The sequence below is a fragment of the Streptomyces sp. NPDC059906 genome, assembly GCF_042730645.1.
GTDB lineage: Bacteria > Actinomycetota > Actinomycetes > Streptomycetales > Streptomycetaceae > Streptomyces > Streptomyces rubrogriseus.
The window spans coordinates 121,179-172,031 of record NZ_JBHWKU010000017.1 but is presented as its reverse complement, the minus strand read 5'-3'; the positions used below and the strand labels follow the sequence as shown (position 1 = coordinate 172,031).

Genomic DNA, 50,853 nt, shown 5'->3' with positions numbered 1-50,853 from the left:
CGAGCGGGACCGGGCCGTCGCCCTGGAGCACACGGGTGGCGCGGGTCCTGGCCGCGCTCCTTCGACCGGGCGACGGCGCAGGCGCCCCGGACCGTTCACTCTTCTCACCGCTCACCATGGAGTGCATTTTATAGCGACCACTAGAAAAAATCGCCGGCCCGTTGTACGGTCATTTCTGTAGCGACCACTAGCGAAATGAGGGGGGCGCCGGGATGGGCGTGCTTACGGGCAGGACGGCACTCGTCACGGGGGCGAGCAGGGGCATCGGACGGGGCATCGCGGAGCGGCTGGGCCGCGACGGCGCTCGGGTCGCGGTGCACTACGGGAGGAACGAGGCGGCGGCGAAGGAGACGGTCGCCGCGATCGAGGCCGGGGGCGGCTCGGCGTTCGCGATCAGGGCCGACCTGGGCGCTCCGGGTGCCGCCGAGGCCCTGTGGGAGCAGTTCGACAGACACGCCGACGGGCTGGACGTGCTGGTGAACAACGCGGGGATCGGCAGCACCCACCCCATCGGGGAGATAGGGGAGGCGGAGTACGACGCGGTCTTCACGGTCAATGTGAAGGCACCGTTCTTCATCCTCAAGCACGGCATGGGGCGGCTGCGCGACGGCGGCCGGGTCATCAACATCTCGTCGGGCCTGGCCCGCACGGCGGTGATGCCGGACAACATGGCGTACGCGATGACGAAGGGCGCGCTGGACGTGTTCTCCCGCGACCTCTCCAAGGTGCTCGGCACCCGGGGCATCACGGTGAACTCGGTGGCGCCCGGCATCATCGACACGGACAACACGGCCGGGATGCTGCACGGGAGCGAGGGCGGCTGGGAGCGGGCGGCGGCACTCTCCGCGCTGGGCGGGGTGGGCGCGCCGGCCGAGGTGGCCGACGTGGTCGCGTTCCTCGCCTCGCACGGGGGCCGGTGGGTCACGGGAAGCTGGGTGGACGCCACGGGAGGTTCGCTGACCTGACACCACGGCCCGAACACCGCCACCCGCCTGACCGTTTCAGCGCGACCGCGGGGTCCCGCTCTGTTAGATTGGTCTAAACCACATAGCCAGTCCCGGGCCCCGGGTGAGTCCTCTCTTCGAAACGGCAGGCCAGCGTGGAAGTTGTCATCGTTCCCGATGCCAAGGCGGGCGGCGAACTCATAGCCGAAGCCATGGCGCAGCTGCTCCGGCGCAAGCCCGACGCCCTGCTCGGGGTGGCCACCGGCTCGACGCCGCTGCCCGTGTACGAGGCGCTGGCGGCCAAGGTGCGCTCGGGTGCCGTGGACACCGCGCGGGCGCGGATCGCCCAGCTCGACGAGTACGTGGGGCTGCCCGCGGAGCACCCGGAGTCCTACCGCTCGGTGCTCCGGCGCGAGGTGCTCGAACCGCTGGGCATCGGTATGGACGCGTTCATGGGCCCCGACGGCACGGCCGCGGACGTGCAGGCGGCGTGTGAGGCCTACGACGCGGCGCTGGGCGGGACCGGCGGGGTCGACCTCCAGCTGCTGGGCATCGGCACGGACGGGCACATCGGCTTCAACGAGCCGTGTTCCTCGCTCGCCTCGCGGACGCGGATCAAGACCCTGACCGAGCAGACCCGGGTCGACAACGCGCGCTTCTTCGACGGCGACATCGAGCAGGTGCCGCACCACGTGATCACCCAGGGCATCGGCACCATCCTGGAGGCGCGGCACGTGGTGCTGCTCGCCACCGGTGAGGGCAAGGCCGACGCGGTCGCCGCGAGCGTCGAGGGTCCGGTCGCGGCCGTGTGCCCGGCCTCCGCCCTGCAGTTGCACCCGCACGCCACGGTCGTCGTCGACGAGGCCGCCGCGTCCAAGCTCAAGCTCGCCGACTACTTCCGGCACACCTACGCCCACAAGCCGGACTGGCAGGGCATCTGACCCGTCGTCCCGTCCCCGGTCCGCGGGGCGGACGCACACGCGCGCGGAAGGCGCCGGATCCCGTCAGGGCCCCGGCGCCTTCGTCGTACCCGCACCACCACCGGCACGGCGCCCACGTCCCAGCCGCACCGCCACCCGGGGGGGGCGGCAGCAGCCCCCGTGCCCGTACTCCCGTCGGCACCGCCGCTCGCCCCGCACCCGCCTGGCGACGGCCCGCCCCACCCTGCGTCCGGGGCCCGCGTGCCCGTCCTTCGCCGGAGCCCCGCGCGGCCACCCACGCCGAAGGCGCCGGCCCCGTCGAGGGACCGGCGCCTTCAGTGGGGCGACGAGTGGTCGTCAGACGCCCGCGACGGCCTCCGCCGCCGCTCGGCCGCAGACGCGGGCCGCGCCGTGGGTGGCCAGGTGGAGGGCGCCGCGGGGTTCCGCCCGCGGGACGCCCATCTCGACGACGACCGTGTCGGGGCGGGCCGCCAGCAGGACGTCGAGGGCCGCCGCCATCCAAGGGTGGCGGTGCTCGTCGCGGACGACGGCGACGATGCGCCGGGAGCCCGCCGCGGCCAGCGCCTCGCGGCCCGCGTCGGCCCCGTTGAAGCTGCCGGTCTCCGTGCCCGGGAGCAGCCGGCCCAGCTCGGCCGCCACCCCCCACGGGGTCTCGTCGCCGACCGCGATGTTCGCCACCGGCGTGAGCGCGGCGACGTACGGCGGCTCGGTGAGCGGCGCGGACTCCCCCGCGACGGTGACGCGCAGCGCACGGCGCGCCGCACGCAGGCCGACGTCGCCGTCGGCGGTGTCCGAGGCCCCGTCGGCAGGACGGTTCGCCGCGGCCCAGCGGGACAGGGACCGGACGCGTTCGGCCGCGTCGGCCAGGCGCTCCTCGGGCAGTTCGCCCGCGCGGACCGCCTCGACCAGCGCGTCGCTCAGCCGCCGTACGGTGCCCTCGTCGTGCAGGCCGCCGCCCACGCAGATCGCGTCGGCACCGGCGGCGATGGCCATGACGGTGCCGCGTTCGATGCCGTAGGTGCCGGCGATCGCCTTCATCTCGATGCCGTCGGTGACGATGAGCCCGTCGTAGCCCAGCTCGCCGCGGAGCAGGTCGGTCAGGATGCGCCGGGACAACGTTGCCGGAAGCTCCGGGTCCAGGGCCGGGACCAGGATGTGGGCGCTCATCACCGCGCGGCTGCCGGCGGCGATGGCGGCGCGGAAGGGGACCAGGTCGCGTGCGGCCAGCACGTCGGCGCCCACGTCGATGCGCGGCATGGCGTGGTGGGAGTCGATGCCCGTGTCGCCGTGGCCCGGGAAGTGCTTGGCGGAGGTGGCCACGCCCGCGGACTGCATCCCGGTGATGTAGGCGGCGGTGTGCCGGGCGACCAGGTCGGTGTCGGAGCCGAAGGCGCGCACCCCGATCACCGGGTTGTCCGGGTTGGAGTTCACGTCGGCGGACGGCGCCCAGTTGAAGTTGACGCCCGCGGCGGCGAGCCGGCGGCCCAGTTCCGCGGCCACCGCCCGGGTGAGCCCGACGTCGTCCACGGCGCCGAGGGCGTGGTTGCCGGGGAAGGAGGAGCCGGTGCGCACCTCGAGACGGGTGACGTCGCCGCCCTCCTCGTCGATCGCGACCAGCAGGTCCTCGCGCTCGGCGCGCAGCTGTGCGGTCAGGGCGGCCACCTGCTCGGGCGAGGTGACGTTGCGCCCGAACAGGGCGACGGACGCCAGCCCTTCGCCGATGCGGCGCAGCAGCCAGTCGGGGGCGGTGGTGGTGCCGGCGAAGCCGGGCTGGAGGACGGCGAGCGCGTCGCGCGTGAGGGTGTCGGTGGCCCTGGCGAGGGTGGTCATCGAGGCGTTATCCCTTCACGGCGCCGTCGGTGAGCCCGCTGACGGCCTTGCGCTGGAGGTAGACGAAGAGGATCAGGATCGGGATGGCGAAGAGGGAGGAGGCGGCCATGGTCGCGCCCCAGTCGTCGCCGAACTGGGTCTGGAAGCTGGACAGCCACAGCGGCAGCGTCTGGGCCTCGGCGTCCTTGTTGAGCACCAGGACCAGGGCGAACTCGTTCCACGCGGTGATGAAGCCGAACAGCGACGTGGACATCAGACCCGGCGCGAGCAGCGGCAGGATGACCAGACGGAACGCCTGGGGGCGGGTGCAGCCGTCGACCATCGCCGACTCCTCCAGCTCCTTCGGCACGGCGGCGACGAAGCCGCGCAGCGTCAGGATGGTGAAGGGCAGGATCATCATCATGTAGAAGAGCGTCAGCGGCACCAGGCTGTTCAGCATCGACGTGTCGCGCACGATCATGTAGACCGCGATGACCATGACTTCCCAGGGCGCCATCTGGGCGAGCATGAAGCCGACGATGAAGCCGCGCCGCCCCTTGAACCGCATCCGCGCCAGGGCGAAGGAGCCGGCCAGCGCGATGACCAGCGAGAAGACGACGGCGAGGACGGTGACCGTCAACGAGTTGGTGACGTACGACCAGAAGTGGTCGACGTCGATCGCGGTCTTGAAGTTCTCGAAGGTGATGTCGGTCGGGAACCAGACCGGGTTCTCCGAGAGGATGTCGTTCCTCGGCTTGAGGGCCGTGGAGAACATCCAGTACACGGGGAACACGAGGCCGATGAACAGGACGACGGCCGTGACGTTGGGCCACAGGCGGCCGAAGAGCGAGCGCTTCACAGCTCGTCCTCCTCTTGCTTGAGCACGATCCTGAGGTAGTACGCGGTCAGGCCGAGCAGGATCAGGATGGTCAGGGCGGCGATCGCCGCGCCCATGCCGTAGTGCTGGTTCCCGACGCCCTCGACGTAGGCGTAGACGGGCAGGATCTCGGTCAGCCGGTCCGGGCCGCCCGCGTTGATGAGGTAGACCTGCACGAACGCCTTGAAGACCCAGATGACTTCCAGGAACGTCGTGGCGTAGAGGAACGGCCGCAGGAACGGCATGGTGACCGTGGTGAAGCTGCGCCAGGCGCCCGCACCGTCGAGGGACGCGGCCTCGTACAGCTCCTTCGAGATGGTGGTGGTCGCCGCGTAGAGGTTGATCGCGACGAACGGGATGGACATCCACACGATCAGCAGCGTGACGACGAAGAACGTCGACATCTGGCTGCTGGTCCAGCTGTAGTCGGCCATGGAGTGCCAGCCGAGCTTGTCCAGGACCCAGTTGACGACGCCGAAGCGCTCGGCGAACAGCCACTTGTAGACGGTGGTCGCGGCCACGATCGGCATGGCCCAGGCCAGGATCAGACCCAGCATGAGGACGAAGCGCATCTTCTTGCCGAGGCGAGCCAGCAGCAGGCCGATCAGCGTGCCCAGAACCATGATCAGGACGACGTTGACCGCCGTGAACAGGATCGAGCGGAGAGTGACCCGCCAGAAGTCCTCGCTGGTGAGGGTCTCCTTGTAGTTGTCGACCCCGTTCCACTCGGTCACATGCTGGATCAGCTGCGACATGTTGAGGTTCTGGAAGGACAGCAGGAGGTCCTTCACCAGCGGCCAGCCGAGCAGCAGCACGGTGGCCGCGACGGCGGGCAGCAACAGCAGATACGGGCCCAGGGCGCCGACACGCGACGCGGCTCTTTCTCTGCGCCCGCCGGTTCCCCCACCGTCCGCCTTGCGGACGTCCGACGGGCCTGAGGGCGGCCGTTCGGTCTGCACGGTCATGCTCGCGGTCTCTCTCTTCTCGACCTGTTCACCTCGACGCCGGGGCGGGGGCCGTCGTGTGGCGGCCCCCGCCCCGGCTCACCCGGCTGCTTCTGCTACTGCTGCTGCGCCAGGCGCTTGTTGAACTCGCCCTCGACCTGCTTGGCGGCCTCGGCCGGGGACTTCCCCTTCATGACGGCCGTCAGGTACGTCTTGATCGGGTTCGGGTCGTTCTCGACGGCGGCCCACTCCGGGATCAGCGGCGTGGTGTCACCGAACTTGGCGGCCGGCGCGGCGGCCTCGGCGGCGGCGTTGCCCTTCAGGTTGCTCTGCAGCGCCTCCTTGTTCGGGATGACGCCGTTGGCCTTGGCCAGCGCACCCTCGTACTTGTCGGAGAGCGCGAGCTTCAGGAACTCCTTGGCCAGGTCCTGCTTCTTGCTGCCCGCGGCGACGGCCAGGTTGGAGCCGCCGAGGAAGACGCCCTCGGGCTTGTCGGCCGTGGGGCCGGGGATGGTGAAGTAGCCGAGGTCCTTCTCGATCGCCGGGTTGGTGGCGATCGCGGTGGCGCCCTCCCAGCCCATGCCGATGAACGAGCCGGTCTTGCCCTTGGCGAAGATCTCACCCTGCTGCGGGGTGGCCTCGTCCTTGTCCTTGGGGGCCTTGGACAGGGCCTGGAACTTCTTGTAGGTCTCGGTGGCGGCGGCGACCTTCGGGTCGGCCAGGTTGGAGACGTACTTGTCGCCGTCCTTCTTGACCAGTTCGCCGCCCTCGCCGATGACCAGGCCCACGAAGTGGTACCAGTTCTGGCCGGGCAGGTAGATCGGCTCGGCGTCGGTCTTCTCGCCGATCGTCTTGAGGTCGTTGTAGAACTCGTCGCGGGTCTTGGGCAGTTCCTTGATGCCCGCGTCCGCCCAGATCTTCTTGTTGTAGACGACGACGCGGTTGACCACGAACCACGGGGCCGCGTACTGCTTGCCGTCGAACACGGCGGACTTGTTGAGGGACTCGGACCAGTCGGTGCCGATCTCGCTCTTGAGGTCGCTCAGGTCCGCGAGGCCGCCGGTCTTGGCGTAGGCCGGGGTCTGGGTGTTGCCGATCTCGAAGACGTCGGGCGGGTTCTCCTCGGAGAGGGCGGTGGTCAGCTTCTGCTGAATGCCGTTCCACTTCTGGATCTCGAACTTGACCTTGGCCTTGGTCTTCGCCTCGAACTCCTTGGCGAGGTCGGCCTGCCAGTCGTCCGGGGAGGAGCCGTCCATCACCCAGACGGTGAGCGTCTCGCCGGCGTAGCCGTCGGCGCCGGCCTTCTTGCCGTCGTCGTCACTGTCGCCCCCGCACGCGGCGATCGAGACCATCATGCCCGCGATACCGATCGCGGCTATAAGCTTGCGCTTCACGCCAACCCTCCTCAGGGATGCCACACAACCCCCCTGCCTCCCCGCGGTTGCTCGTCGACGCGGACCGCCCTTGGGGCCGGGACCTGGACCAATGGTGTAGACCAGTACGGGGAGCTTGGCCCAGACCAATAGGACTGTCAAGGGTGTTCAAACCCAGTCGTCGCCTCCGTGATGGGACCGAGATATGCAGGGACCTTTCATTGCGCAAGCGACAGATCGGGCGGACCGGGACCGGGTGTACCACCCCCCACCGAATGACGTGCCGCGACGGCTCCGAACGCGCGTACCAGCGACGCCCGACCGCTCTGTGGACTAGACCAAGGGTGTTCCCCCGGGTATACAGAAGGGATCACGGAGCGTGCGGGGGCCATCCCGGCACGAAGCCGTGCCACGATGTGAGCCGTGGCCGACAGGGATAGCGGTCGCTTCGGCACCCGGAGCCGGGAAGGCAGAGCATGAGCACCGACGTCAGCAGTGCGGAGAACGAGGGTGGGGCGACCGTCCGTACCGCGCGCGTGCCCAAGTACTACCGTCTGAAGAAGCATCTGCTCGACATGACCCGGACCCAGACGCCGGGCACACCGGTCCCGCCGGAGCGCACCCTGGCCGCCGAGTTCGACACCTCGCGCACGACGGTGCGCCAGGCCCTGCAGGAGCTGGTCGTCGAGGGCCGCCTGGAGCGCATCCAGGGCAAGGGCACCTTCGTCGCCAAGCCCAAGGTGTCACAGGCGCTGCAACTCACCTCGTACACCGAGGACATGCGGGCCCAGGGCCTCGAACCGACCTCTCAGCTGCTGGACATCGGCTACATCACCGCCGACGACCGGCTCGCCGGGCTGCTGGACATCACGGCCGGCGGCCGGGTGCTGCGCATCGAGCGGCTGCGCATGGCCAACGGCGAGCCGATGGCGATCGAGACCACCCACCTCAGCGCGAAGCGCTTCCCCGCCCTGCGCCGCTCCCTGGTGAAGTACACGTCCCTCTACACCGCGCTCGCCGAGGTGTACGACGTCCATCTCGCCGAGGCCGAGGAGACCATCGAGACCTCCCTGGCCACCCCGCGCGAGGCCGGCCTGCTCGGCACCGACGTGGGCCTGCCCATGCTGATGCTCTCCCGGCACTCCCAGGACCGCACCGGCCAGCCGGTGGAGTGGGTCCGGTCGGTGTACCGGGGCGACCGCTACAAGTTCGTGGCCCGCCTCAAGCGGCCCCAGGACTAGGATCCGCACCGGCACATATCCGGCATACCCCCGCGCGCGCGGGCGCGAAGTTGCGGTTGAGGACCGATATACGGACGAGGTCTTCCGCTGTCTTGACACCGTCACCTACATTTCGTGCGCACTGCACGAGGTGATCAGCGAGGGGACGGAGCCGCGCATGTCAGAAGACCCAGAAGTGAGCAGAGAGCCGGTGGTGACGCCGGTGCGCGTCGTCATCGGGCTATGTCTCGTGGCACCGTTCGTCGCCATGCTGTGGGTCGGTTCGTACACCAAGACGGACCCGGCCTTCATCGGCATCCCGTTCTTCTACTGGTACCAGATGGCGTGGGTGCTGATCTCGACCGTGCTGACGGTGACCGCGTACAAGCTGTGGCAGTGGGACCAGCGCGGCCGCGCCGCCGCCCACTCCGCCGCCTCCTCCGCCCCCTCCGCCCCGAAGGGCGGTGAGTCGCGATGAACGACGGCGTGAACGGCGTCGCACTCGCCGTCTTCATCTTCTTCTTCGTCCTCGTCACCGCCATGGGCTTCCTGGCCGCCCGCTGGCGCCGGGCCGCGAACGAGCACAGCCTCGACGAGTGGGGCCTCGGCGGCCGCTCGTTCGGCACCTGGGTCACCTGGTTCCTGCTGGGCGGCGACCTGTACACGGCGTACACCTTCGTGGCCGTCCCGGCGGCGATCTACGCGGCGGGCGCGGCCGGCTTCTTCGCGGTGCCGTACACGATCCTGGTCTACCCGCTGATCTTCACCTTCCTGCCCCGCCTGTGGTCGGTCTCGCACAAGCACGGATACGTGACGACCTCGGACTTCGTGCGGGGCCGGTTCGGCTCCAAGGGCCTGTCGCTGGCGGTGGCCGTCACCGGCATCCTGGCGACCATGCCGTACATCGCGCTCCAGCTGGTCGGCATCCAGGCCGTCCTCGACGTGATGGGCGTCGGCGGCGGCGAGGACACCAACTGGTTCATCAAGGACCTGCCGCTGCTGATCGCCTTCGGTGTGCTGGCGGCGTACACCTACTCGTCGGGACTGCGCGCGCCCGCGCTGATCGCGTTCGTGAAGGACACGCTGATCTACATCGTCATCGCGGTGGCGATCATCTACATCCCGATCAAGCTGGGCGGCTTCGACGACATCTTCGCGTCGGCGAGCGACAAGTTCACCGAGGCGGGCAAGGGCGGGGTGGTGCCGGACGCGGGGGGCCAGTGGACCTACGCGACGCTGGCGCTCGGCTCGGCCCTGGCGCTCTTCATGTACCCGCACTCGATCACCGCCACGCTGTCCTCGCGCAGCCGTAACGTGATCCGGCGCAACACCACGATCCTGCCGCTGTACTCGCTGATGCTGGGCCTGCTCGCGCTGCTCGGCTTCATGGCGATCGCGGCCGGGGTGAAGGTGGACAACGGCCAGCTGGCAATCCCGCAGCTGTTCGAGACCATGTTCCCGGACTGGTTCGCGGGCGTGGCCTTCGCGGCGATCGGCATCGGCGCCCTGGTCCCGGCGGCGATCATGTCGATCGCGGCCGCGAACCTCTTCACCCGCAACATCTACAAGGACTTCATCAAGCCGGACGCCACCCCGGCACAGGAGACGAAGGTCTCCAAGCTGGTGTCGCTCCTGGTGAAGGTGGGCGCGCTGATCTTCGTCCTGGGCATGGACAAGACCGTCGCGATCAACTTCCAGCTGCTGGGCGGCATCTGGATCCTGCAGACCTTCCCGGCCCTGGTCGGCGGCCTGTTCACCCGCTGGTTCCACCGCTGGGCGCTGCTCGGCGGCTGGGCGGTCGGCATGATCTACGGCACGGTCGCCGCCTACGGGGTCGCCTCGCCGACACAGGCGCACTTCGGCGGGTCCTCCGACGAGATCCCCGGCATCGGCGAGATCGGCTACATCGGTCTCACCGCCTTCGTGCTGAACGTCCTGGTCACCGTGGTCCTGACCTTCGTCCTGAGGGCGGTCAAGGCGCCCGACGGCGTGGACGAGACCAAGCCGAGCGACTACACGGCCGACGCCGGCGACCCCGGCGTCCAGGTGGAACTGCCGCCGGCCACGGCGGGCAGCTCGCACTGACCCCTGGTTCGAGGCGGGCCGTCGGAGAAATCCGGCGGCCCGTTGTCGTACCCGTCGGGCACACTCGGGGTCATGGACTTCGTGATCCGGCGGGCGACGGCCGAGGAGTACGACACCCTCGGCGAGATCACCGCGCAGGCCTACCTGCGCGACGGCCTCCTCGACTTCGGGGAGAGCGACTCCTACCTGGACGAGCTGCGCGACGTGGCCAAGCGGGCGGCGGCCGCCGAGGTGCTGGTCGCCGTGGCCGACACCCGGGTGCTCGGCGGCGTGACCTTCGTACCGTCCGGCGGCCCCATGGCGGACATAGCCCGCCCCGGCGAGGCCGAGATACGCATGCTCGCCGTCGCCCGCGAGGCACGCGGCCGCGGGGCGGGCGAGGCCCTCGTACGGGCCTGTGTCGACCGCGCCCGGACGGTGACGGGGTGCACGGGCGTCGTGCTGTCGACCCAGGCCACCATGCGCACCGCCCACCGTCTCTACGCGCGCCTGGGGCTTCGTCCGCACGCCCGACCGCGACTGGAACCCGCTGCCGGAGCTGGACGACATCACGCTGCTCACCTACGAACTGACGCTCTGACACGGCCGCGGCACCCCATCACAACACCCCGTCGAGACACAACATCTGGGGGTGCTCGCGTCCCCCGGCACAAGATGTATGCTCGTGCTCGCTGTCGCCGCAGGGGAATCCGGTGCGAATCCGGAACTGTCCCGCAACGGTGTACTTGCGTGCATCCGTACGTCTTCGCACGTGCGCGCACGCCTGTCCAGTCCGAGGACCTGCCGACAGCGCGCCCGGCCGCCCTGGCCCGGGTGCCATGACGTCCGGGCCTCGTGGAGTGGGCCGGTGGACGCGACGCCGCGTGCGCTCGTGAGCTGCCCCCTGCCCTCCCTCCGCCGGGCCCCGTGCCGAGCGAGGGAGTGCTCCACGTGACCATCGCGCCAGCCGATCCGGCTTCAGCGACCCCGGTGACGGCGACCGGGGAACCCGACGGACCCGGTGCCGCCCTGCTGCGGACCCTGACCGGGCTGACCGCCGACCTCCAGGGCGCCGACCCCGGCCGGGTGGCCGCCGCCGCACTGCGCGGCCGGTCCGCCCGCGCCGACGAGGCCGAGCTGCGCGAGCTGGCCACCGAGGCCGCCGCCGGCCTGATCTCCGAGGACCCGGTCTACTCCCGGCTGGCCGCCCGCCTGCTGACCATCGGCATCCGCGCCGAGGCCGCCTCCCAGGGCGTCGTCACCTTCACCGACTCCGTCGCCACCGGCCACCGCGAGGGCCTGATCGCCGACCGCACCGCGGCCTTCGTCCGGCTGCACGCGGCCCGCCTCGACGCGCTGGTCGACCCGGCCGCCGACGACCGCTTCGGCTACTTCGGCCTGCGTACCGTCTACAGCCGCTACCTGCTCCGCCACCCGCTCACCCGCAAGGCCGTCGAGACGCCCCAGCACTTCCTGCTGCGGGTCGCCGCCGGACTCGCCGAGGACGACACCACCCGGTCCGTGGACGAGGTCGCCGCCCTCTACGGCCTGATGAGCCGCCTCGACTACCTCCCCTCCTCCCCCACCCTCTTCAACTCCGGCACCCGGCACGCCCAGATGTCGTCCTGCTACCTCCTGGACTCCCCCAAGGACGAGCTGGACTCCCTCTACGACCGCCTCCACCAGGTGGCCCGCCTGTCCAAGCACGCCGGCGGCATCGGCATCGCCTACTCCCGCGTCCGCGCCCGGGGTTCGCTGATCCGCGGCACCAACGGGCACTCCAACGGCATCGTCCCGTTCCTGAAGACGCTGGACGCCTCGGTCGCCGCCGTGAACCAGGGCGGCCGGCGCAAGGGCGCCGCCGCGGTCTACCTGGAGACCTGGCACGCGGACGTCGAGGAGTTCCTGGAGCTGCGGGACAACACCGGCGAGGACGCCCGCCGTACGCACAACCTGAACCTCGCGCACTGGATCCCGGACGAGTTCATGCGCCGCGTGGACGCCGACGGGGCCTGGTCGCTGTTCTCCCCCGCCGACGTGCCGGAGCTGACCGACCTGTGGGGCGAGGAGTTCGACGCCGCCTACCGCAGGGCGGAGGAGGCGGGGCTGGCCCGCAGGACGCTGCCCGCCCGGGAGCTGTACGGCCGCATGATGCGCACCCTCGCGCAGACCGGCAACGGCTGGATGACCTTCAAGGACACCGCCAACCGCACGGCCAACCAGACCGCGACCCCCGGCCACGTCGTCCACTCATCCAACCTCTGCACGGAGATCCTGGAGGTCACCGACGACGGGGAGACCGCGGTCTGCAACCTGGGCTCGGTCAACCTCGGCGCGTTCGTCGACCCCGCGAAGGGCGACATGGACTGGGAGCGCCTGGACGCCACCGTCCGCACCGCGGTCACCTTCCTGGACCGGGTCGTCGACATCAACTTCTACCCGACCGAGCAGGCGGGCCGCTCCAACGCCCGCTGGCGCCCGGTCGGCCTCGGCGCGATGGGCCTCCAGGACGTCTTCTTCCAGCTGCGTCTGCCCTTCGACTCCCCCGAGGCGAAGGCCCTGTCCACCCGCATCGCCGAGCGGATCATGCTCGCCGCGTACGAGACCTCCGCCGACCTCGCCGAGCGGGGCGGCCCCGCGCCGGCCTGGGAGAAGACCCGTACGGCCAAGGGGGTGCTGCACCCGGACCACTACGGCGTCGAGCCGGCCTGGCCGGAGCGCTGGGCCGCGCTGCGCGAGCGCATGGCGACGACCGGACTGCGCAACTCCCTGCTCCTGGCCATCGCGCCGACCGCGACCATCGCCTCCATCGCCGGTGTCTACGAGTGCATCGAGCCGCAGGTGTCCAACCTGTTCAAGCGCGAGACGCTGTCCGGAGAGTTCCTCCAGGTCAACTCGTACCTGGTGGACGACCTCAAGCGGCTCGGCGTGTGGGACGCCCGCACCCGTGAGGCGCTGCGCGAGGCCAACGGTTCGGTGCAGGGCTTCACCTGGATCCCCGAGGACGTGCGCGCGCTGTACCGCACCGCCTGGGAGATCCCGCAGCGCGGCCTGATCGACATGGCCGCCGCCCGCACCCCGTACCTCGACCAGGCCCAGTCGCTGAACCTGTTCCTGGAGACGCCGACCATCGGGAAGCTCTCCTCGATGTACGCGTACGCCTGGAAGCAGGGCCTGAAGACCACCTACTACCTGCGCTCGCGCCCGGCGACCCGGATCGCCCGCGCCGCGGCCCGCGCCACCACCGTCCCCGTGCAGGCCGGCCCGGACCCCGAAGCGGTCGCCTGCTCCCTGGAAAACCCCGAGTCCTGCGAGGCCTGCCAGTAATGACCACCGAGACCCCCGCGAACCCCACCACCAAGAACCTGCTCGACCCGGGCTTCGAGCTGACCCTGCGCCCCATGCGCTACCCGGACTTCTACGAGCGCTACCGGGACGCCATCAAGAACACCTGGCACGTCGAGGAGGTCGACCTCCACTCGGACGTCGCCGACCTCGCGAAGCTCAGCCCGATGGAGCAGCACCTGATCGGCCGGCTCGTGGCCTTCTTCGCCACCGGCGACTCGATCGTCGCGAACAACCTGGTGCTGACCCTCTACAAGCACATCAACTCCCCCGAGGCGCGGCTGTACCTGTCCCGCCAGCTCTTCGAGGAGGCCGTCCACGTCCAGTTCTATCTGACGCTGCTGGACACCTACCTGCCCGACCCGGAGGACCGCGCCGCCGCCTTCGCGGCCGTGGAGAACATCCCGTCCATCCGGGAGAAGGCCGGGTTCTGCTTCAAGTGGATGGACTCGGTCGAGTCGATCGACCGGCTGGAGACCAAGGCCGACCGGCGCCGCTTCCTGCTCAACCTGATCTGCTTCGCGGCGTGCATCGAGGGCCTGTTCTTCTACGGCGCCTTCGCCTACGTCTACTGGTTCCGCAGCCGGGGCCTGCTGCACGGCCTGGCCACCGGCACCAACTGGGTGTTCCGGGACGAGACCATGCACATGTCCTTCGCGTTCGACGTCGTCGACACCGTGCGCAAGGAGGAGCCGGAACTGTTCGACGACCAGCTCCAGGAGCAGGTCACCGGCATGCTGCGGGAGGCCGTCGAGGCCGAGCTGCAGTTCGCGCGCGACCTGTGCGGTGACGGCCTCCCGGGCATGAACACCGACTCGATGCGGCAGTACCTGGAGTGCGTGGCCGACCAGCGTCTGACCCGGCTCGGCTTCGCCCCGGTGTACGGCTCCGAGAACCCCTTCTCCTTCATGGAGCTGCAGGGCGTTCAGGAGTTGACCAACTTCTTCGAGCGGCGCCCCTCGGCGTACCAGGTGGCGGTGGAGGGCACGGTCGACCTGTCCGAGGACTTCTGAGTGCTCCGGGTCTCCTTCCCGTAGTGGGTCCGGACCTCCCCGTCCTCCTGGGCCTCCCTGATCCGGCGGTCGATGCGCCTGTCGCGCACGATGCCGATCACCGAGGGGAGGATCATGAGGACGAGGAGTCCGAAGGTCGCGAGCATTCCGACAAGGGCTTCGATCTGGTTTCCGGTCATGACACCACTGTCACGCCGGATGCTCCTTACCGTCAGTGGCAGGACTGCCGTAAGGCCTCGATTTCCTGCCACCGGCGAGGCACACTGGCGGCATGCTGCAGAACGTGGCCGCCGTCCTGCTGGACGGTGCGCATCCCTTCGAACTAGGCGTGATCTGCGAGGTCTTCGGCATCGACCGGAGCGACGAGGGCCTGCCGGGGTACGACTTCGCGGTGGTCTCCGCGGAGGGCCCCACGCTGGGCACCCACGTCGGCGGGCTGACCGTCTCCACGCCGTACGGGCTGGAGCGGCTGGAGGAGGCCGACCTGATCGCGGTGCCGGCGGGCAGCGACTTCGTCCGCCGGGAGTACCCGCCCGACCTGCTGGACGCCCTGCGCAGGGCGACGGACCGGGGCACCCGCGTACTGAGCGTGTGCTCCGGTGTCTTCGTGCTGGGCGCGGCCGGTCTGCTGGACGGGCGGCGCTGCGCGGTGCACTGGCACCACGCGGCCGAGCTGGCCCGCCAGCACCCGCGGGCCCGGGTCGCGCCGGACGTGCTCTACGTCGACGAGGACCCGGTGATCACCTCGGCCGGGACCGCCGCCGGCATCGACGCCTGCCTGCACATCGTGCGCAAGGAGCAGGGGCCGGAGGTCGCCAACCGGATCGCCCGGCGCATGGTGGTGCCACCGCACCGGGACGGCGGACAGGCGCAGTACATCGAACGGCCGCTGCCCCGCTCCTCCTGCGACACCGTCGGCGAGGTGCTGGCCTGGATGGAGCAGCACCTCGACGAGGAGGTCACGGTCGAGCAGCTGGCGGCCCGGGCGCACATGTCCCCGCGCACCTTCGCCCGCCGCTTCCAGCAGGAGACGGGGACGACCCCCTACCGCTGGATCCTGCGCCAGCGCGTCCTGCTGGCCCAGCGGCTGCTGGAAGGGACGGACGAGACGATGGACACGATCGCCTGGCGCGCCGGTTTCGGCACGGCGGCGGCCCTGAGGCACCAGTTCACCAGGGCCCTGGGCACCACCCCGCAGGCCTACCGGCGCACCTTCCGGGGCCCGCGGGCCGCCGCCTGATCCGTCCGGGCCGTCACCGCGCCACGGGCCTGACCAGCAGGTCGTGCGGACGCAGCGTGATGCCGACCCGGACCGCGTCGTTCGAGCCCGCCACCTGTTCGAAGCGGTACTTGGTGGCGAGCGCGGCCGTGATCAGCGTGAGCTGGGCCATCGAGAAGTGGTCGCTGGGGCACTTCCGCTTGCCCGCACTGAACGGCTTCATGGCGTATTTCGGCACATTCGCCGCGCGTTGTGGGAGCCACCGGTCGGGGTCGAACTCCAGGTTGCCGTCGTACGACTTCGGATCGCGTTGGATTGCGTACGGACTGTAGATGATGTCCGCACCGGCCGGAATGCGATAGCCACCGAGTTCGCTCTCGGCCACCGCGCGCCGGGTCAATACCCATACGGCGGGACGCAAACGCATGGCCTCCACGATGACATTGCCGGTGTGCGTGAGCTTCCGGACGTCCTCGAATGCCACGGGACGTCCGCCGGTGACCGCTTCGACTTCGTCGCGTATGCGGTCGGCATGTTCCGGATGGTCGGCAAGTGCCTGGAGCAACCACATGATCGTGGACGCGATGGTTTCACTGCCCGGGGTGAGTATCGCGACCACCTGGTCGTGGATCTCCTGTTCCCCGATCGGGTCGCCATTGTCGTCCTTCGCCTCCAGCAATGCCGTGAGCAAATCGTCCGGCTTTTGACCGGATGCGCGGCGTTCGGCGATGATCTCGTCGACCAGCAGGTGCAGATCGGCCAACGCGTCGTTGAATCGGCGGTTGGCCGGAAGCGGCAGCCGGTACAGCGGTCCGAGCGGGACCACCATGCGCCGGTACATGCCCCGGAAGACGGTGGCGAGCGCGACGCACAGCCGCTCGGCCCGCTCGTCCATGTACTGCCCGCGCAGCAGGCAGCGGGCGGCGACACGCACGGCGACCCGGAAGGACTCGGAGGTGGCGTCGACGGTCTTCCCCGGCTGCCAGCGCTCGGTCAGCGCGTGCGCCTCCTCCTCCATGATCGGCCCGTAGGCGGGGATGGCGTCGAGCCGGAACGCCGGCTGGATGGTGCGCCGCTGGCGGCGGTGGAGCGGGCCGTTGGCGGTCGCCACGCCCTCCTTGCCGAGCAGGCCCTCCAGCGACTCCCACAGCGGACCGGCTATGTGGTAGTCGGGGTTCAGGGCGAGGGCGCCGGTCAGCTCGGGGTTCGTGACGGCGTAGACGGTCTTCGGGCCGAGCTTGATGCGCACGATGTCGCCGTGCTCGCGCAGCTGGGACATGAAGGCCAGCGGGTCGCGGGCCAGCCGCCAGCCGTGGCCGAGCAGCGGCACGCCGCCGCCCGCCACGGGCGGCTCGCGCAGCTCCGGTACACCCGGTGCGGCGGGTGCGCGGGTTTCTGGGTTGACGGACTCGACGGTCATTTCTCACCTGCCGCTTCGTTGTTGACGTACGGGGGCGTGGACCGGTCGTCCCAGCTGTCGACCATGTACCGGCCGGACTCGTGGTGGAACCAGTAGACGGAACTGAACCAGTTCCGCATATTGCCGACGTTGGCCCGCACGGCGCCGCTCAGTTCCTTTCCGCGTACGGTTCCGTCGGGGAGTTCGTCGGCGAACCGTAAGGCGTCCCGCTCGACGGCGAGGAATTCCGTGATGCATTCCTCGACGCGGCGCCGGACTTCTACGATGGCTTCTTCCAGGGTGAGTGAATGGTGGGTGATGAGACTGATGCCAAGATTGTGGACCTCGTCTCCCGCTATTTCCTTGGGCAGCGAGCAGAGGTCGTTGTACCAGGCTGCGAATTCCTGACTCAGCAGCGCCGCCCGGCGATATGCCGGGTGTTTCCGTACGGCGTCCGGGAGTTCGCAGCCCGAGCTCGGCTCCAGCAGGTCGGTCCAGATCCAGTGCGCGAAGGTGAGCCGGCGCAGTTCGAGGTACTCCTCCACGCCGGGCACGATTCCGCGCGTGCGGTTGTGGAATTCACGGTCGTACGCCTCGATCACCGTGTGGAAGTGCCGGGCGAACCGGGCGTTCCAGGTGGCCGGCAGGAAGGCGTAGAGCCGCCGCACACTGTCGGCGAACCCGGCCACCAGCGTGTCCTCGTGGTGCAGGTGGTCCCCGGGTGAGTCGAGCGCCGTGTGCAGCCGGCCGCGCAGTCGCCGCCAGGCGCCGGCCCGGCCGTGGACGATGTCACGGTCGTGGCGGTCGTCCCAGACGAAGAACCACGCGCTGTAGTCCGCTATCGCCTGCATGACCTCGTCGGGCGCGCCGAGGTAGTAGCCCGCCATGAGGTCCGTGTAGCACAGGCCGTCGGCATATTCCTCGACCTTGTCCGCCGGCATGAGCCGCTTTTCGAGCAGCCAGGTCCGGGTTGTCTCCTGGAGCCTGGGCCAATACGGGTGCAGTTGCCGGGGAAATGCCGCCTCGATCACCGGGAGGCGGAGCGATGGCGGTACTGCGATCGCGGTCGGTGTCGCTGTGGTGCCGTGTGGGAAAGCATGCACGAACAAACCCCTCTCAGCCGCCGGTGGCGCACCCCTCTCGCTGAGCGGGGCGTGCGCCGTTGCGTATCCCCGCACTTCCCATTCAGCACCACAACTGACCGTTCTGGGAACGGATTTGCTTCATTCACTACCCCCCGGTGCCGGAATTCTCCTGTTGTGTGGCGGCTTTCCATGCGCGTGCACAGACGCACGGCGCCCGCTCGGGGAAGACCCGAACAGGCGCCGTGCGCAAGGGAGATGTGGGGCGGGTGTGGCGGTGTCAGTCGTTCGCGACCACGGGGTAGCGCGGCTCGTTCTCGGCCATCTGCCGCAGCGCGTCCTTGCGTTCGCGCTTGGAGAGCCGGTCGATGTACAGGTACCCGTACAGGTGGTCCGTCTCGTGCTGCAAACACCGAGCGAAGTACCCCGTGCCGCGCACCTTGACCGGGTTGCCCTTCTCGTCCTGCCCGGTCACCTCGGCGTAGTCGGGGCGGGCGAGCGGCGCGTAGGCGGTGGGCACGGACAGGCAGCCCTCGTTGCTGTCGTCCAGGCGGCGGCGGTCCGCCGGCAGCTCGACGAGCCTCGGGTTGCAGACCACGCCGACGTGGCGGACGCCCTCGTCGTCGGGGCAGTCGTAGACGAAGACCTTCTTGGAGACGCCGATCTGGTTGGCGGCCAGGCCCACTCCCTCGGCGGTGCGCTGGCTGGCGAACATGTCGGCCACCAGCTGCTGGAACTCCTCGCCGAAGTCGGTGACGTCCGCGCACTCCTTGTGCAGCACCGGGTTGCCGACCACCGTGATCGGACGCGAGGTGCCACGCCCGCGCCAGTCGGCCTCACGCTCCTCGCAGTCCTGGCTGTCGACGACGAACCCGTCCTCGTCCACGGGGAGCACGCCCGGGTGCTGCTGATCGGTGTCCTGCTGGGCCATGACCGACGTATGCCTTCCTCGTACAACCAAAGGTGATGCTGACGCTGCTGAGTGTCCTGGCAAAGACTACGGGGCCGCTCAGCAGACCTCTTCCAGGTCCCGCCAGTCCCGGGAATCAGGACTGTCCGCGACCCACCCGTCCAGCAACCCCTTCACCAGTCCCGCCGGCGCGGCCACCCCGCACTCCCGCTCCGGCACCCACAGCTGCCCGTCGGTGCGGTGCCCCAGGGGCCCGGGGTGTCCCGGTTCGCTGTGGTCGTGCGGATCGAGGTGCTCGCCCTCGCCCTCGTCGGACGGCATCCGGGACTCCGAGCACATCCGGCACAGCAGCCGGACGGAGGACGACCAGTCCTCGGCGGCGAACCCGGCGTCGGCGGCCAGCTGCTCCAGGGCGTCGCGGTCGGACTCGGTGGCGGCCTCCAGGAGCACCACCCAGGTGGGCACCGGCGAGGGCGCCCACAGCTCGATCTCGTCGAAGACGGGGTAGGAGTGCCCGGCCGAGGTCGTGCGCTCCCCGTGCGGTACGCCGTCGTGCAGGACGACCTCGCCCCAGCGCCGCCCGGAGGACGGCAGCGGGATGGACAGCACCTCGACACGGGCGGGGTCCAGCCGCCGCCCCCACACCACCTCGGCCTCGCCCTCCGGGGACAGCCGTACGGCGGCGCTGCCGAGGTCCATGCCGAGCGGCTCACTCGCGTCCGTGGCGTCCCCCGGGGTGCGCAGCCCGTAGGCCTGCCAGGCGCGACGGGCCAGCGGCCAGTCCTGAAGGGCGGTCGCGGCGATGCCGACGTTCCACCAGTCGGGGGCGCCGATGTCCCGGTCGAGCAGCGCGACGGCCCGCAGACCGGCCGCCCTCGCCTGCTCCCAGTCGTGCCGGAACTTGTGCAGCAGCGCCAGGTTGAACCAGGACTCCGACAGCCAGGGCTCCAGGTCGGCCGCCCGCGTCAGCAGCGCGCCCGCGTCCTCGTAGCGACCGTCGCCGATCAGCGTGAACGCGCGGTCGGTGGCCTGCCGCCAGGAGGCGGAGGGCCGGTGCCGTGCCTTGCCGAAGATCCTCACGATTCCCGCCTGCCAGTTCCGTTCTGTGGGCTGGCTGTGCCTTTTCGCGCCCCCGGACACCCTCTCCTGGGCATCAAACCACGTACGGCTGCGGAGGCGCTCATTACCCATGGGTTACCCAGCCCCGGGCTCGGTAAGGCTGCCTCGGGAAAGGACCCGGGCCAGCGCTTCCACCACCTCGGGAGCGTAGTCGCCCGCGGTGGCCAGGCGCAGCTCCTCCAGCGCGGTCAGGACGCCGCCGGGACCCGCGGCCCGCGCCTTCTCCTCGTAGGCGTTCACGACGCGGACGATCCGCGCGGCGACCGGCTGCTCCCGGCAGGGGTCGGCCTGCCGCTCCACCACCACCGCGACCGCCGCGTCGACGCCGGTCTGGCGGACGACGGCCCCGCCGAGCAGCGCGATCCGCCGCTGTTCGGTGACGGGCAGGCCGGCGGTGGCACCCGACGGGACCGGGTCGACCAGGCTCAGCTGGCCGATGTCGTGCATGAGGGCCGCGTACTCCAGCACGGTCAGCTCGGCCCCCGACAGCCCCAGGTCCCGGCCGACGGCCACCCCGAGCCCGGCGACGCGGCGCGCGTGCCCGGCCGGGGTGTATCCGGCGATCTCGGTGGCGCGGGCCAGGGAGGCGATGGTCTGCCGGTAGGTGGCCCGGACCGCCGCGTACCGCCGGTAGGACAGCTGGGCGAGCAGGAGGGGCACGGAGAAGACGGGGAGCGCCCACAGTCCCGCGACGCTCACCGCGAGCGCCATCACCGCGCCGGTCGCGCACACCGCGGAGGTGATCCCGACCATGCCGCGCAGCTCTTCGCGCAGCAGCGGCCCGAAGGGCCAGCCGGTGCGCGCGTGCGCGGGTGCCGCGGCGAGCACCGCGTCGCACAGCGTTGTCAGGGCGAGCAGCCCGAGCAGCAGCAGCGCGTAGGCGGGGCCGCTCCAGTCGTCGAGGACACCCTGGTTGGACAGCGGCCGGAAGCACACGGCGGCGAACCCGACGGTGAGCACGCGCCGCGCCAGGTGGTCGAGGACGGGCCCGCTGCCGCGCGCGACGTAGGGCACGCTGCCGAGCAGCGAGGCGGCGAGCACGACGGTGACGGTCTGGGCCACACCGTGGTGCGCGGGCTGCCCGGCGACGTCTCCGAGCAGCGCGTACGCCAGCGCGCCCGCGGCGCCGAGCGGGGCGGCCTCCCGGGCCTCGGCGCCGGTCCGCCGGGTCAGCTCACCGAGGACGACCAGCCCTGCGAAGGCCAGCGCGACGGGCCGCTGGGCGGGCCCCGCCCCCAGCACGGTGGCGAGACATCCGAGCGCGAGGAGCCCGGCACAGGCGGGTACGAGGAGAACGGCCGCCGGCGGCGGGGACTGGGCCGGCGGCTGCAAGGGCGTCATGGCGCGCCCCTGCCGACGCTGTCCCGCGCGTCCTCGCCCCGGCCCGGCGCCGGTCCGGCGGGGAAGGCGGGCGGGCCGTCCGCCGTGACGGACGGGCGCCAGCCGTGCCGGCCGAGGGCCCGGACCAGTGCCCGCACCATCCGCGGGTCGAACTGTCCACCGGCACACCGCTGGAGCTCCGCCAGCGCCGTCGCGACGGGCCGGGCCCTGCTGTAGGAGCGCGTCGACGTCATCGCGTCGAAGGCGTCGGCGACGGCCACCACCCGGGCCGACTCGGGGATCCGGTCGCCGGCCAGCCCGTAGGGGTAGCCGCTGCCGTCCAGCCGTTCGTGGTGGTGGAGGACGGCGGCGCGGGCCTCTCCCAGGAAGCGGATGCCGCGCACCATCTCGTGCCCGTACTCGGGGTGCAGTTCGATCACCCGCCGCTCCTCGGGCGTCAGCGGACCGTCCTTGCGCAGCAGCCGGGTGGGCACGCCGAGCTTGCCCACGTCGTGCAGGATCCCGGCGAAGCGCAGGGTCTCGACGCGCTCGTCGTCCATGCCCAGCTCGCGGGCGATCATCATGGAGGCCTGGCCGACGCGTTCGCTGTGGCCGCGCGTGTAGCCGTCCTTGATGTCGACGGCCTGCACCAGGGCGCGGATGGTCGCCTGGTGCGCGGCCCGCTCACGGTGGTACTGGGCGAAGGCCCACCAGGCCACGCACATCGGCAGCAGCACGAGCAGCGCGGCCACCGGGCCGTACGGGCTGCGCCACAGGACGGCCATCATGAGCCCGGCGAGTCCGTGCACGGCGATCGGCGCGAGCGACCGGGAGAGCAGTCCCCGCCACGCCCGGCTCGGCGGCACGTGGTCGGCGAGGGTGAGGATGCCGCCGTCCAGCACGGTGAGGACCAGGCAGAAGGCGAGTACGGCCGCCCCGGCCGGCACGAGGGCGTACGGGAAGGCGGGCTCGACGACCGCGTCCCGGCCCCCGAGCCGCCAGTGGACACAGGCCGCGGCCCACACGGCCAGGGTCAGCTGCGCGGCCCGCCACACGCGCCGCAGACCGACGGGGCGGCGCGGCACCGGGGCCAGCAGGGCTCCCGGCAGTGCCACGAGCGCGGCGGCGGGCGGCGGCAGCAGGAAGGCGCCGGCGAGCAGGACGGGGTAGCAGGTCCCGACGAAGCGGGACCGCGCGACCAGTTCGGACCCCGCGTACAGCCCCGCCAGCAGCAGCACCGCCCACCAGGGCGCGTGCACCGCGGGCAGCGGGCGCAGGCAGAGCAGCGCGGTGAGGGCGACGACGGTCACGTACACACGTGCCCGCGCCGGTACCGCGTCCATCAGCCCCTCCCCTGGCCACGCCTGTCAGGCTCAGGAGCCTAGGACGGCGGCGGGGAGGCCGCGGGCAGATAACCCGCGGATTAGCACGTACGAGTGACTTCTGGCGGAGTCGGGACGCTCAGGGCGGCTCGGGCGGGGCGGCTCAGGACTCCTGCGGAGCCGAGGAGGGTGCGGCCGTGACGTCGTGTTCGGGCACGGACTGCCCGGACCGGATCAGGTCCAGCCGTCCCATGACCTTGGCCCGCAGGTCACCGGGCACGTCGTCCTGCCCGCAGCACCGCTTGACCAGCTTCTTCACGGCCTGCTCCAGCCCGTACTTCTCCAGGCAGGGCGAGCACTCCTCGAAGTGGTGCTCGAACTTCACACAGTCCGAGTCCGGCATCTCTTTGTCGAGAAACTCGTAGAGATGATCGAGGATTTCGCTGCAATCCGTCTCGTGCGGCTCTCCGCAGCTCATGACCCCGAGCCTTTCGCTTCGTTCGACTCTCCGGCGCCGGCGGGGACCAGACCGCGGTCGCGGGCGTAGTCCTCCAGCATGCCGCGCAGCTGACGGCGTCCACGGTGCAGCCGGGACATCACCGTACCGATGGGTGTCCCCATGATGTCCGCGATCTCCTTGTAGGCAAAGCCCTCGACGTCCGCCAGATACACGGCGATACGGAATTCCTCGGGGATCGCCTGGAGCGCCTGCTTCACGTCCGAGTCGGGCAGGTGGTCGAGCGCCTGCGACTCCGCGGAGCGCAGACCCGTCGACATGTGCGACTCGGCACGGGCGAGCTGCCAGTCCTCGATCTCCTCGGCCGCGCTGCGCTGGGGCTCGCGCTGCTTCTTGCGGTACGAGTTGATGAAGGTGTTGGTGAGGATGCGGTACAGCCACGCCTTGAGGTTGGTGCCCTCGCGGAACTGGTGGAAGGACGCGTACGCCTTGGCGTAGGTCTCCTGCACCAGGTCCTCGGCGTCGGCCGGATTACGCGTCATGCGCAGCGCGGCCGAGTACATCTGGTCGAGGAACTCCAGCGCGTCCCGCTCGAAGCGCGCGCTGCGCTCCGCGGTCGACTCCGCGTCCGTACCCCGGCCCTCGGGCTGCTCCGCCTGGCCGTGTTCGGTCCCTGCGTCGGTCCCAGTGACCGGACCCACCTCCTCCGATGTCGTCGTGAAACCGAGACCGGTCTCACCCGAATCGGAGGATAGACGACCTGCGGTCGGGGACGCTTGCCGATTCGATCCGCCCACCGGCCGAACAGGGGCGGTCTTGGCAGCGTGCAGCACGGTCCAGTCCAGGTCGGCGCGGCTGCTGCGACTCGGGCAGAAGGCTGAACCCATGCGGCGGACTTCCTCTCCTACGGCGTCGGTGCTGATTCTCAGCAACGTACGAACGGCACAACAGTGGCCGTCCGCCGGTCATTCCCGGGCGTTCAGCCGAGTGAGCCGGTCCACCGGGCCACACCGTCGGTGATCAGCTCCAGCGCCCTCTCCTGGCTGATCTCCGCCCGTTTGGGCACGGCGAAGCCGTGGTCGCCGTACGGCACCTCGATCAGGTCGTAGGTCCCCCCGGGTGCCTCGGGGAACTCCCGCGGCCTGCCGAAGGGGTCGTTGCCGCCCTGGACCACGAGGGTGGGCACGCCGGCCCCGAGCAGCTCGTCGGCGCGGGACTTCTCCGGCTTGCCCGGCGGGTGCAGGGGGAAGCTGAGCGCGAGGACGGCGCGGGCGCCCAGTTCGCCGGCGGTGCGGCAGGCGACGCGGGCGCCGGCGCTGCGGCCGCCCGAGATCACCGGCAGGCCGGGCGCGGCGAGCGCGGGCCAGACGCCCCGCCATCCGGTGTCGAGGGTCTTCGGCGCGGGCGCCAGCTTCCTGCCCGCCACCCGCCAGGGCTGCTCGACGAGGGCGACGCTCACCCCGTGGGCGGGCAGTGCGGCCGCCAGCGCCTTCAGGTCGCGCGCTTCGATGCCGCCGCCGGCACCGTGGCTCACGGCGAGGACGAGTCGGGGCCGCTTCGCCCGGTGCCAGGTGATCCGGGCGGGGCCCGCGTCCGTCTCGACCGGCTCTGTCACAACCTCTGCCACGACCTCAGTCACAACCCTCTGTCGCATCCGTCACGTCAGAAATCTGTCGCATCCGTCACGTCAGAAAAGTGTGCTCTCTTCCGGTGCCTCCAGCTCCTTGAGCAGCTCCGGTCCGTTGTTGCGGACGTTGCTCACGGCCGTGGAGACGGGGAAGGCCCGCATCAGCCCGGCGGGCGGGGGCGCCAGCAGGGAGGTCAGCTCGTCGGGGTCGGTGCGCGCCGGGTCGAGCCAGTCGTCCCAGCGGTCCGGCGTCAGCATCAGGGGCATCCGGGGGTGGATGTCGGCCAGCGCGTGCGGGCCGTCGGCCGGGGCGACCGCGAGCGGCGTGGTCTCGGCCTCCGTGGTGATCACCGAGCACGTCACCCACCAGGCCTGCGGGTGGTCGTCGGGGAGCGTCCTGTCCCGCCAGAACTCGTAGAGCCCGGCCATGGCGAACACGGAGCCGTCGGCGGGGGTCACGAAGTACGGCTGCTTGCGCGGCCGCTTCTTGCGCCCCTCGACCTCCAGGTCCCGCTCCTGCGAGCCGGTGACCCATTCGTAGTAGCCGTCGGCGGGCAGGATGCAGCGCCGGGTGCTGAAGGCGCGGCGGTAGGAGGGCTTCTCGTGGACGGTCTCCGCGCGGGCGTTGATCATCCGGGCGCCGCCCTCGGGCGTCTTGGACCAGGAAGGGACGAGACCCCACTTCAGCTTCCGCAGCTGGCGAACCGGCTTCGGGTCCTCGACGTCTTTCAGGGGACGGTCCAGGACGGCGTAGACCTCCTTGGTGGGGGCCACGTTGTAGTCGGGCTCCAAGCTCTCCTTGGGCTCCCACTTCTCGATCTCGAAGATTCCCGCGAGATCCTCGGGTCGACGACTCGCCGCATACCGTCCGCACATACGTGCCACACTGCCAGACCCCACGCGTCAACGAGGAGCCCTCCCCGAACATGGACCACCTCGCATCGGCCTCGCTCACCTCCCTGTGGGACGAGGTCTCCGGCACCCAGCCCGATCCCGACCTGTGGGTGGTGATCGCGACCCTGGTGGCCGCGCTCGCCGTCGTCGTGGCGCACGGGTCGTGGCGGATAGCGCGCAACGCGATCACCATCGCCCACGAGGGCGGCCACGGCCTGGTGGCCCTGCTGACCGGGCGGACCCTGACCGGGATCACCCTGCACTCGGACACCAGCGGCCTGACCGTGAGCCGGGGCAAGCCGCACGGCCTCGGGATGATCCTCACCGCCGTCGCGGGCTACACCGCTCCCCCGCTGCTCGGCCTCGGCGGCGCCGCGCTGCTGGCCGCGGGGCGCATCACACTGCTGCTGTGGCTGGCGACGGCGCTGCTCGTGGCCCTGCTGGTGATGGTCCGCAACGCGTACGGGGTGCTGACGGTGGTGGTCACCGGCGGCACGTTCGTCCTGGTGTCCTGGCTGGCCGGGCCGCAGGTGCAGGCGGCGTTCGCGTACGCGGTGGTCTGGTTCCTGCTGCTCGGCGGGGTGCGCCCGGCCTTCGAACTGCAGGCCAAGCGGGCGCGGGGCGGGGCCGGGGACTCGGACGCGGACCAGCTGGCGCGGCTGACGCACGCGCCGGCGGGGGTGTGGTTCTTCCTCTTCCACGCGGTGTCGCTGTGCTCGCTGATCGGCGGGGCGCGCTGGCTGCTGGAGCTGTGAGACGCCGGGCGCCCTCCGCCCGCTCCGCATATATGCACGGCAAGTGCACTGTTGCGCTTTCGGTCAGGTTTCGGCGCTTTTGATCAAGATCTCCGATCGCCCTCAGCCATTAAAGTGGGCCCCATGACCGTGAACCCCGCGCACACCGCCCTCTGGCCCGCCCCGCACGCGAGCGGAGCCGTCGACGCGACCGTCCACGTGCCCGGGTCCAAGTCGGTCACCAACCGTGCCCTGGTGCTGGCCGCCCTCGCCTCCGAGCCCGGCTGGCTGCGCCGCCCGCTGCGCTCCCGCGACACCCTGCTGATGGCCGAGGCGCTGCGCACGCTGGGCGTCGAGATCGAGGAGGGCGTCGGCCCCGAGGGCACCGGCGAGTTCTGGCGGGTCATCCCGGCCGGCCTGCGCGGCCCGGCCACGGTCGACGTCGGCAACGCCGGCACGGTCATGCGCTTCCTGCCGCCGGTCGCCACGCTGGCCGACGGCGCCGTCCGTTTCGACGGCGACCCGCGGTCGTACGAGCGTCCGCTGCACGGCGTGATCGACGCGCTGCGCGTCCTGGGCGCCCGGGTCGACGACGACGGGCGCGGCGCGCTGCCGCTGACCGTGCACGGCGGCGGGGCCCTGGAGGGCGGCCCGGTCGAGATCGACGCGTCCTCCTCCTCCCAGTTCGTCAGCGCCCTGCTGCTGTCCGGGCCGCGCTTCAACCAGGGCGTCGAGGTGCGCCACACCGGTTCCGCGCTGCCCTCCATGCCGCACATCCGCATGACGGTCGACATGCTGCGCGCGGTCGGCGCCCAGGTCGACACCCCCGAGTCCGGCGGCGAGCCGAACGTGTGGCGGGTCACGCCGGGTGCGCTGCTCGGCCGGGACCTGACCATCGAGCCGGACCTGTCGAACGCGCAGCCGTTCCTGGCGGCGGCGCTGGTGACCGGCGGCAAGGTGGTGATCCCCGACTGGCCGGCCCGCACCACCCAGCCCGGTGACCGGCTGCGCGAGATCTTCACCGACATGGGCGGTTCCTGCGAACTGACGGACTTCGGGCTCGTGTTCACCGGATCGGGTGCGATCCACGGCATCGACGTCGACCTAAGCGAGGTCGGCGAGCTGACCCCGGGGATCGCGGCCGTCGCCGCCCTCGCGGACTCCCCCTCGACCCTGCGCGGCGTGGCCCATCTGCGGCTGCACGAGACGGACCGGCTGGCCGCGCTCACCAAGGAGATCAACGAACTCGGCGGTGACGTCACCGAGACCGCCGACGGTCTGCACATCCGCCCGCGCCGTCTGCACGGCGGTGTCTTCCACACGTACGAGGACCACCGCATGGCCACCGCCGGCGCCGTCCTCGGCCTCGCGGTCGAGGGCGTGCAGATCGAGAACGTGGCGACCACGGCCAAGACCCTGCCCGACTTCCCCGACCTGTGGACCGGGATGCTCGGGGCGTAGGGACGGATCGCCATGCGCCGCTACGGCAAGCACACCGACGAGGACGACATCCGCTCCCGCCCCAACCGCAAGGGCAACCGACCGCGCACCCACATCCGGCCCAAGCACGAGGACGCCGCCGAGGGTCTGGTCCTCACCGTGGACCGCGGCCGGCTGACCTGCCTCGTCGACGATCGGGTCGTCATGGCGATGAAGGCGCGGGAGCTGGGCCGCAAGGCGGCGATCGTCGGTGACCGGGTGGCCCTGGTCGGCGACCTCACCGGCAAGAAGGACACGCTCGCGCGCATCGTCCGCATCGAGGAGCGCACGTCGGTCCTGCGCCGCACGGCCGACGACGACGACCCCTACGAGCGGGTCGTCGTCGCCAACGCCGACCAGCTCGCCATCGTCACCGCCCTCGCCGACCCCGAGCCGCGCCCCCGCCTCATCGACCGCTGCCTGGTCGCGGCGTTCGACGGCGGCCTCACCCCGCTGCTGGTGATGACCAAGTCGGACCTGGCGCCACCGGACGAACTCCTCGAACTGTACGGCTCGTTGGACATCCCGTACGTCGTCACCAGCCGGGAGGAGCTGGAGAACGGCGCCGCCGCCGACCTGGTGCGCGAGCATCTGGACGGGAAGATCACCGCCTTCGTCGGCCACTCCGGCGTCGGCAAGACGACCCTGGTCAACACCCTGGTGCCCGAGGACCGCCGCCGGGTGACGGGTCATGTCAACGCGGTGACGGGCCGCGGCCGGCACACCACGACCTCGGCCCTCGCCCTGCCGCTGTCCTCCGCGGAGGGCGGCTGGGTGGTCGACACCCCGGGCGTACGGTCGTTCGGGCTGGCGCACATCGACCCGTCGCGGGTGATCAACGCCTTTCCCGACCTGGTGCCCGGCACCGAGGGCTGTCCGCGGGCGTGCAGCCACGACGAGCCCGACTGCGCGCTGGACGCCTGGGTCGCCGAGGGGCACGCCGACCCCGCCCGGCTGTACTCGCTGCGCCGACTGCTGTCGACGCGGGAACGCAAGGAAGGCGACTGACCATCGCGTTGTTTGGCGTGCCGTGCAGCCGGTAAGTGCATAATCGCACCAAGCCGGAACCAAGCCTGAGCAAAGCCGGACGAAGTCGTTGTCGCACGGAGTCGTTGTCGGGCGAGGCCAGTGATCGGCATCGACACAGCGGTCGCGGTAGGGACCACGGGAGGACAAGACATGGCGTGGCTGCTGGTCATAGTGGCCGGAGTGCTCGAAACCGGCTTCGCCGTCTGTCTGAAGCTGTCGCACGGCTTCACCCGGCTCTGGCCCACCGTCGCCTTCTGCGCCTTCGCGCTGGGCAGTTTCGGCCTGCTGACGATGTCTCTGAAGAAGCTCGACGTCGGCCCCGCGTACGCGGTGTGGACCGGCATCGGGGCGGCGGGCACCGCCATCTACGGCATGATCTTCCTCGGCGACCTGGTCTCGACCCTGAAGATCGTCTCGATCAGCTTCGTCATCATCGGCGTGATCGGTCTGCAGCTGTCGGGCTCGGCGCACTAGGGATCCTCCCCCGGTGCCGGTTCCGGTGCCGGTTCCGGCGGCCGCTACGCCGTCAGGCGGCGTAACAGGGCGGTGCGTACGAGGTCCGCCACCCCGCCCTCGGCGGGCGGCGCGGCGACGCAGGAGAGGGCGAGGCGCACGGTCAGTTCGCAGGAGCGGGCCAGTTCGGCGGCGTCCGGCGGCGGGAGCGGACCGACGCCGCCCAGGACGGCCACGGCACGGTCGCGGACGAGGCCCACGAAGTCACCGGGCGAGGGCAGCGGGCCGTCGGCCCGGCGCTGGGCCGGCACCGCGGAGGAGGAGGGCACCGCCGTCAGGGCCGGTGCGGGCAGCCGTTCGTTCCAGCACCCCGTGAGCATGGCCCTCACCAGCGCGTTGTCGTGGGCCGCCGACATCATCCACTCGGCGGTGGCCGTGAGTCGTTCACGCGGGTCGCTGGGCCCGGAGAGCGCGCGCTCCACTCCGGCGAGATAGCCGTCGGCCTCCCGCCTCACGAGTGCCCGGGCGAGCCCCTCCTTGCTGCCGAACTCGTTGTAGAGGGTCTGCCGGGACACCCCGGCGGAAGCCGCCACGTCCACCATCCGCACGGCGGACCACGGCCGGCGTGCCAGCGCCGTGTACGCGGCATCGAGCAGGGACTCCCGGGCTGCAGGCACCCTCGCCTCCCTCGGGCCGAGCGGACGCTGCCGGACGTGCCGAGCGACTTGCTGCCAGATTTGACGGGTATGGGAGCACTGTCAAGGGTCCTCGCATCCGAGGAGCGGAGCCCCCGCGGCGCCTCCCCCGCCCCGCCACGCCCGCCAAACCCCTGGTAGCCCCGCGCCGCCCGCGACAGATAGCGTGACGGCATGCCCGACTACCTCGACGACCTCCGCCTCGCCCACGTACTCGCCGACGCCGCCGACGCCGCGACGATGGACCGCTTCAAGGCCCTCGACCTGAAGGTCGAGACGAAGCCGGACATGACCCCGGTGAGCGAGGCGGACAAGGCCGCCGAGGAACTCATCCGTGGCCACCTCTCCCGCGCCCGCCCCCGCGACTCGGTGCAGGGCGAGGAGTTCGGCGTGACGGGCGCCGGCACCCGCCGCTGGGTCATCGACCCGATCGACGGCACCAAGAACTACGTGCGCGGTGTCCCCGTCTGGGCCACCCTCATCGCCCTGATGGAGGCCAGGGAGGGCGGCTACCAGCCCGTCGTCGGCCTCGTCTCGGCGCCCGCCCTCGGCCGCCGCTGGTGGGCGGTGCAGGACCACGGCGCCTTCACCGGCCGCAGCCTGACCTCCGCCCACCGACTCCACGTCTCCCAGGTCTCCACGCTCTCCGACGCCTCCTTCGCGTACTCCTCGCTGAGCGGCTGGGAGGAGCAGGGCCGCCTCGACGGCTTCCTCGACCTGACCCGCGAGGTGTGGCGCACGCGCGCGTACGGCGACTTCTGGCCGTACATGATGGTCGCCGAGGGCTCGGTGGACATCTGCGCCGAACCGGAGCTGTCCCTCTGGGACATGGCCGCGAACGCGATCATCGTCACGGAGGCCGGCGGCACCTTCACCGGCCTCGACGGCCGCCCCGGCCCGCACAGCGGCAACGCGGCGGCGTCGAACGGCCGGCTCCACGACGAACTGCTCGGGTATCTCAACCAGCGCTACTGAGCGCCCGCCGACTCGCCCTCCGCGCCCCCTTGTTGACCCGTGCTTTACCTGCCACTCTGAGAGTTCCCCCACTTGTGAACTTGTGAATCCATGAACTAACTCATGGATCACCGGCAGGAGGTGGCTCCACCCATGCTCGTCCGCGAAGTCATGAGCACGGTCGTCCTCACCATCGGTCCCGCCCACACACTCCGCCAGGCCGCTGCCCTGATGTCCGCCCGCCGCGTCGGCGCGGCCGTGGTGTACGACCCGGACGCCGGCGGCATCGGCATCCTCACCGAACGCGACGTCCTGGTCTCCGTCGGCCGGGGCCAGGACCCGGACACCGAGTACGCCCACGGCCACACCACCACCGACGTCGTCTTCGCCGCCCCGACCTGGACCGTGGAGGAGGCGGCGGGCGCGATGGCGCACGGCGGCTTCCGACACCTGATCGTCCTGGACGGCGGCGAGCCCGTCGGGATCGTCTCGGTGCGCGACATCATCCGCCGCTGGGCACCGGCGCGCTCCCCGCACAACGCCCCGGTGGTGACCGCCTGACGGGGCCGGGCGAGGTGCGGGCCGGCACGGGGCGCCGGCCCGCACGAGCCGTGCCCCTTGGCCAATGCCGCCCCGGTTCCTACAATGGACAGTGTCTAAGTCGAGCAAGACTCCAAAGTCACATCCATTCGGGACCTGGTCCCCCTTGCTGTTAGGCTGATGTGTATGAGTGACCTTTTGGAACGGCTGCGCGGGCGCGGCTGGCGCATGACCGCGCAGCGGCGCGTCGTGGCCGAGGTCCTCGACGGCGAACACGTCCACCTGACGGCCGACGAGGTGCACTCCCGGGCCGTGGACAAGCTCCCCGAGATCTCCCGGGCGACGGTCTACAACACCCTGGGCGAGCTGGTCTCGCTCGGCGAGGTGCTGGAGGTCGCGACGGACAAGCGCGCCAAGCGCTACGACCCGAACGCGCACCGGCCGCACCACCACCTGGTCTGCGCGCGGTGCGGCGCGATCCGCGACGTGCACCCGACCGGCAACCCGCTGGCCGACCTCCCCGACTCGGAGCGCTTCGGCTTCACGGTGTCGGACGTCGAGGTGACGTACCGCGGCACCTGCCCGAACTGCGCGGCGGCGTGAGCAGGGATTTGCCTCACGTCTTCATCGTGACGTAGTGTTCCATTCATCGACGCGGGGTGGAGCAGCTCGGTAGCTCGCTGGGCTCATAACCCAGAGGTCGCAGGTTCAAATCCTGTCCCCGCTACTGAAGACCTAGGGCCGGAATCCGAAAGGGTTCCGGCCCTAGGCGCATCCTGACTGCGGGCAATCGTGCCTCCCCCAGTGCCTGAACGGCCTGGGAGGTACCCCCAGGGCGGCACGGGTGGGCGCAGTGGCGCCCCGTCGGCGCCGGGCTGCGCACCCCACCCCCGGCCCACTTCAGTGCCGGGCACTTTCAAAGGCGCCCAAGCTCAGCGCGGCGTCACGCCGACAGCTCCTGCCGCAACGCGTCCCGCAGTCGCGCGGCCCGCTCCCCCACCTCCCGCGGCCCCAGCGACACCGCCAGGTCCGCCCACCGCTGCCCCTCCGCCAGCTCCCCCCGCCGCGCACAGACCAGCGCCAGCCGCAGCGCCGCCCGCCCGTGCCCGGCGTCGGCCGCCCTGCGCCACCACACGACGGCCTCGGGCTCGCTCCCCTCGCGGGCCAGCAGCAGCCCCAGGTTGAACGCCCCGTTGCGGGACCCGGCCTCGGCCGCCTCGCGGTACCACCGCGCGGCCTCCACCACGTCACCCCGCGCCGCGGCGAGCATCCCGACCCGCACCTGCGCGCGCCGGTGCCCCTGGGAGGCCGCCCGCTCGTACCACTCCTCGCACTCGGACTTGTCCTGCGCGGGCTCACCCAGCTCGTGCGCGGGCGCCGGCGGCCGACGCGCGTCCAGCACCGTCGCCAGCCGGTACGCGGCCTCCGCGCTGCCGCCCCCGGCCGCACAGCGCAGGAACCGCTCCGCCTCGCGCTCGTCACCGCCGCGCAGCCGCGCCATCCCGACCTGGAGCGCCGCCTCGGTGTGCCCGGCGGCGGCGGCCCGCTCGTACCAGCGCAGCGCCGCCCGCTCCTCGCTGCGCCCGGCGTGCAGGATCCCGAGGTTGAAGGCGGCGTCGACGCTGCCCGCCTCGGCGGCCTTGGAGAACCACGGCTCGGCGCCGCTCTCGTCCCCGGCGCGCAGCAGCAGGATGGCCAGCGCGTTGGAGGCCTCCCGGTGCCCGGCGTAGGCGGCCCTCCGGTACCACTGCTCGGCCTGCGCGGTGCGCCCCTGCTCGGCGCAGAGCAGCCCGAGGTTGTACGCCCCGTTGTCGTCGCCCGCGTCCATCGCGGCCCGGTACCAGCGCTCCGCGGTCTGGGTCTCGCCGCGCTCGGCGTGCAACGCGCCCAGCGCGTTGGCGGCGTTGCCGTCGCCGTCCTGGGCGGCGCGCAGCCACCACACGGCGGCACTCTCGGTGTCCCCGGCGTCCCGCAGCAGGAAGCCGAGCGCGCAGGCGGCGCGGGCCTCGCCGTCCTTGGCGGACGTGAGGTACCAGCGGCCCGCCTCCTTGAGCTCGCCGCGCTTCTCCAGGATCGTCCCCAGGTGCAGCGCGCCGCGCCGGTGACCGCGCGCGGCGGCCTGCCGGTACCACTGCTCGGCCTCGTCGGCCCCGTGTGCGGCGGCCTTGTCGTCGCCGTCCTGCCCGGCCCGCCGGTCCAGCGTCCGCGCCAGCCGGTACGCCGCTTCCCGGTGCCCGCGTTCGGCCGCGGCCCGCATCCACCGCTCGGATCCGGTGTCGTCGCCGCGGTGCTCCAGCAGGTCGGCGAGCGCGTAGGCGCCCAGTACGTGCCCCTGTTCCGCGGACTGGCACAGCCAGTACTCGGCGGCGGGCTCGTCCCCGCGTTCGCGGAAGTGCCGGCCGAGCGCGTGCGCGGCGGCGGCGGATCCGGCGACGGCGGCGATGCGCCACCAGCCGGCGGCCTCGTCGGCGTATCCGCGCTGGTGCAGCAGGACGCCCAGGTTGTTGGCGGCGGCCCGGTCACCGGCCGCGGTGGCGGCGCGCAGGTGCGCCTCGGCTCCGTCGAAGTCGCCACGGCGCAGCAGCATCGCGCCGAGCACGCTCATCGCCTCGACGTCACCACCGTCGACGGCGAGCCGCAGGCGCACTTCCTCGGCGGCCTCGTCGGCGGCTTCCTGAGCCTCGTCCGTGGCCTCCTCCTGACCGGAAAGCTGACCGGACGGCTGCGCAAAACGCCCTGTCCCGAACAGATTTGCCATGTCCCCCATAACGTTCATCGTCGCACCACCCGCAACCTCGGTACATCCGGTATACCGCAGTCAGTGAGGTCACTTCAGCGTTTTGTCGACATGCCCACAGGGAGACAAGTCAAACACAGATCTGCCCAACTCCCCTTGGCGGCGCGGCCGTCGCGTGCTCCGGTACATGCGTTCGCACATCACGAAGGCCCGGATTCCTTGTGGGAATCCGGGCCTTCGTGGTCGCTTGCACACAGCTCACGACTTCAGTAGCGGGGACAGGATTTGAACCTGCGACCTCTGGGTTATGAGCCCAGCGAGCTACCGAGCTGCTCCACCCCGCGCCGTTGTGTTCACAACCCTAGCACGGCGCGGGATGGGCTTTGACCAGCTCGAATGTCAGCCGGTGTCCGATCCTCCCCCGGCGTCACCGCTCGGTGTCGCGTCCGGACCGGCCTTGTCGCCCCCGGCCTTGTCGCCGCTGTTCTTGTCACCGGCGTTCTTGTCGTCGCCGTTCTTGCCGCCGGCGCCCTGGTCTGCCTTGGCCTGTGCGTCCTCGGCCCGCTGGAGCGCCTCCTCCAGGTCCTTCTGCGCCTCGGCGTACGCGGCCAAGTCCTTCTGCTCCAGGGCCTTCTGCCCGGCGTCGAAGGCCTTCTGCGCGTCGCTCAGCGCTTCCCGGACCGTGGGGTTGGTGGACGTCGGCGGCGGCTCGGTCGTGTCGTCGCCCTCGTCCGGTGGCTGCTCGGTCTCGGCGGCCTGCGCTCCGAAGACCTTGTTGAGGGCCGCGTCGAGCGTGTTCTCGAAGGCGGTGTTGCCCCCGTAGCTCACCAGGACCTTGCGGAGCAACGGGTACTTGAGGTCGCCGCCGCGGACGTAGACGGGTTCGACGTACAGCAGTCCGCCGTCCAGTGGCACCGTCAGCAGGTTGCCGTACTCCACCTCCGAGTCGCCGCCTCTCAGCAGCCTGATGGACTCGGCGATGTCCTGTTCGGAGTTGAACTGGCTCTGTACCTGTTTGGGTCCGTCGACGGTCGTGCTCGTCGGCAGTTTCAGAATTCTGATCTTGCCGTAGTCACTGGTACCCGCCTCGGCGTCGACCGCCATGAACGCGCTGAGGTTGTCACGCCCGTTGGGTGTGAACGTCGTCGTCAGCGAGAACGCCTGGGCCTTCTGGTCGGGCATCTTCATGCTCAGGTAGTACGGCGGTACCGCGTCGCCCGACTTGTTGGTCGGGTCGTCCGGGACCTGCCAGACCTCGCTGCCGCTCAGGAACGTGTTGGCGTCCTTCACGTGGTAGCGCGTGAGCAGCTCGCGCTGGACCTTGAACAGGTCCTGCGGATAGCGCAGGTGCGCCATCAGCTCCTTGGAGATCTCGCTCTTGTCCTGCACCGTGCCCGGGAACGCCTTCTTCCAGGTCTTCAGGACCGGGTCCTTGGTGTCCCACTCGTAGAGCTTCACGTCACCGCTGTACGCGTCGACGGTCGCCTTCACGGAGTTGCGGATGTAGTTGACCTGGTTCTGCTGGGCCACCACCGCACGCGAGTTGTTGTTGGCGGTCAGCGAGTCGGCCGTGGTGTCGCCGAGCGTCGTACGGGAGGCGTACGGATAGCCGTTCGTCGTCGTGTACGCGTCGACGATCCACTGGATCCGGCCGTCCACCACCGCCGGATAGGCGTCGCCGTCGATGGTCAGCCAGGGCGCCACCGCCTCGACGCGTTCCTTGGGTGTGCGGTTGTAGAGAATCCGCGAACCGTCGCCGATCGCACCGGAGTAGAGGATCTGCGGCTCGCTGAACGCGGCCGCGTACGCCGCCCGGTTGATCGGGTTGGACAGGTCGACGCCGCCGTCGCCCTTGTAGCTGAAGGTCTTCTCCCCGGTGTCGTCGGAGTAGTCGATCTCCTTCTGGGGACCGCCGACGATCGAGTAGGTGGTGGTCTTCTCGCCGTAGTAGATCCGCTGCTCGTACTTTCCGAGGTCGCCCTCGGACGGCAGGTTGGACTCGGTGAAGACCGGGCGTCCCTCGGAGTCGACCTGGGTGCCCTTCGCCGCGACCACGCCGTAGCCGTGGGTGTAGCGGAAGTGGTTGTTGATCCAGTTCTTCTTCGGGATGCCCGCCAGGTTCAGCTCGCGCAGACCGATGACCGTGTCCTGGTCCTTGCCGTCCTTGACGTAACGGTCGACGTCCAGGTTGGTCGGGAACGCATAGTAGTTGCGCATCTGCTGGAGCTGCTGGAACGTCGGCGAGATGACGTTCGGGTCCATGATGCGGATGGACGCCGCGGCGTCCGCGTCGTCACGGAGCTTGGTCTTGTCCTTGGTCTCGCTCTTGCCCGGGTACTCGGACACCTGGGTGCCCTCGATGCCGTACGCGTCGCGGGTGGCCGCGAGGTTCTTCTCGACGTACGGCGCTTCCTTGGCCTGCTCGTTCGGCTGGACCTGGAACTTCTGGACCAGCGCCGGGTACAGGCCGCCGATGAGGATCGCGGAGAGCACCATCAGGCCGAAGCCGATCACGGGCAGCTGCCAGGTGCGCCGCCACAGGGTGGCGAAGAACAGCAGGGCGCAGATGACCGCGATGCAGAACAGGATCGTCTTGGCCGGCAGGTAGGCGTTGGCGTCGACGTACCTGAGGCCCGTCCAGTTGTCGGTGGCCTTGAAGTCGCTGGACTTCACCGCCAGGCCGTACCGGTCGAGCCAGTAGGCGACCGCCTTGAGGGCGACGAAGACTCCGATGAGCACCGAGAGGTGCCCGGTGGCCGCGGCCGTGGCGCGCGCGCCCGGGCTGGTGACCCGGAGCCCGCCGTACAGGTAGTGGGTGAGCGCGGCGGCGATCACGGAGATGATCACGGCTGCGAAGCCGAAGCCGAGCAGGAACCGGTACCAGGGCAGGTCGAAGGCGTAGAAGGAGACGTCCAGCTTGAACTGGGGGTCCTTCTGGTCGAAGGGCACGCCGTTGACCCACATCAGCCAGGTCCGCCACTGGCCGGACGCCGAGGCGCCGGCGATCAGGCCGACCAGGGCGGTGATGCCGAGCAGCAGCCACTTCTTGTACGGGGCGATGCCCATCCGGTACCGGTCGAGGTTCTGCTGCTCCATCGACATGGCGCTCAGCGGCGGGCGCAGGCGGTGGGCCAACCAGATGTTGAACCCGACGGCGAGCGCCATCAGCAGGCCGAAGACGAAGAAGAGACCGATCTTGGTCCACAGGGTCGTCGTGAACACCGACGAGTAGTGGACCGACCTGTACCAGAGCCAGTCCGTCCAGAATCCCGCGAACATGGTGAACGCCATGGCGAGCACGGCGAGGACACCAAGTGTCAGCAGCAGGGTTCGGACACGCCGGGACGGGCGGCCCACTCTGATCCGCGGCCCCGTCGGGGGGCCTCCGCCGCGGTCCGGCATCTGGAAAGCCAAGGTGCGCACCTCGAAGTTCGCTGTTGATCCGTCAGGCCCTCGGGTTCGCGGGCCCCCCGTGCGCCCCCGTGATCGCGGGCCCACACTTATGCAACTTACTCATCGTTTACTCGGTTCCCGATTCCGGCCATGAACGAGGCAGGATTGTGACCATGTCCAACACCCCCATGGCAGCGAGCCCCCTCACCCGGGCCGTACTCGAGATCGACGAGTACGTCTCCGGCCTCGGCTGGGACCAGCCCGCACGCCTCTTTGCACTTGTCGACACCGCACGGCTGCGGGCCGACCAGCCCTCGCTCGCGGACCGGCTCGGTCTGCGGGAGGAGCCGGAGTCCTCCGGCCTCACCCCGATCGAGCAGGACGAAATTCCAACGCACCAGGCGCTCGACGAGTTCCTGGGCACCATCGCCTGGCCGGACGCCGTGGTCGGCTGCGCGCTCGCCGTGGAGCGCCTGATGCTGCCGCCCTCGGCCGAGGCCCAGGTGCCTTCGGGCCTCAACGAGAAGAAGCTCGCGCAGTGGGTGGCGGAGCACCCGGACCGTCAGGAGGTCCGCATGACGGTCGCGGTCCTGCGCGACGGCAGTCGTGACTCGGCCCTGCGGCTGCGGGAGAAGGACACGGCCACGGAGGTCCTGACGGGTTCCGACCTGGTGCCGGGTCTGGCCGCGGCGCTGACGGCGACCTTCGAGGAGTAGTCCCGCCGGGCCCAGGACGGCTGTGCGGGGGCTACCCCTGCGTGCACTTCGGCAGGTCGGCGGTCTTTCCGGAACGGATGTCCTTGAGCGCGCCGAGGGCGTCGTCGATGGTGCCGACCTTCACGAGGGTGAGCCCGTCGGGGGTGTCCTCGGCGGCCGCCGCGCAGTTGTCCGCGGGCGTCAGGAAGTACTGGGCGCCCTTGTCGTGCGCGCCGATGGTCTTCATGCCGATGCCGCCGATCGGGCCGACCTCGCCGTTGTCGTCGATCGTCCCGGTGCCGGCGACGAACTTGCCGCCGGTGAGGTCGCCGGGGGTGAGCTTGTCGTAGATGCCGAGGGCGAACATCAGACCGGCGCTCGGGCCGCCGACGTCGGCCAGCTTGATGTCGATCTCGAACGGGAACGTGTGGTCGGTTCCGGCGGAGATCCCGACGACGGCGCGCTTCTCGCCGGCGTCGTCGGAGGTCTCGGTGGTGATCGTGACCTGCTGCGTCTTCGTCGGCGTCCGGCCCTCCTTCTCCGCGGCGGCCTGCTCCTTGGCGGGCACGATCGTGAAGACGGTGTCCTCGCCCGGCTCGTGCTTGGTGACCAGCTCGGCGACGTCCGCGGGCTTCTTGACGGCCGTGCCGTCCACGGCCCTGATCACGTCACCGGCGTGCAGCCTGCCCTGCGACGGGGAGTCCTTGACGACGGTCGAGACGACCACCCAGGACTTCACCGGGATGTCGAGCGCCTTCAGGGCGGCCACCTTCGCGGTCTCCTGGGACTGGCTGAACTCCTCCGCGTTCTCCTGGGTGGCCTCTTCCTCGGTCTTGCCGTCCGGGTAGAGGGTCTCGTGCGGCACCACGCTGTTGTCGTGCGCCAGCCAGCCGTAGACGGCCTCCACGAGGTTCATCTTGTACTCGGCGCTGGTGACCCGGACGGTGGTCATGTTCAGATGACCGCTCGCCTCGTAGGTCTTGTGACCGGAGATCTGGAGCACCGGCTCGCCGTCGTGGTCCCCGAGGGTGTTCACCGTCGGCCCGGGCGACATCTCCGAGTACGGCACGGGGATGAAAACACCCGCGCACAGGAGCGCGATCAGCATCAGGGTGGAGGCGAGCATCGTCGCGGTGCGGCGTGGCATGGCACGACAGTACGGGACGCGGCTGTCGGAACACCGTCAGGGCGGCCCTCGCCGGACGACCGGCGGGCGGCCGTCAGGCACCCGTGCGGGGCTTCTCCATGGCCTCACGGAACCGGGCGTAGCCGTCCAGCTCGGGGCCGTCGCTCCGTGCCCTGCGGGTCCGGTTGGCCCAGCTTCCCCACAGGCCCGCACCGACAGCGGCCACCAGTGGAATCAGCAACCAGGCAAGCGCTCCCATGCCGACCTCCCAACCCCATGAGCGTCCGCGACTGACTGATCAGCAGATTAACCATTCGCAGTGACAACGCTCACGCCGGGGGGCGGGTTACGCAACCGGAGGTGTGCCCCGGCGAAAGCGCTACGCGCCCACCCATTCCTCGGTTCCGTCGGAGAACGTCTGGTGCTTCCAGATGGGCACCTCGTGCTTGAGGTCGTCGATCAACTTGCGGCAGGCCTCGAAGGCCTCGCCCCGGTGCGGGCAGGACACGGCGACGACCACCGCGAGGTCCCCGACCTCCAGGTCACCCACACGGTGCAGTGCCGCGAGCGCCCGTACGGGGTATTCCGCGACGACCTTCTCCGCGATCCGGCGCATCTCCGCCTCGGCGCCCGGGTGGCACGAGTACCCGAGCCGGTCGACGTCGGTGCCGCCGTCGTGGTTGCGTACGGTCCCCACGAACAGCGCGGTGCCGCCCGACGCGTCGTCCCCGACCGCGCGGAAGACCTCGTCCACGGTCAGGGGCGTCTCACGGATGCCGATCAGCTTCACGGGGTCCGCTGCGGCCCGCTCACCGGGGTGGTCGTTCGTGGTTGCCATACGCCCATCGTGCCCCACGCCGCCGACGACGCGGAATAGCGTGATCGCCCCGCACGCGCGCGTGCCGCGTTGGAGCCTCCTACAGAGGCAGCCGCCACCCCGGGGTCGTCCTCAGATGCGGCGCCGAGCCTTCCGCGCGCGGCGCACCACCGCGGCCGCGCCCAGCAGCGCCACCGTCGCGCCCGCGGCTCCCGCCGCCGTCGCGTCCTTGCGCCCGAGGCGCCGCCCGGCGACCGTGTGCCGCCCCGCGACCTCCTCGAGCAGCTCCGCCAGCACCTCCTCGTTGGTGTGCTTCGGACGCCATCCGGCATCGTGCAGGCGGCTGCCGCTCACGACCCAGGGGTACATCGTGTACGCCAGGTCCCCGGCCGGGGAGGGCGTCAGGCCGATCCGGTGCAGCCGGGCCGCCGCGCCGAGCGCGACCGCGGAGGGCAGCTCCATGCGCCGGATGCCGCTGAGCTCCTCGACCTCCTCCTGCTCCAGCCAGCCGTCGCACCCGACGGCCAGCTCTCCGTCGGCCTTCTCCAGGACTGCGTACTCCAGGGCACTGCACAGGTCGTCGACGTGGCAGAACTGCCAGGCGGGCCGCGAGCCGGCCACGACCAGCAGCCGGGGTGACTCGAAATACCTGGTCAGCGCGGTGTCCATGCCCCCGACCAGCACGGCGGGCCGCACCACGGTGACGTTCAGGCCGGGGTGGGCCCGGGGTGCGCGCCGCGCGAGCCGCTCGATCTCCAGCAGGTCTCCGACACCCGTGGCCTCGGCCGTGGCACGCAGCTCGGCGTCCTCGGACAGCGGCAGCTCGTTGTCCGGGAGCGCGCCGTAGACCATCGCGGAGGTGCACAGCACCACCCGGTGCACGCCGACCGCCGCGGCGGCGGTCAGGACGGTCTGCGTCCCCCGGACGTTGTAAGCCGTCCGGGCGGCCGCGTCGGTCTCCAGGTCGAGATCGAGCGCCAGGTGCACCACGACGTCCGCACCACGCAGTTTCTCGGCGATGGCCGGGTCCCGTACGTCCAGGATCTGCCACTCGGCCGCCTCGCACCCGCCGCGCCGCTCGTCGATGGCCACGACCTGTCTGACCTCGTCGGACGCGGCGAGCCGCGCGGTGAGCAGCGCTCCTACCCCGGACGCGGCACCGGTGACCGCGACGACGGGTCCGCGCGCGCCGGGGCGGGCGGAGCTGGTTGACTGGTTTCGCGCTGCGCGAACCTGCGGATCTGGGGAACTCACCGGGCGTCTCCAGAGGTTGTCTTCAGTACGAGCGCGAGCGACGCGTGCGTACCAGGTGGCATCCATCCTGCCGCAGGCCGTCAGTCGGCGAAGCACCGAGGCCCGATCGGCTTCGGGTGTCTACGCTGGGTGGTGAAGTCGGGCAGCCGTGCCGCCGGAAAGAACCGGCGGCCCTACCAGCCGAGGAACCCCGTGAGTGACACCCCATTCGGATTCGGCCTTCCGCCGGAGGAGCCGGACGACGGCGACGAGGGCAAGAAGAAGGACCAGCAGAGCGGCGGTGGTCAGGGACCGGCCAACCCGTTCGGTTTCGGGATGTCCGGAGCCGGAGGCCTGGGCGGCCCCGGCGCGGACAACCCGTTCGCTGCCATGTTCGGTTCCATGAACCCCAACGACCTGGGCGCCGCGTTCCAGCAGCTGGGCCAGATGCTCTCCTACGAGGGCGGCCCGGTGAACTGGGACATGGCCAAGCAGATCGCCCGCCAGACGGTCTCCCAGGGCACGCCGGACGGCCGCAAGGACGCCAGCGTCGGTCCCGCCGAGCGCAATGCCGTCCAGGAGGCGGTGCGCCTGGCCGACCTGTGGCTGGACGACGCGACGGCCCTGCCGTCCGGCGCGGGCACCGCCGTGGCCTGGAGCCGCGCGGAGTGGGTCGAGGCGACCCTGCCGGCGTGGCGCGAGCTGGTCGACCCGGTCGCCGAGCGCGTCGGCAACGCCATGGGCGACGTGCTGCCGGAGGAGATGCAGGCCATGGCCGGCCCGCTGATCGGCATGATGCGGTCCATGGGCGGCGCCATGTTCGGCACCCAGATCGGGCAGGCCGTCGGCGTGCTCGCCGGCGAGGTCGTCGGCTCGACCGACGTGGGTCTGCCGCTCGGCCCGGCGGGCAAGGCCGCGCTGCTGCCGGCGAACATCGAGTCGTTCGGCAAGGACCTCGGCGTGCCCCAGGAGGAGGTACGGCTGTACCTGGCGCTGCGCGAGGCCGCCCACCAGCGCCTCTTCGCGCACGTGCCGTGGCTGCGCTCGCACCTGTTCGGTGCCGTCGACGGCTACGCCCGTGGGATCAAGGTCGACACGGCCAAGCTGGAGGACGTGGTCGGCCAGTTCGACCCGCAGAACCCCGAGCAGCTGCAGGAGGCTCTCCAGCAGGGCATGTTCCAGCCGGAGGACACGCCGGAGCAGAAGGCTGCCCTGGCCCGGCTGGAGACCGCTCTCGCGCTCGTCGAGGGCTGGGTGGACGCGGTGGTGCACACCGCCGCGAAGCCGCGCCTGTCCTCCGCCGACGCGCTGCGCGAGACGCTGCGCCGCCGTCGCGCCTCGGGCGGTCCGGCGGAGCAGACCTTCGCGACGCTGATCGGCCTGGAGCTGCGCCCGCGCCGGCTGCGCGACGCCTCCCGTCTGTGGGCGTCCCTGACGGACGCGCGCGGTGTCGACGGCCGGGACGGGCTGTGGGCCCACCCGGACATGCTGCCGACCGCGACCGACCTGGACGACCCGGACGGCTTCGTCCACCGTGAGCAGCTCGACTTCTCCGAGCTGGACAAGATGCTCGGCGAGGCGGCGGGCAAGCCCGACCTGAAGAAGAAGGACGAGGGCGACCGGGGCGAGAACCGGTCCGACGACCGGGACAAGCCCAAGGGCGACGACGGCGAGTGAGCCTCCACGACGACGCGGTCCTGGTCCTGAAGGCGTACGAGGGCCAGGACGAGCTGCGACAGGCCTACCTGGACCATCTCGCGACGCACCCCGACGGGATGTGGAAGGCCTGCGCGGACGGGCACGTCACGGCGAGCGCCCTGGTGATCGATCCGTCGCGCGAGCGGGTCCTGCTCACCCTGCACAAGAAGATGCGCATGTGGCTGCAGATGGGCGGTCACTGCGAGCCGGTCGACGAGACGCTGGCCCGCGCGGCCCTGCGCGAGGGCACGGAGGAGTCGGGCATCGCCGGACTGGCCCTGCTGTCCGGCGGCCCCGTGCGGCTGGACCGGCACCACACGCCCTGCGCCTGGCACCTGGACGTCCAGTACGCGGCCGTGGCTCCCGCGGGTGCCGTGGAGGCGATCAGTGACGAGTCGCTCGACCTGCGCTGGTTCCCCTACGCCGAGGTCGCGGACGTGGCCGACGACTCGGTCGTACGCCTGCTGGAGGCGACCCGGGCCCGCCTGTGACCGGTAAGGGGTGACCGCCCTGGCGATCACCCCTTACCGAACTGCGGCCGTGTGTGCGCTCAGCTCCAGACGTTGCCCTGGTTCTGACCGCGGGCTCCCTGCTGGCCCATGCCGTACTGCGCGGCGAGGCCCTGCCCGACCTGGGCGTTCTGCGGCGGCAGCAGCTCGCTGGGCTGGACGAGCGCGAAGCCGCTGCCCATGAAGCTCAGCTCCCAGCCCTCGCCGGTGTTCCCGCGGCGCCGCCACACCCCGGAGGAGTGCGTCTGGGCCTGCATCTGCACGCGCAGACCGGTGGACCAGGCGACGATCGCGTCGGCGTCGCAGTTGACGTACTTGTCGGGTGTCACCTGCATGAACAGCGGCGAGCCCGAGGTCATCAGGGCGACCTTTCCGCGGCCGGTGATGTTGAGCTGGTACTTCCCCGAGCCGGAGATGCCGTAGAGGCTGTCCACCGCGATGACCTCGTGGTGCAGGGTCGAGTCCATCGCGAGCACGTAGCTGCTGTCGACGGTGAGGCCGTCCTGGTCGACGTCCACCACGTGGACGCACTGGGCGAGGTTGGAGAAGTAGACCGTGCCCTGCCCGTGGCAGCGCATCAGGTCCAGGCCCTCACCGGTGTGCGCACGCGAGCGCGACTGGCTGTTGCTCTGGTACTCGGCGTCGAACTCGACGAGCCCCTGGTAGGCGACCATCGTGCCCTTGCGGGCGAGCACGTCGTCGTGGCCCGTCAGGGCGACACGGAGCATGTGCTTGTTCTGCAGGCTCCAGGCTTCCTGGGTCTGCTGGTCGTTGTAGGCGAAAATCGGGCTCTGCATGATGTTCTGGCTCCCCCTCAGCCCCGGACCCGGAGGCGGTCGGTGCTGTCCTCGCTGGGCTGGACGACGACGATGCCCTGACCGGAGAAGGCCATCTGGAAGGCCTCGCCGCTGCCGCGGCCGATCAGCGACTGCGCCTTGAAGCTGCGCTTGCCCTTCACCTTGAGGTTCGGGGACCAGGCCACGAGCGCGTCCGGGTCGACGTAGGTCTCGTCCTCGCCGCCGCCGCAGTCGACCACGATCGGCTTGCCCCGGGAGGTGAGCGCGACCCAGCCCTGCCCGGAGATCTTCGTGTTCCACAGGCCCTGCCCGGCGAATTTCGCCAGGCCCTTGACGCGCTCCACGCCCCACGTCAGGTGGGCGTCGAAGGCGAGCAGGTTGGTGGCGTTGACGGAGATCCCGTCGCCGTTGAGGTTGATCACGACGACGTTGGCGCCGTAGTCGGCGAGGTAGAGCATTCCGTCGCCGGAGCACTTCATCAGGGGCGCGCCCTCGCCGGTCATCCAGTCCTTGGCGATCTGGCGGACGGCCGGCGGGTTGGGCTCGTACTGGACGAAGCCCTCGTAGGCGGTCATCGAGCCCACGCGCGCGAGGAGGTCGTTTCCGGTCTGCATGGCGACCTTCAGCATGTGGTTGCCGTGGTTCTCCATGCGGGCGCCGGCAGGAGCGGGAGCGTAGCCCGCGAGCGGCTGGTTCATGTCGGGCTCTCCCTCAGATCTCGTACGGCTGGACGACGACGAAGCTGCCGGGCGCGGCCCGGAACTGCAGGTTGACGCTTTCGCCCGTGTCGCCCGCGTAGGAGTTGCGGCGCATCCGCACCTGGCTGGAGACGACCACCTGGGCGGCGGCGGACCAGGCGACCACGGCGTTGCAGTCGGCGAAGGTCGTGGGCGTCACCGGCAGCACCACGGGCACACCGCGCGTCTTCACGACGATCGTGCCGGTGCCCTGGAACTGCATCGTGAACAGCGCGCCGCCCGGGATGCCGTGGCCCTCGATGCGGCGGACCTCGTACTGGAGGCTCTCGTCGAAGGCCAGGACGTTCTCCGCGGAGACGCAGACGGCGTCGCCCTGGAGCTCGATGGGGTGCAGCATCGCGGAGTTCTCCGCGAGGAACACCTGTCCCTTCCCGGTGCAGCGCATCAGCTGCATCTCCTGGCCGGTGGCGTTGCCCACGACCCGGCCGGCGAATCCGGCGCCCTTGTAGCTGAAGTCGACCTTGCCCTGGTAGAGCACCATGCTGCCCTGGCGGGCGAGGACGGGCTGGCCTTCCGCGCCGAGGTCGACGCGGACCAGCTTCTTGTTCTGCTGGGTCCAGCGCTGGCCGGTCGGGGTCTCCCGGAACTGCTGGAGCGCAGCGGTCACACCGGCGCCCTGCGGCGCGCCCTGGGGCATGCCCTGGGGAGGCTGCTGCCCGTAGCCGGGCGGGGGCGCCGGCTGGCCGTAGCCCGCGGGCGGGCCGGGCGGCTGCCCGTAGCCGGGAGGTGCGGGCGGCTGGCCGTAGCCGGGCGGCGGGGCCGGGGCCGGGGCCTGCGGGGCCTGCGGCTGGCCGTAGCCGGGGGGCGGCGGGGCGGTCTGGCCGGGGACCTGGCCGTAGGGCGGCTGCTGACCGGGCTGGCCCGGCTGGCCGTACGGCGCGGGCGCCGGGGCGGGGGGCGGCACCGGGGCACCGCCGGGCGGCGTGTTCATGGGCGCGACGATGGTCTGCGCGGCGTGCACGTCCGGCCCGGGCGCCGGGGCGGGAGCCGGTGGCGGCGTGGCGGCCGGCGGCGGGGCGAAGCCCTGAGGTGCGGGCTGCGGCACGGCAGCCGGGGCGGGTGCGGCGGGAGCCGGGGCAGCGGGCGCGCCGAAGGCCGGCGGCGCCGCGGCCTGGGCGGGCGGGGCGAAGCCCGGGGCGGCACCGGCCGGCGGCTGCGGGGCCTGCTGCGGGTCCGGAGCCTCGTCCTCGGCCACCTCGCCGCCGAAGTTCCTCAGCAGCGCGTCGAGACCGCCGTCGAAGCCCTGCCCGACGGCGGCGAAGCGCCACACGTCCTTCAGGTAGAAGTCGCCCAGCATCACGGCGCGCTCGGTGGAGAACTCCGAACCGCTGAACGGGTACCGGGCCACCTCCTCGCCGCCCGCGACGATCCGGATGTATCCGGGCCCCACCTGCGACATCTGTCCCGCGCCGTCGATCGTCGCGGTGAAGGAGAGCTTCTGGATCTGCTGCGGGATCCTGTCGAGGCTGACCCGGAACGACTCGGTGTCACCCGCCTGCGCACCCAGGAGCTGGATGGACTCCTCGGGGGTCTTCGGTTGGTTGAAGAACACGAAGTACCGGTCGTCCGACAACCGCTCGTCGGCGTCGAGACCGAAGCAGCTGATGTCGAAGCCCAGCCCGGGGCCGGAGATCTGCACACCTACGTACAGATCCGTGCCCGAGGTGAGGTCACTGATCCTGGCCTTGTGGCCGCGTTGAAATTCCCTGGCCATGCGTTACGACCGTCCCCCATCCGAATGTGAGTGCGTCGCGACAGGCTAACGGCAAACACGGGCACCGGAGGAAGTCGGTACAGACCCGGTACGAAACCCGTGCGCGACCGTGTCGGACCCCCTTCGGGGCCGCGCGGGCTACTCGCTGCGGGCTCCGGGCACGTGCGGCAGCCGGTCCGCGGCGACCACACCCTCCAGGTAGCCCCTGGCGCGCTCGGTCCGCGGATACGCCTCCAGGAGCCGCCAGAACCGGGGCCCGTGCCCGGGGACCAGCAGGTGCGCCAGCTCGTGCAGGAGGACGTAGTCGACGACGTACTCGGGCATGCCCTGGAGGCGGTGCGACAGCCGGATGCTTCCCTCGGACGGGGTGCACGAGCCCCAGCGGGTGTTCTGGTTGGTGACCCAGCGGACCGAGGTGGGCCGGGCCCGGCCATCGAAGTACTGTCCCGACAGGCGCTCGGCGCGCTCGGCCAGCTCGGCGTCGCCCAGGACGCGCTTGCTCTCCTGGGCGGCCAGCTTGTCCAGCATGACGCTCACCCAGCGTTGCTCCTCGGCCTCGGACATCCGGGCGGGGATCAGCACGACGGTGCGATCACCCTCCCGGTACGCGGAGACCGTCCGGCGTCGCCGGGCGCTTCTGCGCACCTCGATCGCGCTCGTCCCCGGGCCGCTCGGCGGTGGATTCGTCGGTGTGCGCGGGGGTGCCCCGGCGCGGTGCAGTGGGTCGGCGGACACGCCACGACGTTACCCGCTGCACACGGGGAAGTCCCGGCTCCGGGACGCATCGGTGCCGATCCACCACTCGTCCTGGGAGACGGGCGGCTGATTCGTATGACTAATAGCCAGCGTCTGTGGACAACTTTCGACGCCTCTCCGCGCATCCGGGCATGCTGGCACTCGCCGGCGGATTCGCGACCGGCGGCGGGGCCCGAACCCGGACACCGCGAGACATACGGGGGACCTGGCATGCATCCGATGGTGAAGCCCGCGCTCAGGCGCGGCTGGCGCGACCTGAACACCGTGCAGTTCGGAATGACACCGGCGCACGCGCTGACACTGGCACCGGTGGACACGGCGACGGGCAGCTTCCTCGAACTGCTCAACGGCACCCGTGGCCCGGCGCTGCTGCGCGAGGCGGGGCACCGCATGGATCTGCCGGACGGGCACGTCGACCGGGTCGTGGAGCGACTGGCGCTGGCCGGTCTGCTGGACGACTCCCGGGGCGGCGGGCCGGCCGCCGACGCGCTGCGCGCGAAGAAGGAGGTTCTCGACCGACTCCGCCCCGACCTGGCCTCGCTGTCCCTGACGACCTCGGAACCGGGCGACGCGATCAGACACCTGGCCGCCCGACGCACCCTGCGGGTGGGTGTGAGGGGCGCCGGACGAGTGGGCGCGGTGCTGGCCGGCCTGCTGTCGGGCGCGGGCGTCGGCGAGATCGACGTGCGCGACGGCGGACGCGTCGAGCCGTGGGACGTCGCTCCGGGCGGCCTGCCCGCCGAGTCGGTCGGCGACCGCCGGGACGAGACGGCCCGCCGCCTCGTACGCCGGGCCGCTCCCGACCGGCCTCCCCGCCGAGGCCCGACGACACCGCCGGAGGAAGGCGACCCGGGCCTCTCCCTGGTGATCGTCGCCCCGCGCGACGACGTCGCGGTGCACACCCCCGATCCCACCGCCGCGGAGTCCCTGATGGCCTCCGGCACACCCCACCTCTACGCCGGTGTCGTGGAGGGAACCGGTGTCGTCGGCCCCCTGGTCCTGCCCGGCGAGACGGGGTGCGCCGGCTGTCTGCACGCGGACCGCACGGACCGGGACCCCGCCTGGCCGCGGCTGGTGGCGCAGTGGCGCTCCGGCCGGCAGCGCCGGGTACCGCCCTGCGACCTCGCCCTGGCGACGACCGTCGCCGGGTTCGCGGCGGCTCAGGCGCTCGCCTCCCTGGACGGCCGCACGCCCTCCGCCACCGGGGCCCGCTGGGAGGTCTCGCTGCCCGGCCTGCGATGGCGGGTGCGGCAGGTGCGGCCGCACCCTTCGTGCCCCTGCGGGGCGGCCCGGAAAGGTAAGCAGGAACACATCCCCGAGGACGGGGGGTGGCGCGCGACAATGGCTGGGCAAGGGCCGTCAGCGGAAGTACGCCACGAGGCGGAACCGGCGCGGCCGGCTGGGACTTGGAGGGCGCATGTCTGATCTTCCGCGCAAGGCGGTCACCCGGACCGCCAAGCTCGCCGCGCTCCCGCTCGGCTTCGCCGGGCGGGCCACCTGGGGGCTGGGCAAGCGAATCGTCGGCGAGTCCGCGGAGATCGTCGGCCAGCAGCTGCAGCAGCGCACCGCGGAGCAGTTGTTCAAGGTGCTGGGCGAGCTCAAGGGCGGGGCGATGAAGTTCGGACAGGCCCTGTCCGTCTTCGAGTCGGCACTGCCCGAGGAGGTCGCCGGCCCCTATCGTGCGGCGCTGACCAAGCTGCAGGAGGCGGCACCGCCGATGCCGACGCGCACCGTGCACTCCGTGCTGGCGGAGCGGCTCGGTGAGGACTGGCAGGACCTGTTCCTGGAGTTCGAGGACAAGCCCGCCGCGGCCGCCTCGATCGGCCAGGTGCACCGGGGGGTGTGGCACGACGGCCGCGAGGTGGCGGTCAAGGTGCAGTACCCGGGCGCCGGGGAGGCACTGCTGTCCGACCTGAACCAGCTCAGCCGCTTCGCCCGCCTGCTCGGCCCGCTGGCCCCCGGCATGGACATCAAGCCGCTGATCACAGAGCTGAAGGACCGGGTCTCGGAGGAGCTGGACTACGACCTGGAGGCGCAGGCCCAGCGGACGCACGCCGAGGTCTTCGACGACGACCCGGACATCGTGGTGCCGGACGTCGTCCACCAGTGCGAGCAGGTGCTGATCACCGAGTGGATCGACGGCATCCCGATGTCGGAGATCATCTCGAACGGCACGCAGGAGCAGCGCGACCGGGCGGGTCAGTTGCTGGCCCACTTCCTGTTCTCCGGTCCCGCGCGCACCGGGCTCCTGCACGCCGACCCGCACCCCGGCAACTTCCGGCTGCTGCCCGGCGGGCCTCGGGGCGAGGACGACTGGCGCCTGGGCGTCCTGGACTTCGGCACGGTCGACCGCCTTCCGGGCGGTCTGCCCGAACCCATCGGCGAGGCCCTGCGCATGACACTGGACGGCGAGGCGGAGGCCGTCTACGAGATGCTCTGCACGGAGGGCTTCGTCAAGGAGTCGATAGAGCTGGACCCAGACGCCGTTCTCGAGTACCTGCTTCCGATCATCGAGCCGGCCAGGGTCGACGCGTTCACCTTCACCCGCGGCTGGATGCGGAGCCAGGCCGCCCGCATCGGCGACCCCCGCTCCCCCGCGTACCAGCTGGCCAAGCAGCTCAACCTGCCGCCGGCGTATCTCCTGATCCACCGCGTGACCCTGAGCACCATCGGTGTGCTCTGCCAGCTGGGGGCCACGGTCCGGCTGCGCGACGAGTTGGAGGAGTGGCTGGTCGGGTTCGTCGCCGAGGACGAGGCCGAGGCGGAGGGGACGGCCTCGGAGGCCTGATCCACTGATCGACTGATCCACCGGAGCCGAACGCGCCGTGGGGGCCGGTCCGTTCGAACGGACCGGCCC

The 50,853-nt window shown here is 71.1% G+C and carries 46 protein-coding genes, 2 tRNA genes, 1 pseudogene and 1 riboswitch; of the genes and pseudogenes, 22 read left to right on the top strand and 27 right to left on the bottom strand.

Going from position 1 to position 50,853, the window contains the following annotated elements; all coding sequences use genetic code 11:
- The first annotated feature begins 212 nt into the window (after positions 1 to 212).
- Complete coding sequence (locus ACFV9J_RS25205; RefSeq protein WP_385357310.1) at positions 213 to 965, top strand: SDR family oxidoreductase; 753 nt, start codon at positions 213 to 215, stop codon at positions 963 to 965.
- A gap of 134 nt (positions 966 to 1,099) precedes the next feature.
- On the top strand, positions 1,100 to 1,885 hold the full coding sequence (gene nagB, locus ACFV9J_RS25200) for a glucosamine-6-phosphate deaminase (protein WP_356856696.1): 786 nt from the start codon (positions 1,100 to 1,102) through the stop codon (positions 1,883 to 1,885).
- 336 nt (positions 1,886 to 2,221) lie between these two features.
- Here the strand turns inward: nagB and ACFV9J_RS25195 are convergent, their stop codons facing one another.
- The 4 genes from ACFV9J_RS25195 to dasA form a co-directional block, all read right to left on the bottom strand.
- Positions 2,222 to 3,715: a glycoside hydrolase family 3 protein gene (locus ACFV9J_RS25195; RefSeq protein WP_385357307.1), complete on the bottom strand. Its 1,494-nt coding sequence runs from the start codon at positions 3,713 to 3,715 to the stop codon at positions 2,222 to 2,224.
- Positions 3,716 to 3,722: 7 nt separating this feature from the next.
- Positions 3,723 to 4,553, bottom strand: a complete 831-nt coding sequence (locus tag ACFV9J_RS25190; protein ID WP_385357304.1) for a carbohydrate ABC transporter permease — start codon at positions 4,551 to 4,553, stop codon at positions 3,723 to 3,725.
- The gene (locus tag ACFV9J_RS25185) at positions 4,550 to 5,536 is read right to left on the bottom strand and encodes a carbohydrate ABC transporter permease (protein ID WP_385357301.1); all 987 of its coding nucleotides are present in this window, start codon (positions 5,534 to 5,536) and stop codon (positions 4,550 to 4,552) included. The genes ACFV9J_RS25190 and ACFV9J_RS25185 overlap by 4 nt, the downstream gene beginning before the upstream one ends.
- Before the next feature lie 95 nt (positions 5,537 to 5,631).
- Positions 5,632 to 6,909 carry a N,N'-diacetylchitobiose ABC transporter substrate-binding protein DasA gene (gene dasA / locus ACFV9J_RS25180; RefSeq protein ID WP_385357299.1) on the bottom strand — a complete coding sequence of 426 codons (1,278 nt, stop codon included), beginning with the start codon at positions 6,907 to 6,909 and terminating at the stop codon, positions 5,632 to 5,634.
- A gap of 455 nt (positions 6,910 to 7,364) precedes the next feature.
- On the opposite strand from dasA, the gene ACFV9J_RS25175 reads away from it, so the two are divergent.
- From ACFV9J_RS25175 to ACFV9J_RS25150, 6 genes and pseudogenes are all read left to right on the top strand, one after another.
- Positions 7,365 to 8,129 carry a GntR family transcriptional regulator gene (locus ACFV9J_RS25175; RefSeq protein ID WP_003973740.1) on the top strand — a complete coding sequence of 255 codons (765 nt, stop codon included), beginning with the start codon at positions 7,365 to 7,367 and terminating at the stop codon, positions 8,127 to 8,129.
- A gap of 157 nt (positions 8,130 to 8,286) precedes the next feature.
- Positions 8,287 to 8,586: a DUF3311 domain-containing protein gene (locus ACFV9J_RS25170; RefSeq protein WP_385357295.1), complete on the top strand. Its 300-nt coding sequence runs from the start codon at positions 8,287 to 8,289 to the stop codon at positions 8,584 to 8,586.
- Positions 8,583 to 10,193, top strand: a complete 1,611-nt coding sequence (mctP, locus tag ACFV9J_RS25165; protein ID WP_385357292.1) for a monocarboxylate uptake permease MctP — start codon at positions 8,583 to 8,585, stop codon at positions 10,191 to 10,193. The genes ACFV9J_RS25170 and mctP overlap by 4 nt, the downstream gene beginning before the upstream one ends.
- A gap of 72 nt (positions 10,194 to 10,265) precedes the next feature.
- Positions 10,266 to 10,773 (top strand): annotated as a pseudogene (locus ACFV9J_RS25160) (GNAT family N-acetyltransferase).
- Between the two features lie 61 nt (positions 10,774 to 10,834).
- Positions 10,835 to 10,996, top strand: a riboswitch (cobalamin riboswitch).
- 127 nt (positions 10,997 to 11,123) lie between these two features.
- Complete coding sequence (locus ACFV9J_RS25155) at positions 11,124 to 13,499, top strand: ribonucleoside-diphosphate reductase subunit alpha (protein ID WP_385357288.1); 2,376 nt, start codon at positions 11,124 to 11,126, stop codon at positions 13,497 to 13,499.
- Positions 13,499 to 14,530, top strand: a complete 1,032-nt coding sequence (locus ACFV9J_RS25150) for a ribonucleotide-diphosphate reductase subunit beta (protein ID WP_385357286.1) — start codon at positions 13,499 to 13,501, stop codon at positions 14,528 to 14,530. The genes ACFV9J_RS25155 and ACFV9J_RS25150 overlap by 1 nt, the downstream gene beginning before the upstream one ends.
- Here the strand turns inward: ACFV9J_RS25150 and ACFV9J_RS25145 are convergent.
- Positions 14,443 to 14,709 carry a hypothetical protein gene (locus ACFV9J_RS25145; RefSeq protein ID WP_385357283.1) on the bottom strand — a complete coding sequence of 89 codons (267 nt, stop codon included), beginning with the start codon at positions 14,707 to 14,709 and terminating at the stop codon, positions 14,443 to 14,445. The two genes, ACFV9J_RS25150 and ACFV9J_RS25145, sit on opposite strands and share 88 nt — an antisense overlap.
- A gap of 92 nt (positions 14,710 to 14,801) precedes the next feature.
- On the opposite strand from ACFV9J_RS25145, the gene ACFV9J_RS25140 reads away from it, so the two are divergent.
- Positions 14,802 to 15,770: a GlxA family transcriptional regulator gene (locus ACFV9J_RS25140; protein WP_385357281.1), complete on the top strand. Its 969-nt coding sequence runs from the start codon at positions 14,802 to 14,804 to the stop codon at positions 15,768 to 15,770.
- Positions 15,771 to 15,783: 13 nt separating this feature from the next.
- Here ACFV9J_RS25140 and ACFV9J_RS25135 read toward each other — a convergent pair whose 3' ends face one another.
- The 10 genes from ACFV9J_RS25135 to ACFV9J_RS25090 all read right to left on the bottom strand — a co-directional run bounded on the left by ACFV9J_RS25135 (position 15,784) and on the right by ACFV9J_RS25090 (position 25,861).
- Positions 15,784 to 17,169 carry a cytochrome P450 gene (locus tag ACFV9J_RS25135; RefSeq protein WP_385357278.1) on the bottom strand — a complete coding sequence of 462 codons (1,386 nt, stop codon included), beginning with the start codon at positions 17,167 to 17,169 and terminating at the stop codon, positions 15,784 to 15,786.
- On the bottom strand, positions 17,166 to 18,251 hold the full coding sequence (gene cyc1 / locus ACFV9J_RS25130) for an epi-isozizaene synthase (RefSeq protein ID WP_385357275.1): 1,086 nt from the start codon (positions 18,249 to 18,251) through the stop codon (positions 17,166 to 17,168). The genes ACFV9J_RS25135 and cyc1 overlap by 4 nt, the downstream gene beginning before the upstream one ends.
- A 259-nt stretch (positions 18,252 to 18,510) precedes the next feature.
- Positions 18,511 to 19,161, bottom strand: coding sequence for a peptide deformylase (gene def, locus ACFV9J_RS25125; RefSeq protein WP_385357273.1), 651 nt, complete (start codon positions 19,159 to 19,161; stop codon positions 18,511 to 18,513).
- Between the two features lie 78 nt (positions 19,162 to 19,239).
- Entirely contained in the window at positions 19,240 to 20,220 is a 981-nt protein-coding gene (locus ACFV9J_RS25120) for a tetratricopeptide repeat protein (protein WP_385357271.1), read from the bottom strand.
- 114 nt (positions 20,221 to 20,334) lie between these two features.
- Entirely contained in the window at positions 20,335 to 21,600 is a 1,266-nt protein-coding gene (locus tag ACFV9J_RS25115) for an HD-GYP domain-containing protein (protein WP_385357268.1), read from the bottom strand.
- On the bottom strand, positions 21,597 to 22,922 hold the full coding sequence (locus tag ACFV9J_RS25110; protein WP_385357265.1) for an HD-GYP domain-containing protein: 1,326 nt from the start codon (positions 22,920 to 22,922) through the stop codon (positions 21,597 to 21,599). The genes ACFV9J_RS25115 and ACFV9J_RS25110 overlap by 4 nt, the downstream gene beginning before the upstream one ends.
- Positions 22,923 to 23,064: 142 nt before the next feature.
- Entirely contained in the window at positions 23,065 to 23,379 is a 315-nt protein-coding gene (gene rsrA, locus ACFV9J_RS25105; RefSeq protein WP_059300663.1) for a mycothiol system anti-sigma-R factor, read from the bottom strand.
- Complete coding sequence (sigR, locus tag ACFV9J_RS25100; protein WP_087807317.1) at positions 23,376 to 24,059, bottom strand: RNA polymerase sigma factor SigR; 684 nt, start codon at positions 24,057 to 24,059, stop codon at positions 23,376 to 23,378. Before sigR ends, rsrA begins: the two co-directional genes overlap by 4 nt.
- A gap of 278 nt (positions 24,060 to 24,337) precedes the next feature.
- Positions 24,338 to 24,973, bottom strand: coding sequence for an alpha/beta family hydrolase (locus ACFV9J_RS25095; protein WP_385357318.1), 636 nt, complete (start codon positions 24,971 to 24,973; stop codon positions 24,338 to 24,340).
- Between the two features lie 72 nt (positions 24,974 to 25,045).
- Entirely contained in the window at positions 25,046 to 25,861 is an 816-nt protein-coding gene (locus tag ACFV9J_RS25090) for an SOS response-associated peptidase (protein ID WP_385357260.1), read from the bottom strand.
- Positions 25,862 to 25,911: 50 nt separating this feature from the next.
- Here ACFV9J_RS25090 and ACFV9J_RS25085 point away from each other — a divergent pair, with 50 nt between their 5' ends.
- The 4 genes from ACFV9J_RS25085 (at position 25,912) to ACFV9J_RS25070 (ending at position 29,595) form a co-directional block, all read left to right on the top strand.
- The gene (locus ACFV9J_RS25085) at positions 25,912 to 26,634 is read left to right on the top strand and encodes a M50 family metallopeptidase (protein ID WP_385357257.1); all 723 of its coding nucleotides are present in this window, start codon (positions 25,912 to 25,914) and stop codon (positions 26,632 to 26,634) included.
- 123 nt (positions 26,635 to 26,757) lie between these two features.
- Positions 26,758 to 28,074 carry a 3-phosphoshikimate 1-carboxyvinyltransferase gene (gene aroA / locus ACFV9J_RS25080; RefSeq protein WP_385357254.1) on the top strand — a complete coding sequence of 439 codons (1,317 nt, stop codon included), beginning with the start codon at positions 26,758 to 26,760 and terminating at the stop codon, positions 28,072 to 28,074.
- A gap of 12 nt (positions 28,075 to 28,086) precedes the next feature.
- Positions 28,087 to 29,100, top strand: coding sequence for a ribosome small subunit-dependent GTPase A (rsgA, locus tag ACFV9J_RS25075; protein WP_385357252.1), 1,014 nt, complete (start codon positions 28,087 to 28,089; stop codon positions 29,098 to 29,100).
- Positions 29,101 to 29,271: 171 nt separating this feature from the next.
- On the top strand, positions 29,272 to 29,595 hold the full coding sequence (locus ACFV9J_RS25070) for a multidrug efflux SMR transporter (protein WP_271320278.1): 324 nt from the start codon (positions 29,272 to 29,274) through the stop codon (positions 29,593 to 29,595).
- Positions 29,596 to 29,639: 44 nt separating this feature from the next.
- On the opposite strand, the gene ACFV9J_RS25065 is transcribed toward ACFV9J_RS25070, so the two are convergent.
- Entirely contained in the window at positions 29,640 to 30,251 is a 612-nt protein-coding gene (locus tag ACFV9J_RS25065; protein WP_385357247.1) for a TetR/AcrR family transcriptional regulator, read from the bottom strand.
- Positions 30,252 to 30,443: 192 nt separating this feature from the next.
- On the opposite strand from ACFV9J_RS25065, the gene hisN reads away from it, so the two are divergent.
- From hisN to ACFV9J_RS25045, 4 genes are all read left to right on the top strand, one after another.
- Positions 30,444 to 31,244, top strand: a complete 801-nt coding sequence (hisN, locus tag ACFV9J_RS25060) for a histidinol-phosphatase (protein ID WP_385357244.1) — start codon at positions 30,444 to 30,446, stop codon at positions 31,242 to 31,244.
- Positions 31,245 to 31,376: 132 nt separating this feature from the next.
- Positions 31,377 to 31,784: a cyclic nucleotide-binding/CBS domain-containing protein gene (locus ACFV9J_RS25055; RefSeq protein WP_385357242.1), complete on the top strand. Its 408-nt coding sequence runs from the start codon at positions 31,377 to 31,379 to the stop codon at positions 31,782 to 31,784.
- Between the two features lie 165 nt (positions 31,785 to 31,949).
- Positions 31,950 to 32,366, top strand: a complete 417-nt coding sequence (locus tag ACFV9J_RS25050) for a Fur family transcriptional regulator (RefSeq protein ID WP_003973766.1) — start codon at positions 31,950 to 31,952, stop codon at positions 32,364 to 32,366.
- 50 nt (positions 32,367 to 32,416) lie between these two features.
- Positions 32,417 to 32,490, top strand: a tRNA-Met gene (locus ACFV9J_RS25045).
- Positions 32,491 to 32,706: 216 nt separating this feature from the next.
- Here the strand turns inward: ACFV9J_RS25045 and ACFV9J_RS25040 are convergent.
- From ACFV9J_RS25040 to ACFV9J_RS25030, 3 genes are all read right to left on the bottom strand, one after another.
- Positions 32,707 to 34,539: a tetratricopeptide repeat protein gene (locus ACFV9J_RS25040; protein ID WP_385357240.1), complete on the bottom strand. Its 1,833-nt coding sequence runs from the start codon at positions 34,537 to 34,539 to the stop codon at positions 32,707 to 32,709.
- Between the two features lie 231 nt (positions 34,540 to 34,770).
- A tRNA-Met gene (locus tag ACFV9J_RS25035) sits at positions 34,771 to 34,844 on the bottom strand.
- Positions 34,845 to 34,899: 55 nt separating this feature from the next.
- Positions 34,900 to 37,902: a UPF0182 family protein gene (locus ACFV9J_RS25030; protein ID WP_385357316.1), complete on the bottom strand. Its 3,003-nt coding sequence runs from the start codon at positions 37,900 to 37,902 to the stop codon at positions 34,900 to 34,902.
- 164 nt (positions 37,903 to 38,066) lie between these two features.
- Here ACFV9J_RS25030 and ACFV9J_RS25025 point away from each other — a divergent pair, with 164 nt between their 5' ends.
- Positions 38,067 to 38,609 carry a PPA1309 family protein gene (locus ACFV9J_RS25025; protein WP_385357238.1) on the top strand — a complete coding sequence of 181 codons (543 nt, stop codon included), beginning with the start codon at positions 38,067 to 38,069 and terminating at the stop codon, positions 38,607 to 38,609.
- A 31-nt stretch (positions 38,610 to 38,640) separates the two neighbouring features.
- Here ACFV9J_RS25025 and ACFV9J_RS25020 read toward each other — a convergent pair whose 3' ends face one another.
- From ACFV9J_RS25020 to ACFV9J_RS25005, 4 genes are all read right to left on the bottom strand, one after another.
- A complete protein-coding gene (locus ACFV9J_RS25020; RefSeq protein ID WP_385357235.1) occupies positions 38,641 to 39,735 on the bottom strand; it encodes a PDZ domain-containing protein in 1,095 nt (364 codons plus the stop codon).
- A 73-nt stretch (positions 39,736 to 39,808) separates the two neighbouring features.
- Positions 39,809 to 39,973: a hypothetical protein gene (locus ACFV9J_RS25015; protein ID WP_003973774.1), complete on the bottom strand. Its 165-nt coding sequence runs from the start codon at positions 39,971 to 39,973 to the stop codon at positions 39,809 to 39,811.
- 120 nt (positions 39,974 to 40,093) lie between these two features.
- Positions 40,094 to 40,552: a molybdenum cofactor biosynthesis protein MoaE gene (locus ACFV9J_RS25010; protein WP_385357232.1), complete on the bottom strand. Its 459-nt coding sequence runs from the start codon at positions 40,550 to 40,552 to the stop codon at positions 40,094 to 40,096.
- Positions 40,553 to 40,663: 111 nt separating this feature from the next.
- Entirely contained in the window at positions 40,664 to 41,785 is a 1,122-nt protein-coding gene (locus ACFV9J_RS25005) for an SDR family oxidoreductase (protein WP_385357230.1), read from the bottom strand.
- A 192-nt stretch (positions 41,786 to 41,977) separates the two neighbouring features.
- Here ACFV9J_RS25005 and ACFV9J_RS25000 point away from each other — a divergent pair, with 192 nt between their 5' ends.
- Together ACFV9J_RS25000 and ACFV9J_RS24995 are read left to right on the top strand one after the other, a co-directional pair.
- Positions 41,978 to 43,441 (top strand): zinc-dependent metalloprotease, encoded by a 1,464-nt coding sequence (locus tag ACFV9J_RS25000; RefSeq protein WP_385357228.1) that lies wholly within the window; start codon positions 41,978 to 41,980, stop codon positions 43,439 to 43,441.
- Positions 43,438 to 43,953, top strand: coding sequence for an NUDIX hydrolase (locus ACFV9J_RS24995; RefSeq protein ID WP_385357226.1), 516 nt, complete (start codon positions 43,438 to 43,440; stop codon positions 43,951 to 43,953). The genes ACFV9J_RS25000 and ACFV9J_RS24995 overlap by 4 nt, the downstream gene beginning before the upstream one ends.
- 59 nt (positions 43,954 to 44,012) lie before the next feature.
- Here ACFV9J_RS24995 and ACFV9J_RS24990 read toward each other — a convergent pair whose 3' ends face one another.
- The 4 genes from ACFV9J_RS24990 to ACFV9J_RS24975 all read right to left on the bottom strand — a co-directional run bounded on the left by ACFV9J_RS24990 (position 44,013) and on the right by ACFV9J_RS24975 (position 47,975).
- Positions 44,013 to 44,768, bottom strand: coding sequence for an AIM24 family protein (locus tag ACFV9J_RS24990; RefSeq protein ID WP_385357223.1), 756 nt, complete (start codon positions 44,766 to 44,768; stop codon positions 44,013 to 44,015).
- A 17-nt stretch (positions 44,769 to 44,785) separates the two neighbouring features.
- The gene (locus tag ACFV9J_RS24985) at positions 44,786 to 45,466 is read right to left on the bottom strand and encodes an AIM24 family protein (protein ID WP_385357221.1); all 681 of its coding nucleotides are present in this window, start codon (positions 45,464 to 45,466) and stop codon (positions 44,786 to 44,788) included.
- 13 nt (positions 45,467 to 45,479) lie between these two features.
- Positions 45,480 to 47,240, bottom strand: coding sequence for a TerD family protein (locus ACFV9J_RS24980; RefSeq protein WP_385357218.1), 1,761 nt, complete (start codon positions 47,238 to 47,240; stop codon positions 45,480 to 45,482).
- A gap of 138 nt (positions 47,241 to 47,378) precedes the next feature.
- Positions 47,379 to 47,975, bottom strand: coding sequence for a M48 family metallopeptidase (locus tag ACFV9J_RS24975; protein WP_385357216.1), 597 nt, complete (start codon positions 47,973 to 47,975; stop codon positions 47,379 to 47,381).
- Between the two features lie 231 nt (positions 47,976 to 48,206).
- Here ACFV9J_RS24975 and ACFV9J_RS24970 point away from each other — a divergent pair, with 231 nt between their 5' ends.
- Positions 48,207 to 49,421, top strand: a complete 1,215-nt coding sequence (locus ACFV9J_RS24970; RefSeq protein ID WP_385357213.1) for a TOMM precursor leader peptide-binding protein — start codon at positions 48,207 to 48,209, stop codon at positions 49,419 to 49,421.
- Complete coding sequence (locus ACFV9J_RS24965; RefSeq protein WP_385357210.1) at positions 49,414 to 50,784, top strand: ABC1 kinase family protein; 1,371 nt, start codon at positions 49,414 to 49,416, stop codon at positions 50,782 to 50,784. The genes ACFV9J_RS24970 and ACFV9J_RS24965 overlap by 8 nt, the downstream gene beginning before the upstream one ends.
- Positions 50,785 to 50,853 lie beyond the last annotated feature (69 nt).

Bases quoted from the DNA above. Each gene is read 5' to 3' on its own strand.
- ACFV9J_RS25205 (WP_385357310.1), top strand. From the start codon at position 213: ATGGGCGTGCTTACGGGCAGGACGGCACTCGTCACGGGGGCGAGCAGG.
- ACFV9J_RS25195 (WP_385357307.1), bottom strand. From the start codon at position 3,715: ATGACCACCCTCGCCAGGGCCACCGACACCCTCACGCGCGACGCGCTC.
- ACFV9J_RS25185 (WP_385357301.1), bottom strand. From the start codon at position 5,536: ATGACCGTGCAGACCGAACGGCCGCCCTCAGGCCCGTCGGACGTCCGC.
- ACFV9J_RS25175 (WP_003973740.1), top strand. From the start codon at position 7,365: ATGAGCACCGACGTCAGCAGTGCGGAGAACGAGGGTGGGGCGACCGTC.
- ACFV9J_RS25170 (WP_385357295.1), top strand. From the start codon at position 8,287: ATGTCAGAAGACCCAGAAGTGAGCAGAGAGCCGGTGGTGACGCCGGTG.
- mctP (WP_385357292.1), top strand. From the start codon at position 8,583: ATGAACGACGGCGTGAACGGCGTCGCACTCGCCGTCTTCATCTTCTTC.
- ACFV9J_RS25150 (WP_385357286.1), top strand. From the start codon at position 13,499: ATGACCACCGAGACCCCCGCGAACCCCACCACCAAGAACCTGCTCGAC.
- ACFV9J_RS25145 (WP_385357283.1), bottom strand. From the start codon at position 14,709: ATGACCGGAAACCAGATCGAAGCCCTTGTCGGAATGCTCGCGACCTTC.
- ACFV9J_RS25140 (WP_385357281.1), top strand. From the start codon at position 14,802: ATGCTGCAGAACGTGGCCGCCGTCCTGCTGGACGGTGCGCATCCCTTC.
- ACFV9J_RS25135 (WP_385357278.1), bottom strand. From the start codon at position 17,169: ATGACCGTCGAGTCCGTCAACCCAGAAACCCGCGCACCCGCCGCACCG.
- def (WP_385357273.1), bottom strand. From the start codon at position 19,161: ATGGCCCAGCAGGACACCGATCAGCAGCACCCGGGCGTGCTCCCCGTG.
- ACFV9J_RS25115 (WP_385357268.1), bottom strand. From the start codon at position 21,600: ATGACGCCCTTGCAGCCGCCGGCCCAGTCCCCGCCGCCGGCGGCCGTT.
- ACFV9J_RS25110 (WP_385357265.1), bottom strand. From the start codon at position 22,922: ATGGACGCGGTACCGGCGCGGGCACGTGTGTACGTGACCGTCGTCGCC.
- rsrA (WP_059300663.1), bottom strand. From the start codon at position 23,379: ATGAGCTGCGGAGAGCCGCACGAGACGGATTGCAGCGAAATCCTCGAT.
- ACFV9J_RS25090 (WP_385357260.1), bottom strand. From the start codon at position 25,861: ATGTGCGGACGGTATGCGGCGAGTCGTCGACCCGAGGATCTCGCGGGA.
- ACFV9J_RS25085 (WP_385357257.1), top strand. From the start codon at position 25,912: ATGGACCACCTCGCATCGGCCTCGCTCACCTCCCTGTGGGACGAGGTC.
- aroA (WP_385357254.1), top strand. From the start codon at position 26,758: ATGACCGTGAACCCCGCGCACACCGCCCTCTGGCCCGCCCCGCACGCG.
- rsgA (WP_385357252.1), top strand. From the start codon at position 28,087: ATGCGCCGCTACGGCAAGCACACCGACGAGGACGACATCCGCTCCCGC.
- ACFV9J_RS25070 (WP_271320278.1), top strand. From the start codon at position 29,272: ATGGCGTGGCTGCTGGTCATAGTGGCCGGAGTGCTCGAAACCGGCTTC.
- hisN (WP_385357244.1), top strand. From the start codon at position 30,444: ATGCCCGACTACCTCGACGACCTCCGCCTCGCCCACGTACTCGCCGAC.
- ACFV9J_RS25055 (WP_385357242.1), top strand. From the start codon at position 31,377: ATGCTCGTCCGCGAAGTCATGAGCACGGTCGTCCTCACCATCGGTCCC.
- ACFV9J_RS25050 (WP_003973766.1), top strand. From the start codon at position 31,950: ATGAGTGACCTTTTGGAACGGCTGCGCGGGCGCGGCTGGCGCATGACC.
- ACFV9J_RS25040 (WP_385357240.1), bottom strand. From the start codon at position 34,539: ATGAACGTTATGGGGGACATGGCAAATCTGTTCGGGACAGGGCGTTTT.
- ACFV9J_RS25030 (WP_385357316.1), bottom strand. From the start codon at position 37,902: ATGCCGGACCGCGGCGGAGGCCCCCCGACGGGGCCGCGGATCAGAGTG.
- ACFV9J_RS25025 (WP_385357238.1), top strand. From the start codon at position 38,067: ATGTCCAACACCCCCATGGCAGCGAGCCCCCTCACCCGGGCCGTACTC.
- ACFV9J_RS25020 (WP_385357235.1), bottom strand. From the start codon at position 39,735: ATGCCACGCCGCACCGCGACGATGCTCGCCTCCACCCTGATGCTGATC.
- ACFV9J_RS25015 (WP_003973774.1), bottom strand. From the start codon at position 39,973: ATGGGAGCGCTTGCCTGGTTGCTGATTCCACTGGTGGCCGCTGTCGGT.
- ACFV9J_RS25010 (WP_385357232.1), bottom strand. From the start codon at position 40,552: ATGGCAACCACGAACGACCACCCCGGTGAGCGGGCCGCAGCGGACCCC.
- ACFV9J_RS24990 (WP_385357223.1), bottom strand. From the start codon at position 44,768: ATGCAGAGCCCGATTTTCGCCTACAACGACCAGCAGACCCAGGAAGCC.
- ACFV9J_RS24985 (WP_385357221.1), bottom strand. From the start codon at position 45,466: ATGAACCAGCCGCTCGCGGGCTACGCTCCCGCTCCTGCCGGCGCCCGC.
- ACFV9J_RS24980 (WP_385357218.1), bottom strand. From the start codon at position 47,240: ATGGCCAGGGAATTTCAACGCGGCCACAAGGCCAGGATCAGTGACCTC.
- ACFV9J_RS24970 (WP_385357213.1), top strand. From the start codon at position 48,207: ATGCATCCGATGGTGAAGCCCGCGCTCAGGCGCGGCTGGCGCGACCTG.
- ACFV9J_RS24965 (WP_385357210.1), top strand. From the start codon at position 49,414: ATGTCTGATCTTCCGCGCAAGGCGGTCACCCGGACCGCCAAGCTCGCC.